The 55,293-nt window shown below is 62.1% G+C and carries 58 protein-coding genes (1 of these 58 only partly in view); 48 read left to right on the top strand and 10 right to left on the bottom strand.

The annotated features are described in order from the left end of the window. The first annotated feature begins 33 nt into the window (after positions 1–33). Both BLU37_RS28095 and BLU37_RS28090 read left to right on the top strand, forming a co-directional pair. Positions 34–966 carry an ABC transporter ATP-binding protein gene (locus BLU37_RS28095; RefSeq protein WP_010448856.1) on the top strand — a complete coding sequence of 311 codons (933 nt, stop codon included), beginning with the start codon at positions 34–36 and terminating at the stop codon, positions 964–966. Next, positions 963–1,742: an ABC transporter permease gene (locus BLU37_RS28090; protein ID WP_010448854.1), complete on the top strand. Its 780-nt coding sequence runs from the start codon at positions 963–965 to the stop codon at positions 1,740–1,742. The genes BLU37_RS28095 and BLU37_RS28090 overlap by 4 nt, the downstream gene beginning before the upstream one ends. A gap of 21 nt (positions 1,743–1,763) precedes the next feature. Here the strand turns inward: BLU37_RS28090 and BLU37_RS28085 are convergent, their stop codons facing one another. Then, entirely contained in the window at positions 1,764–2,285 is a 522-nt protein-coding gene (locus tag BLU37_RS28085; protein ID WP_010448852.1) for a DUF2062 domain-containing protein, read from the bottom strand. Positions 2,286–2,421: 136 nt separating this feature from the next. Between BLU37_RS28085 and BLU37_RS28080 the strand changes: the two genes are divergently transcribed. The 12 genes from BLU37_RS28080 to BLU37_RS28025 all read left to right on the top strand — a co-directional run bounded on the left by BLU37_RS28080 (position 2,422) and on the right by BLU37_RS28025 (position 14,055). Continuing rightward, on the top strand, positions 2,422–4,650 hold the full coding sequence (locus tag BLU37_RS28080; RefSeq protein ID WP_090210719.1) for a DNA internalization-related competence protein ComEC/Rec2: 2,229 nt from the start codon (positions 2,422–2,424) through the stop codon (positions 4,648–4,650). A gap of 198 nt (positions 4,651–4,848) precedes the next feature. Then, the gene (locus BLU37_RS28075) at positions 4,849–5,484 is read left to right on the top strand and encodes a MotA/TolQ/ExbB proton channel family protein (protein ID WP_010448848.1); all 636 of its coding nucleotides are present in this window, start codon (positions 4,849–4,851) and stop codon (positions 5,482–5,484) included. Next, entirely contained in the window at positions 5,481–5,909 is a 429-nt protein-coding gene (locus BLU37_RS28070) for an ExbD/TolR family protein (RefSeq protein ID WP_029532388.1), read from the top strand. Before BLU37_RS28075 ends, BLU37_RS28070 begins: the two co-directional genes overlap by 4 nt. Then, positions 5,909–6,919, top strand: a complete 1,011-nt coding sequence (gene lpxK / locus BLU37_RS28065) for a tetraacyldisaccharide 4'-kinase (protein ID WP_090210717.1) — start codon at positions 5,909–5,911, stop codon at positions 6,917–6,919. Before BLU37_RS28070 ends, lpxK begins: the two co-directional genes overlap by 1 nt. Positions 6,920–6,945: 26 nt before the next feature. Then, the gene (locus BLU37_RS28060) at positions 6,946–7,131 is read left to right on the top strand and encodes a Trm112 family protein (protein ID WP_010447200.1); all 186 of its coding nucleotides are present in this window, start codon (positions 6,946–6,948) and stop codon (positions 7,129–7,131) included. Continuing rightward, on the top strand, positions 7,128–7,892 hold the full coding sequence (kdsB, locus tag BLU37_RS28055; protein ID WP_010447198.1) for a 3-deoxy-manno-octulosonate cytidylyltransferase: 765 nt from the start codon (positions 7,128–7,130) through the stop codon (positions 7,890–7,892). The genes BLU37_RS28060 and kdsB overlap by 4 nt, the downstream gene beginning before the upstream one ends. Further along, complete coding sequence (locus tag BLU37_RS28050; RefSeq protein ID WP_090210715.1) at positions 7,892–8,356, top strand: low molecular weight protein-tyrosine-phosphatase; 465 nt, start codon at positions 7,892–7,894, stop codon at positions 8,354–8,356. Before kdsB ends, BLU37_RS28050 begins: the two co-directional genes overlap by 1 nt. After that, positions 8,353–9,372, top strand: coding sequence for a UDP-N-acetylmuramate dehydrogenase (gene murB, locus BLU37_RS28045; protein ID WP_090210713.1), 1,020 nt, complete (start codon positions 8,353–8,355; stop codon positions 9,370–9,372). The genes BLU37_RS28050 and murB overlap by 4 nt, the downstream gene beginning before the upstream one ends. Before the next feature lie 319 nt (positions 9,373–9,691). Continuing rightward, entirely contained in the window at positions 9,692–10,162 is a 471-nt protein-coding gene (locus BLU37_RS28040) for a (2Fe-2S)-binding protein (protein ID WP_090210711.1), read from the top strand. Further along, entirely contained in the window at positions 10,159–12,477 is a 2,319-nt protein-coding gene (locus tag BLU37_RS28035; protein ID WP_090210710.1) for a xanthine dehydrogenase family protein molybdopterin-binding subunit, read from the top strand. Before BLU37_RS28040 ends, BLU37_RS28035 begins: the two co-directional genes overlap by 4 nt. Next, positions 12,477–13,463 (top strand): XdhC family protein, encoded by a 987-nt coding sequence (locus tag BLU37_RS28030; protein WP_081354415.1) that lies wholly within the window; start codon positions 12,477–12,479, stop codon positions 13,461–13,463. The genes BLU37_RS28035 and BLU37_RS28030 overlap by 1 nt, the downstream gene beginning before the upstream one ends. After that, positions 13,456–14,055 carry a nucleotidyltransferase family protein gene (locus BLU37_RS28025; RefSeq protein WP_090210707.1) on the top strand — a complete coding sequence of 200 codons (600 nt, stop codon included), beginning with the start codon at positions 13,456–13,458 and terminating at the stop codon, positions 14,053–14,055. Before BLU37_RS28030 ends, BLU37_RS28025 begins: the two co-directional genes overlap by 8 nt. Positions 14,056–14,233: 178 nt before the next feature. Here the strand turns inward: BLU37_RS28025 and rne are convergent, their stop codons facing one another. Then, complete coding sequence (gene rne, locus BLU37_RS28020) at positions 14,234–17,569, bottom strand: ribonuclease E (RefSeq protein WP_172833069.1); 3,336 nt, start codon at positions 17,567–17,569, stop codon at positions 14,234–14,236. 710 nt (positions 17,570–18,279) lie between these two features. Here rne and rluC point away from each other — a divergent pair. The 3 genes from rluC to BLU37_RS28000 are packed head-to-tail and all read left to right on the top strand — an operon-like array spanning position 18,280 to position 20,895. Next, on the top strand, positions 18,280–19,236 hold the full coding sequence (gene rluC / locus BLU37_RS28010) for a 23S rRNA pseudouridine(955/2504/2580) synthase RluC (RefSeq protein WP_090210704.1): 957 nt from the start codon (positions 18,280–18,282) through the stop codon (positions 19,234–19,236). Next, positions 19,226–19,888: an HAD-IA family hydrolase gene (locus BLU37_RS28005; protein WP_090210702.1), complete on the top strand. Its 663-nt coding sequence runs from the start codon at positions 19,226–19,228 to the stop codon at positions 19,886–19,888. The genes rluC and BLU37_RS28005 overlap by 11 nt, the downstream gene beginning before the upstream one ends. A gap of 20 nt (positions 19,889–19,908) precedes the next feature. Further along, on the top strand, positions 19,909–20,895 hold the full coding sequence (locus BLU37_RS28000; RefSeq protein WP_090210700.1) for a S49 family peptidase: 987 nt from the start codon (positions 19,909–19,911) through the stop codon (positions 20,893–20,895). Positions 20,896–21,050: 155 nt separating this feature from the next. Here BLU37_RS28000 and BLU37_RS27995 read toward each other — a convergent pair whose 3' ends face one another. Beyond that, positions 21,051–21,629 carry a Maf family protein gene (locus BLU37_RS27995; protein ID WP_090210698.1) on the bottom strand — a complete coding sequence of 193 codons (579 nt, stop codon included), beginning with the start codon at positions 21,627–21,629 and terminating at the stop codon, positions 21,051–21,053. Between the two features lie 105 nt (positions 21,630–21,734). Here BLU37_RS27995 and BLU37_RS27990 point away from each other — a divergent pair, with 105 nt between their 5' ends. The 9 genes from BLU37_RS27990 to mltG all read left to right on the top strand — a co-directional run bounded on the left by BLU37_RS27990 (position 21,735) and on the right by mltG (position 29,100). Then, positions 21,735–22,262, top strand: coding sequence for a YceD family protein (locus BLU37_RS27990; protein ID WP_010447175.1), 528 nt, complete (start codon positions 21,735–21,737; stop codon positions 22,260–22,262). A 13-nt stretch (positions 22,263–22,275) separates the two neighbouring features. After that, entirely contained in the window at positions 22,276–22,458 is a 183-nt protein-coding gene (gene rpmF / locus BLU37_RS27985) for a 50S ribosomal protein L32 (protein ID WP_010447173.1), read from the top strand. 3 nt (positions 22,459–22,461) lie between these two features. Continuing rightward, complete coding sequence (gene plsX / locus BLU37_RS27980) at positions 22,462–23,472, top strand: phosphate acyltransferase PlsX (protein ID WP_090210696.1); 1,011 nt, start codon at positions 22,462–22,464, stop codon at positions 23,470–23,472. A 141-nt stretch (positions 23,473–23,613) separates the two neighbouring features. Then, complete coding sequence (gene fabD, locus BLU37_RS27975; RefSeq protein ID WP_090210694.1) at positions 23,614–24,552, top strand: ACP S-malonyltransferase; 939 nt, start codon at positions 23,614–23,616, stop codon at positions 24,550–24,552. A gap of 16 nt (positions 24,553–24,568) precedes the next feature. Further along, positions 24,569–25,309: a 3-oxoacyl-ACP reductase FabG gene (gene fabG / locus BLU37_RS27970; RefSeq protein WP_010447167.1), complete on the top strand. Its 741-nt coding sequence runs from the start codon at positions 24,569–24,571 to the stop codon at positions 25,307–25,309. A 196-nt stretch (positions 25,310–25,505) separates the two neighbouring features. Beyond that, positions 25,506–25,742 (top strand): acyl carrier protein, encoded by a 237-nt coding sequence (acpP, locus tag BLU37_RS27965; protein WP_010447165.1) that lies wholly within the window; start codon positions 25,506–25,508, stop codon positions 25,740–25,742. Between the two features lie 109 nt (positions 25,743–25,851). After that, positions 25,852–27,096 carry a beta-ketoacyl-ACP synthase II gene (gene fabF, locus BLU37_RS27960; RefSeq protein ID WP_090210692.1) on the top strand — a complete coding sequence of 415 codons (1,245 nt, stop codon included), beginning with the start codon at positions 25,852–25,854 and terminating at the stop codon, positions 27,094–27,096. Next, complete coding sequence (gene pabC, locus BLU37_RS27955; RefSeq protein ID WP_010447161.1) at positions 27,096–27,911, top strand: aminodeoxychorismate lyase; 816 nt, start codon at positions 27,096–27,098, stop codon at positions 27,909–27,911. Before fabF ends, pabC begins: the two co-directional genes overlap by 1 nt. A 1-nt stretch (position 27,912) precedes the next feature. Beyond that, on the top strand, positions 27,913–29,100 hold the full coding sequence (gene mltG, locus BLU37_RS27950) for an endolytic transglycosylase MltG (protein WP_090210690.1): 1,188 nt from the start codon (positions 27,913–27,915) through the stop codon (positions 29,098–29,100). Between the two features lie 381 nt (positions 29,101–29,481). On the opposite strand, the gene BLU37_RS27945 is transcribed toward mltG, so the two are convergent. Then, a complete protein-coding gene (locus BLU37_RS27945) occupies positions 29,482–30,237 on the bottom strand; it encodes a deoxynucleotide monophosphate kinase family protein (RefSeq protein WP_090210688.1) in 756 nt (251 codons plus the stop codon). Positions 30,238–30,448: 211 nt separating this feature from the next. Here BLU37_RS27945 and BLU37_RS27940 point away from each other — a divergent pair, with 211 nt between their 5' ends. The 9 genes from BLU37_RS27940 (at position 30,449) to BLU37_RS27900 (ending at position 38,232) form a co-directional block, all read left to right on the top strand. Continuing rightward, positions 30,449–31,435 carry a DNA polymerase III subunit delta' gene (locus BLU37_RS27940; protein ID WP_090210686.1) on the top strand — a complete coding sequence of 329 codons (987 nt, stop codon included), beginning with the start codon at positions 30,449–30,451 and terminating at the stop codon, positions 31,433–31,435. 38 nt (positions 31,436–31,473) lie between these two features. Beyond that, complete coding sequence (locus BLU37_RS27935) at positions 31,474–31,830, top strand: PilZ domain-containing protein (protein WP_010447157.1); 357 nt, start codon at positions 31,474–31,476, stop codon at positions 31,828–31,830. 14 nt (positions 31,831–31,844) lie between these two features. Next, positions 31,845–32,627: a TatD family hydrolase gene (locus tag BLU37_RS27930; protein WP_010447156.1), complete on the top strand. Its 783-nt coding sequence runs from the start codon at positions 31,845–31,847 to the stop codon at positions 32,625–32,627. Positions 32,628–33,086: 459 nt separating this feature from the next. After that, entirely contained in the window at positions 33,087–33,725 is a 639-nt protein-coding gene (locus BLU37_RS27925; protein ID WP_010447155.1) for a TetR/AcrR family transcriptional regulator, read from the top strand. A gap of 104 nt (positions 33,726–33,829) precedes the next feature. Beyond that, positions 33,830–34,798: a GTP 3',8-cyclase MoaA gene (locus tag BLU37_RS27920; protein WP_090210683.1), complete on the top strand. Its 969-nt coding sequence runs from the start codon at positions 33,830–33,832 to the stop codon at positions 34,796–34,798. Between the two features lie 78 nt (positions 34,799–34,876). Beyond that, positions 34,877–35,482 (top strand): DUF4823 domain-containing protein, encoded by a 606-nt coding sequence (locus BLU37_RS27915; RefSeq protein ID WP_010447153.1) that lies wholly within the window; start codon positions 34,877–34,879, stop codon positions 35,480–35,482. Positions 35,483–35,499: 17 nt separating this feature from the next. Further along, on the top strand, positions 35,500–36,063 hold the full coding sequence (locus tag BLU37_RS27910) for a DUF1285 domain-containing protein (RefSeq protein ID WP_010447152.1): 564 nt from the start codon (positions 35,500–35,502) through the stop codon (positions 36,061–36,063). Between the two features lie 296 nt (positions 36,064–36,359). Continuing rightward, positions 36,360–37,259, top strand: coding sequence for a lipid A hydroxylase LpxO (gene lpxO, locus BLU37_RS27905; RefSeq protein ID WP_090210681.1), 900 nt, complete (start codon positions 36,360–36,362; stop codon positions 37,257–37,259). 244 nt (positions 37,260–37,503) lie between these two features. Next, positions 37,504–38,232 carry a hypothetical protein gene (locus BLU37_RS27900; RefSeq protein ID WP_081354416.1) on the top strand — a complete coding sequence of 243 codons (729 nt, stop codon included), beginning with the start codon at positions 37,504–37,506 and terminating at the stop codon, positions 38,230–38,232. Positions 38,233–38,248: 16 nt separating this feature from the next. Here the strand turns inward: BLU37_RS27900 and BLU37_RS27895 are convergent, their stop codons facing one another. Next, positions 38,249–39,115, bottom strand: coding sequence for a LysR family transcriptional regulator (locus BLU37_RS27895; protein WP_029532594.1), 867 nt, complete (start codon positions 39,113–39,115; stop codon positions 38,249–38,251). A gap of 109 nt (positions 39,116–39,224) precedes the next feature. Here BLU37_RS27895 and BLU37_RS27890 point away from each other — a divergent pair, with 109 nt between their 5' ends. From BLU37_RS27890 to BLU37_RS27885, 3 genes are all read left to right on the top strand, one after another. Then, positions 39,225–39,797 (top strand): DUF4865 family protein, encoded by a 573-nt coding sequence (locus BLU37_RS27890; protein WP_090210679.1) that lies wholly within the window; start codon positions 39,225–39,227, stop codon positions 39,795–39,797. Next, positions 39,790–39,933, top strand: coding sequence for a hypothetical protein (locus BLU37_RS29195; RefSeq protein WP_157696420.1), 144 nt, complete (start codon positions 39,790–39,792; stop codon positions 39,931–39,933). The genes BLU37_RS27890 and BLU37_RS29195 overlap by 8 nt, the downstream gene beginning before the upstream one ends. Before the next feature lie 63 nt (positions 39,934–39,996). Further along, positions 39,997–40,482, top strand: coding sequence for a GNAT family N-acetyltransferase (locus tag BLU37_RS27885; protein WP_090210677.1), 486 nt, complete (start codon positions 39,997–39,999; stop codon positions 40,480–40,482). A gap of 7 nt (positions 40,483–40,489) precedes the next feature. Here BLU37_RS27885 and BLU37_RS27880 read toward each other — a convergent pair whose 3' ends face one another. The 3 genes from BLU37_RS27880 to copC form a co-directional block, all read right to left on the bottom strand. Further along, positions 40,490–41,860 (bottom strand): GntT/GntP/DsdX family permease, encoded by a 1,371-nt coding sequence (locus BLU37_RS27880; protein ID WP_090210675.1) that lies wholly within the window; start codon positions 41,858–41,860, stop codon positions 40,490–40,492. A 126-nt stretch (positions 41,861–41,986) separates the two neighbouring features. Beyond that, positions 41,987–42,838 (bottom strand): copper homeostasis membrane protein CopD, encoded by an 852-nt coding sequence (gene copD / locus BLU37_RS27875; RefSeq protein ID WP_090211022.1) that lies wholly within the window; start codon positions 42,836–42,838, stop codon positions 41,987–41,989. Positions 42,839–42,842: 4 nt separating this feature from the next. Next, entirely contained in the window at positions 42,843–43,217 is a 375-nt protein-coding gene (copC, locus tag BLU37_RS27870) for a copper homeostasis periplasmic binding protein CopC (RefSeq protein ID WP_010447141.1), read from the bottom strand. A 356-nt stretch (positions 43,218–43,573) separates the two neighbouring features. Between copC and BLU37_RS27865 the strand changes: the two genes are divergently transcribed. Together BLU37_RS27865 and BLU37_RS27860 are read left to right on the top strand one after the other, a co-directional pair. Beyond that, positions 43,574–44,119: a histidine phosphatase family protein gene (locus BLU37_RS27865; protein ID WP_010447139.1), complete on the top strand. Its 546-nt coding sequence runs from the start codon at positions 43,574–43,576 to the stop codon at positions 44,117–44,119. A gap of 222 nt (positions 44,120–44,341) precedes the next feature. Next, positions 44,342–44,884, top strand: a complete 543-nt coding sequence (locus tag BLU37_RS27860) for a cysteine hydrolase family protein (RefSeq protein WP_090210673.1) — start codon at positions 44,342–44,344, stop codon at positions 44,882–44,884. Between the two features lie 52 nt (positions 44,885–44,936). Here the strand turns inward: BLU37_RS27860 and BLU37_RS27855 are convergent, their stop codons facing one another. Next, positions 44,937–45,989 carry an NAD(P)-dependent alcohol dehydrogenase gene (locus BLU37_RS27855; RefSeq protein WP_090210670.1) on the bottom strand — a complete coding sequence of 351 codons (1,053 nt, stop codon included), beginning with the start codon at positions 45,987–45,989 and terminating at the stop codon, positions 44,937–44,939. Between the two features lie 182 nt (positions 45,990–46,171). Here BLU37_RS27855 and BLU37_RS27850 point away from each other — a divergent pair, with 182 nt between their 5' ends. Beyond that, a complete protein-coding gene (locus tag BLU37_RS27850) occupies positions 46,172–47,077 on the top strand; it encodes an AraC family transcriptional regulator (RefSeq protein ID WP_090210668.1) in 906 nt (301 codons plus the stop codon). 138 nt (positions 47,078–47,215) lie between these two features. Here the strand turns inward: BLU37_RS27850 and BLU37_RS27845 are convergent, their stop codons facing one another. Then, positions 47,216–48,880: an electron transfer flavoprotein-ubiquinone oxidoreductase gene (locus BLU37_RS27845; RefSeq protein WP_010447130.1), complete on the bottom strand. Its 1,665-nt coding sequence runs from the start codon at positions 48,878–48,880 to the stop codon at positions 47,216–47,218. A 529-nt stretch (positions 48,881–49,409) separates the two neighbouring features. Between BLU37_RS27845 and BLU37_RS27840 the strand changes: the two genes are divergently transcribed. The 7 genes from BLU37_RS27840 to BLU37_RS27810 form a co-directional block, all read left to right on the top strand. Continuing rightward, positions 49,410–50,159, top strand: a complete 750-nt coding sequence (locus tag BLU37_RS27840; RefSeq protein ID WP_090210666.1) for an electron transfer flavoprotein subunit beta/FixA family protein — start codon at positions 49,410–49,412, stop codon at positions 50,157–50,159. Between the two features lies 1 nt (position 50,160). Further along, positions 50,161–51,090, top strand: a complete 930-nt coding sequence (locus BLU37_RS27835; protein ID WP_010447127.1) for an electron transfer flavoprotein subunit alpha/FixB family protein — start codon at positions 50,161–50,163, stop codon at positions 51,088–51,090. Positions 51,091–51,243: 153 nt separating this feature from the next. After that, on the top strand, positions 51,244–52,056 hold the full coding sequence (locus tag BLU37_RS27830) for a substrate-binding periplasmic protein (RefSeq protein WP_090210665.1): 813 nt from the start codon (positions 51,244–51,246) through the stop codon (positions 52,054–52,056). 10 nt (positions 52,057–52,066) lie between these two features. Beyond that, positions 52,067–52,423, top strand: a complete 357-nt coding sequence (locus BLU37_RS27825) for a DUF4398 domain-containing protein (RefSeq protein WP_010447124.1) — start codon at positions 52,067–52,069, stop codon at positions 52,421–52,423. Continuing rightward, positions 52,420–53,232: an OmpA family protein gene (locus tag BLU37_RS27820; protein WP_010447122.1), complete on the top strand. Its 813-nt coding sequence runs from the start codon at positions 52,420–52,422 to the stop codon at positions 53,230–53,232. Before BLU37_RS27825 ends, BLU37_RS27820 begins: the two co-directional genes overlap by 4 nt. A 281-nt stretch (positions 53,233–53,513) precedes the next feature. Beyond that, a complete protein-coding gene (locus tag BLU37_RS27815; RefSeq protein WP_010447120.1) occupies positions 53,514–54,956 on the top strand; it encodes an aminotransferase-like domain-containing protein in 1,443 nt (480 codons plus the stop codon). Between the two features lie 130 nt (positions 54,957–55,086). Beyond that, positions 55,087–55,293, top strand: partial view of a hypothetical protein gene (locus BLU37_RS27810; protein ID WP_090210663.1) — the beginning only. Its footprint extends 312 nt past the window's final position; the window shows 207 of its 519 coding nt (coding positions 1–207); the start codon lies at positions 55,087–55,089; its stop codon lies off the right edge, out of view.

Below are 55,293 nucleotides of genomic sequence, written 5' to 3'. Positions count from 1 at the left end.
ATTTTTCCCCTCCTTCTTGGTGCATCGTCCGATATGAGTTCCGCTCTGTCCATCCGGCAGCTAACCAAAACCTACGGCAACGGTTTCCAGGCCCTGAGTGGTATTGATCTGGACGTGGCCGAAGGTGATTTCTTCGCCTTGCTCGGCCCCAACGGTGCCGGAAAATCCACCACTATCGGCATTCTCTCGACCCTGGTGAACAAGACCAGCGGTACGGTGAATGTGTTCGGCCACGACCTGGACCGGCAACCGGCCGCGCTCAAGCGCAGCATCGGCGTGGTGCCGCAGGAGTTCAACTTCAACCAGTTCGAGAAGACTTTCGACATCGTCGTGACCCAGGCGGGCTACTACGGCATTCCGGCGAAAATCGCCAAGGAGCGTGCCGAGCAGTACCTGACCCAACTGGGCCTATGGGACAAGCGCGACGTGCCATCACGTTCGCTGTCCGGCGGCATGAAGCGCCGACTGATGATCGCCCGGGCGCTGGTGCACGAGCCGCGTCTGCTGATCCTCGATGAGCCGACCGCCGGGGTGGACATCGAACTGCGGCGTTCGATGTGGACCTTCCTCACCGAGCTGAACGAGAAAGGCATCACCATCATCCTCACTACCCATTACCTGGAAGAGGCCGAGCAGCTGTGCCGCAATATCGGCATCATCGATCACGGCACCATCGTCCAGAACACCAGCATGCGCCAGTTGCTCAGCCAACTGCATGTCGAGACCTTCCTGCTCGATCTCAAGCACGCACAGACGGTCGCGCCGACCTTGATCGGCTATTCGAGCCGGCTGCTCGACAGCCACACCCTGGAAGTGCAGGTCGATAAATCCGTGGGCATCACTGCATTGTTCGGCCAACTGGCCACGCAGCAGATCGAAGTCCTCAGCCTGCGTAACAAAACCAATCGCCTCGAGGAGTTGTTCGTGTCCCTGGTGGAAAAAAATCTGTCGAAGGTGGCGATATGAGTTCGGAGCTGCAAGCCAACCTGGTCGCCCTCAACACCATCGTCTATCGGGAGTTCCGCCGTTTTATCCGGATCTGGCCGCAGACTCTGCTGCCACCCGCCATCACCATGGTCCTGTACTTCGTGATCTTCGGTAATCTGATTGGTCGGCAGATCGGCGATATGGGTGGTTTCACCTATATGGAGTACATCGTGCCGGGTCTGATCATGATGTCGGTGATCACCAACTCCTACGGCAACGTGGTCTCGAGTTTCTTCGGCAGCAAGTTCCAGCGTTCCATCGAGGAACTGATGGTGTCGCCGGTTTCGCCGCATATCATCCTGATCGGCTACGCTCTGGGCGGCGTGCTGCGTGGCTTGATGGTGGGGATCATCGTGACCTTGCTGTCGCTGTTCTTCACTCACTTGCAAGTTCATCATTTGGGCGTGACGGTGCTGGTGGTGGTGTTGACGGCAACGATCTTCTCGTTGCTGGGATTCATCAACGCGGTGTTCGCGCGCAATTTCGACGACATCTCGATCATCCCGACCTTCGTGCTGACGCCGCTGACCTACCTGGGCGGGGTGTTCTACTCCATCAGCCTGTTGCCACCGTTCTGGCAGACCGTGTCGCTGGCCAACCCGGTACTGCACATGGTCAACGCCTTCCGCTACGGCATTCTGGGGGTATCGGATATCCGCATCAGTGTGGCGATCAGCTTCATGTTGGTGGCCACTGTGGTGCTGTACTTCGGCTGCACGCGACTGCTGGTCAGCGGACGTGGCATGCGCCAGTAACCGGCACTCAACCGCACGTTTTCACTTATTGCGGCGCTGTTCCCGGCGCCGCTGCCACTGCCGAGCTACCCACCAGCGCCAGTAGCCCATGGTCAGGCAGTAACCCAGGACGGCCAGTAGCAGTCCCAACAGCACCGAACCCAACAGAAATGGCTGCCACAGTGTCGACAACTGACCGCTGATCCAGTCCCAGCTCAGTTCGTCCGGCAGGCTGCGCGGCGGCACCTGCATGACCCAGGCTCCGAGTTTGTAGGTGCAGTAGAAGATCGGCGGCATGGTCAGCGGGTTGGTCAGCCATACCAGGCTGACGGCGATCGGCAGATTGCCCCGCCAGGTAATCGCCAGGCACGCCGCCAGCAACATCTGCAGGGGGATGGGCATCAATGCGGCGAACAGCCCGACCGCCATGGCCCGTGACACCGAATGGCGATTGAGGTGCCAGAGGTTCGGATCATGGAGCAGCCGGCCGAAAAATCGTAAGTGCTTGTGTTCCCGGATGCTCTGCGGGTCGGGCATGTAACGTTTGAATAGGCGACGCGGCATAAGGCTTCTCGGTCGGTTCAAGCGGGCAGTATGCCCGGATTCTACCGACGGCCGATTCAGACTTTGTGACAATTGATAAAGCACCTGTCGGTCAATCGGGCTATTCCGAGAACTATACGAGTTCACGGAGTGTGAGATGCGCACAGGGATGTTGGCGCTGGCGCTGGGACTGCTGAGTTTGCGTTTTCTGGGGCAATTGCCGCCGCTTGGGTTGTTGTCGGGGCTGGTGCTGTGCGGCTTGATGCTGTTGCCGTTGCGCCGCTTTGCGCTGTGGCGCTACCCGGTTGCGCTGTTTCTGTTCGGCTTCAGTTGGGCCTGCCTGCAGGCACACTGGGCCTTGGCAGATCGCTTGGCACCCGAATTGGAGGGGCAGACGCTGTGGCTGGAAGGGAGGGTGGTGGGCTTACCGGAAAACGACGGGGCGGTGCAACGCTTCGTGTTGGAGGGTGCAACCTCCCGGCGCGCCGCCTTGCCGCCGCGCCTGCGTCTGGCCTGGTACGGCGGGGCACCCGTCAGCGGCGGTGAGCGCTGGCGGCTGGCGGTCAAGCTCAAGTCACCGAGCGGCCTGCTCAATCCCCATGGGTTCGACCGTGAGGCCTGGCTGCTGGCGCAACGGATCGGCGCCACCGGCACGGTCAAGGATGGCCGGTTGCTGGTTGGCTCCCCGGGCTCCTGGCGCGACGGTATTCGCCAGCGGCTGCGCGAAGTCGATGCCTGGGGGCAGTCGGCGACCCTGGTGGCGCTGGTGCTGGGCGATGGTTCGGGATTGGCGGCCGAGACCTGGCGGATCCTGCAGGACACGGGCACCGTGCATCTGCTGGTGATCTCCGGGCAGCATATCGGGCTGTTCGCCGCGCTGGTCTATGCCCTGGTGGCGGGGCTGGCGCGTTACGGCCTGTGGCCGCGACAGCAACCGTGGTTGCCCTGGGCCTGTGGTCTGGCCTTTACTGCAGCCTTGGCTTACGGCCTGTTGGCGGGGTTCGGTATCCCGGTGCGGCGGGCTTGCGCGATGATCGGCCTGGTGCTGCTCTGGCGCCTGCGTTATCGCCACCTCGGGGTCGCCTGGCCGTTGCTGTTGGCGCTGAACCTGGTGCTGTTGTTCGAGCCCCTGGCCAGCCTGCTGGCGGGTTTCTGGTTGTCCTTTGCCGCCGTGGCGGTGCTGATCTTCTGTTTCGCCGGGAGACTGGGCCGCTGGAGTGTCTGGCAAACCTGGACCCGTGCCCAATGGACTATCGCGCTTGGACTGCTGCCTTGGTTGCTGGCGCTTGGCCTGCCCATCAGTCTCAGTGGCCCGTGGGTCAACCTGGTGGCGGTACCCTGGATCAGCCTGATGGTGTTGCCGTTGGCCTTGCTGGGCACCCTGACCTTGCCGCTGCCCTGGGTGGGTGAGTCGCTGTTATGGCTGGCCGGCGGCCTGCTGGAAATCCTCTTTCAGGGATTGGCGCGGGTGGCAACATGGGTGCCAGCCTGGTTACCGGAAACCCTTGCACCCTGGGCTTGGGGGTTGAGCAGCCTGGGCGTCCTGCTGCTGTTGTTGCCCGCCGGTGTGCCGTTGCGGCCCCTGGGTTGGCCGTTGGTGGCATGGGTAGTGTTTTCGCCATTGTCCAGAGTGCCCGAGGGGCACGCCGAAATCTGGCAACTGGACGTCGGGCAGGGCCTGGCGATCCTGGTCCGTACCCGCCATCACAGCCTGCTGTATGACGCGGGGCCGCGCTTTGGCGATTTCGACCTGGGGCAGCGGGTGGTCTTGCCGTCGCTGCGCAAGCTGGGCGTACGCGAACTTGACCTGATGCTGATCAGCCATGCCGATGCCGACCATGCCGGTGGCGCCTTGGCGATCCTCAACGGTTTGCCGGTGACTTCAGTGATGAGTGGCGATGCCCAGGGCTTGCCGGCGCAATTGCGTGCTGGTGGTTGTCCCAATGGTGAGCGTTGGCAGTGGGACGGAGTGAGTTTTGCGCTCTGGCAATGGACAGACGCGCAAGACAGCAACCAACGCTCCTGTGTACTGCAGATCGAGGCACACGGAGAGCGACTGCTGCTGACCGGGGACATCGACATCCAGGCCGAGCAGGCTTTGCTGGCGAGTCCGTTGGCGGTCAGTACCGACTGGTTACAGGCGCCCCATCATGGCAGCCGCAGTTCCTCCTCGATGGCCTTTCTCCAGCGTCTCAAGCCCAAGGCCGTGCTGATATCACGCGGTCGTGGAAACAGCTTCGGCCACCCGCATTCACAGGTGATGGCCCGTTATCGGGCATTGGGCATGACGGTGCATGACAGCGCCGAAGAGGGGGCGGTACGTCTGGTGTTGGGGGCTTTTGGCGGTGTGCAGTCACAACGCCAGGAGAAGCGTTTCTGGCGTTGATCCAGGCGTTGGGAGCGGAGCGGGCTGAGCCGGTTCCTTGTGGCGGTGGGACTTTGTGGCGAGCCAGTGCAGAAATGCTGATCCTGCGCGATTCAAATAGCCCAGGGTTATTAAACCGTCCCCTGATGCGACATCACGTTCTTCGGCCCGGCCGACCCCTATGTTAGAGTGGCGCACTTTTTCGAGGGGGCTGTCACTGTGTGGGAATTGGTCAAATCCGGCGGCTGGATGATGTTGCCGATCATTCTGAGTTCCATCGCGGCCGTGGGGATCGTCGCCGAGCGTCTCTGGACCTTGCGCGCCAGCCGCGTGACCCCGGAGCATCTGTTGGGGCAGGTCTGGGTCTGGATCCGTGACAAGCAACTGGACAAGGAAAAACTCAAGCAGCTGCGCGCCGATTCGCCCTTGGGCGAAATCCTCGCTGCGGGCCTGGCGAACTCCAAGCACGGTCGCGAGATCATGAAGGAGTGCATCGAAGAAGCCGCTGCCCGGGTGATCCACGAACTGGAGCGCTACATCAATGCCCTCGGCACCATCGCCGCCATGTCGCCGCTGCTCGGTCTGCTGGGTACGGTGCTGGGCATGATCGATATCTTCAGCTCATTCATGGGCTCGGGCATGACCACCAACGCGGCGGTACTCGCCGGTGGTATTTCCAAGGCGCTGATCACCACCGCATCGGGCCTGATCGTCGGTATTCCGGCGGTGTTCTTCCACCGTTTCCTGCAACGCCGGATCGATGAACTGGTGGTCGGCATGGAGCAGCAGGCGATCAAGCTGGTCGAGGTGGTCCAGGGTGACCGTGATGTGGAAATGCCTGAGGGCAAAGCGTGAAATTCCGCCGCAAACCCCGGGAAACCATCGACATCAACCTCGCGTCGCTGATCGACGTGGTCTTTGTCCTGCTGCTGTTCTTTGTGGTCACCACCACCTTTACCCGCGAAACCCAACTGCGGGTCGACTTGCCACAGGCGGTCAGTGGTTCGCCGGCCGAGGACCAACTGGTCAAGCAACTGGATATCGCCATCAGCGCCGATGGGGTGTTCTCGGTGAATAACCAGATCCTGCCGAAGAATGACCTGTCGACCCTCATGGAAGCGCTGCAGAAAGAGTCCGCTGGCGACACCAACATGCCGCTGTCGATCAGTGCCGACGGCAAGACCCAGCACCAGGCCGTGATCACCGCGATGGATGCTGCCGGCAAGCTCGGCTTCAGTCATTTGCGCATGACCACCGTCGAGGCGGCGCCGGCGCCCTGATGGCTCTCTCGGATCGGTTGTTGCGCGCCTGGTATGAGGGGCATCCGGCCCTGGTTCTGCTGCGTCCGCTGGAATGGCTGTATCGCCGCGTGGTGGATGGCAAGCGGGCGCGCTTCGTCGCAGGCGAAGGCGCTATCTACCAGCCGCCAGTGCCGGTGATCGTGGTGGGGAACATCACGGTGGGCGGTACCGGCAAGACCCCGATGATTCTCTGGCTGGTCGAACATTGCCGACGCCGCGGCCTGCGCGTCGGTGTGGTCAGCCGTGGTTATGGCGCCAGGCCGCCGAGCCTGCCGTGGCGGGTGCGTGCCGACCAGGACGCGGCGGTGGCAGGTGACGAACCGCTGCTGATCGTTCAACGCAACGCTGTGCCGCTGATGATCGACCCGGATCGCAGCCGCGCGGTGCAGGCCCTGCTGGCCGAGGAAAAGCTCGACCTGATCCTCTCCGACGACGGCATGCAGCATTATCGCTTGGCCCGTGACCTCGAACTGGTACTGATCGACGCCGCCCGTGGTTTGGGCAATGGCCGCTGCCTGCCCGCCGGGCCACTGCGCGAGCCGCTGGAGCGACTGCAGAGTGTCGACGCGCTGATGTACAACGGGGCCGACGCCGATCGTGACGATGGTTTCGCCTTTCGCCTGCAGCCGAGCTCACTGGTCAACCTGCTGAGCGGCGAGCGCAAGCCGCTGGCACATTTCGCCGCTGGGCAGGCGCTGCACGCGGTGGCCGGTATCGGCAACCCGCAACGTTTCTTCAATACCCTCGAAACGCTACACTGGCAGCCTGTGCCCCACGCGTTTGCCGATCATGCCCAATACAGCGCCCAGGCCCTGAGTTTCAGGCCGCCGCTGCCGTTGGTCATGACCGAAAAGGACGCGGTGAAGTGCCGGGCGTTCGCCGCCGCCGACTGGTGGTACCTGGCGGTCGATGCAGTGCCTTCCGAGGCGTTCGTGACCTGGTTCGACACCCAATTGCTGCGCCTGTTGCCCGATCGTCTTTTGCCCTAAACCCCTTTTTATCCAGGGAATTCCTCATGGACACCAAACTGCTCGATATCCTCGCTTGCCCGATCTGCAAGGGGCCGCTCAAGCTCAGCGCCGACAAGACCGAGCTGATCAGCAAGGGCGCCGGCCTGGCGTTTCCGATTCGCGACGGCATTCCGGTCATGCTGGAAAGCGAGGCGCGTACCCTGAGCACCGATGAGCGCCTGGACAAATGAGCACGCCGTTCATCGTCGTGATTCCGGCGCGGTTTTCCTCCACGCGCCTGCCGGCCAAGCCCCTGCAACTGATCGCCGGCAAGCCGATGATCCAGCACACCTGGGAACAGGCGCGTAAAAGCAGCGCCCAACGGGTGGTGGTGGCCACTGACGATCCACGGATCGTCGCCGCCTGCCAGGCCTTCGGCGCCGAAGTGCTGCTGACCCGTGAAGACCATGAGTCCGGCACCGATCGTCTGGCCGAAGTCGCCAGCCTGCTGGGTCTTGAGCCGGAGGCGATCGTGGTCAACGTCCAGGGCGATGAACCGTTGATCCCGCCGGTGGTGATCGACCAGGTCGCCGCCAACCTGGCGGCCCATACCGAAGCGCGCATGGCCACCCTGGCCGAGCCGATCGAAGAGCTTGAGGCCTTGTTCAACCCGAACGTGGTCAAGGTGGTCAGCGACGTCAACGGCCTTGCCCTGACGTTCAGCCGTGCCACCTTGCCCTGGGCCCGAGACGATTTTGCCAAGGACCGCGAGCACCTGCCGGAAGGCGTGCCCTACCGTCGTCACATCGGTATCTATGCCTACCGGGCCGGCTTCCTGCAGGACTTCGTCAACTGGGGGCCGTGCTGGCTGGAAACCACCGAGCGCCTGGAGCAACTGCGGGCGTTGTGGCATGGCGTGCGGATCCATGTGGCCGACGCCCTGGAGGCGCCTCCCACTGGCGTCGACACCCAACAAGACCTCGAACGCGTTCGTCGCTTGCTGGAGGCCTGATGCGCGTTCTGTTTGTCTGCCTGGGCAACATCTGTCGTTCGCCCACGGCGGAAGGCGTGCTGCGCCACAAGTTGCGCGAGGCCGGTCTGGCCGAACTGATCGAAGTCGATTCCGCCGGGACCGGCCATTGGCATGTCGGCAAGGCCCCGGACACTCGCAGCCAGCGCGCGGCAAGGCTGCGTGGCTATGATCTGTCGGCGCAGCGCGCCCGGCAGGTCGGTAGCGCGGACTTCAATCGCTTCGATCTGATCCTGGCCATGGACCAGAGCAACCTGCGCAACCTCAAGTTGCTGCAACCGGCTCAGGACAAGGCCGAACTGGACCTGTTCCTGCGCCGCTATGACGCAGTGGTCGACGAGGTCCCGGACCCTTACTACGACGAAGAACATGGTTTCGAACAGGTGCTGGACCTGATCGAGCAGGCCTGCGATCGCCTGGTCAACGAACTCAAGGGGCGCCTATGAGCCTGCAACCGCAAGCCGATGTTTCCCTCAAGCCCTACAACAGCTTTGGTGTCGACGTGCGCGCGCAGTGGTTCGCCGAGGCCCGGGACGATGACGATGTGCGCGAGGCCCTGGCTTTCGCGGCGCAGCGTCAGTTGCCGCTGCTGGTGGTCGGTGGGGGCAGCAACCTGCTGCTGACCGCTGATATCCAGGCGCTGGTGTTGCGCATGGGCAGCCGTGGCATCCGCCTGCTCAGCGATGATGGCCAACGGGTGGTGGTCGAGGCCGAGGCCGGCGAACCCTGGCATCCGTTCGTGCTGTCGACCCTGGACCAGGGTTGGTACGGCCTGGAGAATCTCAGCCTGATTCCCGGAACGGTAGGCGCTGCGCCGATGCAGAACATCGGCGCCTACGGGGTCGAGATCAAGGACGTGTTCGCTGGCCTGACGGCCCTCGATCGAGAGACGGGCGAGTTGCGCGAGTTTTCTCTGGAACAGTGTCAGTTCGGTTATCGCGACAGCCTGTTCAAGCATACCCAGGGACGCTGGTTGATCCTGCGGGTGCGCTTCGCCCTGAGCCGTGCCGAGCAGTTGCACCTGGGCTACGGTCCGGTGGCCGAACGCCTGAAAGAGCAGGGCGTCAGCCAGCCGGGCGCCTGTGATGTCAGCCGGGCCATCTGCAGTATTCGCAGCGAGAAACTGCCGGATCCGGCGGTGCTCGGCAATGCCGGCAGCTTCTTCAAGAACCCGCTGGTCTCGGCCGCCCACGCTGCCGAACTGAAGCAGGCTCATCCCGGCCTGGTCGGTTATCCACAGGCCGATGGGCAGGTGAAGCTGGCAGCCGGTTGGCTGATCGAAGCCGCCGGCTGGAAGGGTTTTCGCGACGGCGATGCCGGCGTGCACCGCTTGCAGTCGCTGGTGCTGGTCAACCATGGCACGGCCACGGGCGGCCAACTGCTCGCGTTGGCCCGCCGGATCCAGGCCGATATCGCCGAGCGTTTTGCGGTCGAGTTGGAAATGGAGCCGAACCTTTATTGAGGAGGCTATGCTGATGGTTGAAGCGCCAAGGCACTCTTCATCATCAAGGCACTCTTGATCGAGGCTCTGTTAATCGAGGCCCTCTTAAATCAGGGCCTTCTCAAGGCCCTCGTCAACGCTCCATGCAGCCTGGCTGCCGGGGGCTTTTTGCATGAATGGCTTTCCCTTGGCCGCTCAAATCGGTAAAAAAGTCTCAAGAACGGCCCGATGAAGCACCTGCTTCTCAAGAGAGCCGAATTAGCCTGAGTCGATCTGCAGCCGTCCGTGCGGTGCTCGCAGATGGCTCGACCCCATAAAACTGAACTATGCGGGCGTGCCCATGATTACCCTGAAACTCAATGGTCAAGACCATTCCCTGGACGTCACCGAAGAGATGCCGCTGCTATGGGCGATCCGCGATGTGGCGGGTTATACCGGGACCAAATTCGGCTGCGGCATGGGCCTGTGTGGTGCCTGTACCGTGCATATCAACGGTTTGCCAGCCCGTTCGTGCATCACCCCGATCGGCTCCGTCGTGGGCCAGAACGTCAATACCATCGACGACCTGCACAGCGATCCGGTCGGCCAGGCGGTACAACAGGCCTGGCTCGATGGCGGCGTGGCGCAGTGCGGCTTCTGCCAGGGTGGGCAGATCATGTCGGCCACGGCCCTGCTCAAGGTCAACCCCAAGCCCAGCGACGAGCAGATCGAAGAGGCGATGCTCGGCAATATCTGCCGGTGCGGGACCTATAACCGCATCAAGACGGCCATTCATGCCGCTGCCGCGCACTTGCAGGAGGCCAAGGCATGAGCCAGTCCCTGAACGATTTCGCCCTGAGCAACCTCAGCCGGCGTGGCTTTCTCAAGGGCGTTGGCGCCACCGGCGCGCTGGTGCTGGCGGCGACCTGGGGCATGCCCGATGCCTTCGCCGAAGGCGAGAAGAAGTACGGTGCGGACGGCATGCCCAATGGCTGGGTCGACGACCCCAAGGTCTATGTCAGCATCGATGCCGATGGCAGCGTGACGGTGATCTGCAACCGTTCGGAGATGGGCCAGGGCGTGCGCACCAGCCTGAGCATGGTGGTGGCTGACGAGCTGGAGGCCGACTGGGCGCTGGTCAAGGTCCGTCAGGCACCGGGCGATGAGGTGCGTTTCGGCAACCAGGACACCGATGGTTCGCGCAGCATGCGTCACTGGTACGAGCCGATGCGGCGCTGTGGCGCGTCGGCGCGGACCATGTTGGAACAGGCGGCTGCGCAGCAATGGAACGTGCCGGCCAGCGAGTGTCGGGCGCAGTTGCACAAGGTGGTTCACAGCCCGAGTGGGCGCGAACTCGGTTACGGAGCCCTGGCCGCCGCTGCCGGTGCCCTGGCGGTGCCGGCCCGGGAGAGCTTGCGGCTCAAGCAACCCTCGGAGTTCCGCTATATCGGCAAGGAGTCGACGCGGGCCATCGACGGTGCCGATATCGTCAACGGGCGGGCCGTGTACGGTGCCGATATCCATTTCGACAAGATGGTCTATGCCACCGTTGCGCGGCCGCAGGTGTATGGCGGCAAGCTCAAGTCCTTCGATGCGGCGGCTGCCCTGAAGGTGCCGGGTGTGCTCAAGGTCGTGGAAATCGAACCTCGTCCATTGCCGTCCGAGTTCCAGCCGCTGGGTGGCGTGGCGGTGATTGCCAGTAACACCTGGGCGGCGATCAAGGGGCGCGAGGCGCTGAATATCGTCTGGGACGATGGCGACAACGCCAGCTACGACTCGATTGCCTATCGCCAGGAGCTGGAGGCCTCGTCACGCCAGCCGGGCAAGGTGGTACGCAATACCGGCGATGTCGATGAGGCGCTCAAAAGCGCCGACAGCCATTTCGAGGCCGGCTATTACCTGCCGCACCTGTCCCAGTCGCCGATGGAGCCGATGGTCGCCATCGCCCGTTTCAGTGACGGCCAATGCGAGGCCTGGGCACCGACCCAGGCGCCGCAGGTCACCCGTGAGCGAATTGCCGAGCGGCTGGGCATCGGTTTCGACAAGGTCACCGTCAATGTCAGCCTGCTGGGCGGTGGCTTTGGCCGCAAGTCCAAGCCGGACTACGTCATCGAGGCGGCGATCCTGGCCAAGGCAATGCCGGACACGGCGGTGCGGGTGCAGTGGACCCGCGAGGACGATATCCATCATTCCTATTTCCATACCGTGTCGGCGGAATACCTGCGGGCCAGCCTGAACCAGGACGGCACGCCCTCCGGCTGGCTGCACCGCACCGTGGCGCCGAGCATCACGGCGCTGTTTGCGCCGAACATGAACAACGAGGCGGCGTTCGAGCTGGGCATGGGTTTCACCAACATGGCCTACAACATTCCCAACGTCCGCCTGGAGAACCCGGAGGCGAAGGTTCACACCCGGGTCGGTTGGTACCGTTCGGTGTCGAACATTCCCCACGGCTTCGCCATCCAGAGCTTTGTCGACGAACTGGCCCACAAGGCCGGGCAGGATCCACTGGCCTATCAGCTCAAGTTGCTCGGGCCGGATCGTCAGATCGATCCCCGTACCTTGAGTGAACAGTGGAACTATGGGGAATCGCCGGAGCGTTACCCGATCGACACCGGGCGCATGCGCACCGTGCTGGAAACCGCCGCCAAGGCGGCCGGCTGGGGGCGCAAGCTGCCCAAGGGGCGTGGCCTGGGCCTGGCAGTGCACTACAGCTTCGTCACCTATGTGGCGGCCGTGATCGAAGTCGAGGTCAAGGACGATGGCACCTTGATCGTGCACAAGGCCGATATCGCCGTGGATTGCGGGCCGCAGGTCAACCCGGAGCGGATCCGTTCGCAGTTCGAGGGCGCTTGCGTGATGGGCCTGGGCAACGCGGTGTTGGGCGAGATCAGCTTCAAGGAGGGCAAGGTCCAACAGGACAACTTCCACATGTATGAAGTGGCACGCATGTCCCTGGCGCCCCGCGAGGTCGCGGTGCACCTGGTCACGCCGCCGGGCCAGGTGCCGTTGGGCGGTGTCGGTGAACCGGGTGTGCCACCGATCGCCCCGGCGCTGTGTAATGCGATCTTCGCCGCCACTGGCCAGCGTATCCGCAACCTGCCGGTCCGCTATCAGCTGCAAGGCTGGAACAAGGCGCAGGCCTGATGGACAGCGTCGATCTGAATGTCTTGCGCAGTGTCCTGCAATGGCGCCGCGCCGGGCAGCCGGTGATGCTGTACAGCGTGGTCCAGACCTGGGGCAGCGCACCCCGCCAGCCCGGGGCGATGCTGGCCCTGCGGGGGGATGGCGTGGTGATCGGCTCGGTCTCGGGTGGCTGTATCGAGGACGACCTGATTGCCCGTCTGCACGATGGGCGCTTGCTCTTGGACGGGACGCCGGTGCGCCTGGTGACCTATGGCGTGAGCCGCGAGGAGGCGGCGCGTTTCGGCCTGCCTTGTGGTGGGACGCTGCGCCTGACCGAAGAGCGGGTCGACGATATCACCTGGGTCGAGCAATTGCTGCAGCGTTGCGAGGCCCATGAAATCGTCGCCCGTGAGCTGGACCTGGTCAGCGGCCAGGTAACCCTGCACGAAGCCGGTCGACAGGATGGGCTGAGCTTCGATGGGCGCACCCTGCGGGCGATCTACGGGCCGCGCTGGCGCCTGCTGTTGATCGGCGCCGGGCAGTTGTCGCGCTATGTGGCGCAAATGGCCCGGATGCTGGATTTCGAGGTGCTGGTCTGTGATCCGCGGGAAGAGTTCATTCACGGCTGGGAGGAGCAGCACGGCCGTTTCGTACCGGGTATGCCCGATGAAGCCGTGCTGAATATTCAGACCGACGAACGTACGGCGATTGTCGCGCTGACTCACGACCCGCGTCTGGATGACATGGCTCTGCTGACGGCTCTCAACTCCAGCGCTTTTTATGTTGGTGCGCTGGGCTCGCGGGTCAATAGCCGCAAGCGGCGCGACAACCTCGCGTTGCTGGGGCTGGGCAGTGAAGCCATCGCGCGCCTGCACGGTCCGATCGGCTTGCCTATCGGCAGTCATACGCCGGCAGAGATCGCCTTGTCGCTGCTGGCCGAGATCGTCGCGATCAAGAACGGCGTGGAATCACGGCAGAAGAAAGCGGAGCCGGCACTCAGTGAATGAGGCGGTTGCGGCGATCATCCTGGCGGCAGGGCAGGGCAGTCGTTTCCGGCAGGTGGCCGGGGCCGATCAGGACAAGTTGCTGGCACCCTGCCGGGGACGGGACGGTGTGAGGCGTCCGGTGTTGGACCAGGTACTCCGTAATCTGCCTGACAGCCTGGACGCGCGGGTGCTGGTTACCACGGCGGATCGACCTGAGATGATTCAACTGGGCCGTGCCCATGGCTGCCAGGTACTGTTGCTGGAGTCCACAGGCATGGGCGACAGCATTGCCGCTGGGGTCTCTGCCAGCGCCGAGGCCAGTGGTTGGCTGATGGTGCTGGGAGATATGCCGTTCATCCTGCCGGAGACCTTTGAGCGCGTGCTGGTTGGGATGACCCGGGCGCGGATCTGCGTGCCGGTACTGGCGGGCGAGTATGGTCACCCGGTGGGCTTTGGTGGCGAGTTCGGCGCGGCGCTGCAGGCGTTGTCGGGTGATCGCGGGGCGAAGGTGCTGTTTGCCCCGCATCAGGTCGAACCGGTGCCGGTAGAGGATCGTGGGATTGTCTGGGACGTTGATGTGCCTGCCGCCTTGGTGTTTGAGGGGCAGGGGTGAGGGTAGCGGCCTATTCGCGAGCATACAGGATGAGTCGTATACAAAACGGATGAACGACGCGTCCCTGTAGGAGCCGAGCTTGCTCGCAAAGGCGCCCGCCCACACACTACAAACCTTGAAGCATGAAAAAGCCCCGCCTGCATCACTGCAGGCGGGGCTTTTTCATGGGCCATTGAAATCAGGCGTGAGGCTTATGCTCTTCGTCTGCTTCTACGGCTTTTGGCGCGTGCTCGACCACTTCATCGGCGGATGGCGAGTGTTCCTCGGTCACCGCTTCGTTGTGAACGACAGGTGCCGCAGGGGCCTGTTCCGCTTCGACCACCACCGCAGCCGGTTCGGCGACAACGGCCGCTTCCTCGGCAGGAGCAGCGGCGGCGGTAGCCAGTTCGGCCGCCTTGCGCGCTTCTTCCTCACGCTTGCGACGACGCACTTCACGTGGATCGTTCGGTGCCCGACCATTGCTGCTCAGGACCACGGCAGGCTCTTCAACCACCGGGGCAGCTTCTTCAGCGACGACCGGAGTGGCTTCGACAACCGGAGCCGGCTCAGGCTCAGCGACGGCTGCAGGTTCTACTGCGGCCGGTTCAGCAGCCGCAGACTCGGCAACTGGCGCTTCGACAGCGGCCGGTTCGGCAGTCCACTGGAAGGTGGCCTGGATTTCCTGGGCAGGTTGCTCAGCCTTCTCGGCAACCGGTGCTTCAACTGCCGGAGCAGCTTCTACAACCGGTGCTTCAACGGCTGGCGTTTCCTGAGCCTGGGTTTCCACGACAGGAGCCTCGACAGCCGGCTCCGGAGCCACGAACACTGGCAATTCGGCAGCAGCGGTTTCAGCAGGGGCTTCAGCCACTGGCTCGGCTTGATGAGTCGGAGCCAGTTCCACTTCCGGTGCAGCGGTCGTTTCAACCGGGCCGGTCGCTTCCACGACAGGGGCTTCAGCTGTCGCCGTTTCCAGGGTGCTCGCAGTAGCGTGCTCGGCCTGCTGGTGGGCTTGGGCTTCGGCGCTGGCGCTGATCGCGCTGCTGGCAACGACGGCAGTCACGGCCAGGCCGGCAGCCAGGTCGGCGCTGCTGGCTTCGGCCTGATGGCCTTCGCCGGCTTCTTCCGAGCCTTCGATCACGTTACCGTTGGCATCGCGCTGACGCTCGCGACGGTTGCTACGACGACGCTGACCACGGGAGCGACGACGTGGACGCTCGCCGCCTTCGGCGTTGTCCTGGCCATCATCGAGCAGTTGCTCTTCACCCTGTTGCACTTCTTCTTCGTGGGTCGCTTCGGCCTGTTCGGCGCGTGGCTGACGTTCTTCACGAGGTGGACGTGGCTGGCGTTCTTCGCGTGGCGCGCGGGCTGGGCGTTCCTCGGCGACGGCAGCGGCAGCCGTGGCGGCTACGGCGCCAACTGCCGGGGTGGCGTCCAGTGGCTCGCGCAGCTCGCGGACACGCTCTTCGCGCTCGCCGCGTGGCTTGCGATCTTCACGTGGAGCACGCGGTGCGCGTTCTTCGCGTGGAGGGCGTGGGGCACGCTCTTCACGGGCAACAGGCGCATCGTCACGGGTTTCGCGTGGTTCGCGCGGTGCACGTTCCTCACGTGGCGCACGTTCTTCGCGAGGCTCGCGCGGTGCGCGCTCTTCACGAGGTGCACGTTCTTCACGTGGCTTGCGCTCTTCGTCGCGACGACCATTGCGGTTGCGGCTCTGCTGGCGACCGTTACGGCGTTCTTCGTTGCGAGCCGGACGCTCGGCGGCCGGTTTCTCGACCACGACCGGTGCGACCGGTTCTTCCTTGCTGGCGAACAGGCTGACCAGCGACTTCACCAGGCCCTTGAACAGGCTTGGCTCGGCGACTGGAGCCGGAGCGGGTGCCGGTGCAGGGGCTGCGGCAACCGGAGCGGCCACTTCGGTCGGCACTGGCGCGTTGGCACGGGCCGGAGCGGTCTTGACGGCGGCTTCCTGGCGAACCAGGGTGCGAGTCGCTGCGGCTGGCTGAACTTCTTCCGATTCGGCGGCGGCCGCAGCGATCTCGTAGCTGGACTGGCTGCTGCTGGCTTCCGGGTTGTCGTCACGCAGACGTTGCACTTCGAAGTGCGGCGTCTCGAGGTGATCGTTCGGCAGGATCACGATGCGGGCACGGGTACGCAGTTCGATCTTGGTGATCGAGTTGCGTTTTTCGTTGAGCAGGAACGCGGCCACCGGGATCGGCACCTGGGCGCGGACTTCGGCGGTGCGGTCTTTCAGGGCTTCTTCTTCGATCAGGCGCAGGATCGCCAGGGACAGCGACTCGACGTCACGGATGATGCCGGTGCCACTGCAGCGTGGGCAGACGATGCCGCTGCTCTCGCCCAGGGACGGACGCAGGCGCTGACGGGACATTTCCAGCAGGCCGAAGCGCGAGATGCGACCGACCTGGACGCGGGCGCGGTCGGCTTCCAGGCATTCGCGGACTTTCTCTTCCACGGCGCGCTGGTTCTTGGCCGGGGTCATGTCGATGAAGTCGATCACGATCAGGCCGCCGATGTCGCGCAGGCGCAACTGGCGGGCGATTTCTTCAGCGGCTTCCAGGTTGGTCTGCAGCGCGGTCTCTTCGATGTCGCTGCCTTTGGTGGCGCGCGCCGAGTTGATGTCGATGGACACCAGGGCCTCGGTCGGGTCGATCACGATGGAACCGCCGGACGGCAGCTCGACGACGCGCTGGAAGGCGGTCTCGATCTGGCTTTCGATCTGGAAACGGTTGAACAGCGGTACGCTGTCTTCGTACAGCTTGATCTTGCTGGCGTACTGCGGCATGACCTGGCGAATGAAGGTCAGGGCTTCGTCCTGGGCTTCGACGCTGTCGATCAGTACTTCGCCGATGTCCTGGCGCAGGTAGTCGCGGATCGCGCGGATGATCACGTTGCTTTCCTGGTAGATCAGGAAAGGTGCGGAACGATCCAGGGACGCTTCCTTGATGGCGGTCCACAGCTGCAGCAGGTAGTCGAGGTCCCACTGCATTTCTTCGCTGCTGCGGCCCAGGCCGGCGGTGCGAACGATCAGACCCATGTCGGCAGGTGCGACCAGGCCGTTCAGTGCTTCACGCAGTTCGTTTCGCTCTTCGCCTTCGATGCGACGGGAGATGCCGCCGGCACGCGGGTTGTTCGGCATCAGCACCAGGTAGCGACCGGCGAGGCTGATGAAGGTGGTCAGGGCAGCGCCCTTGTTGCCACGTTCTTCTTTCTCGACCTGGACGATGACTTCCTGGCCTTCGCTCAGGACTTCCTTGATGTTGACGCGGCCTTCCGGCGCTTTCTTGAAGTATTCGCGGGAGATTTCCTTGAGGGGCAGGAAACCATGGCGCTCGGAGCCGAAATCGACGAAAGCAGCCTCGAGGCTGGGTTCGATACGGGTGATGCGGCCTTTATAGATGTTGGCCTTTTTCTGTTCGCGCGCACCGGATTCGATGTCCAGGTCGTAGAGGCGTTGGCCGTCTACCAGCGCAACACGCAACTCTTCGGGTTGAGTTGCGTTAATCAGCATTCTTTTCATGTAGTACCGTCGGTTTCCGGGCTGCCGGAAACGGCGTTCGGCACACACGACTTCTCACGGTCGGTGTCAGGTGCGTCATGGAGTGGCGGGCCATTCCAGTGTCTGGCGAGATTTCGACCGAGTGGCGAAGTCGCGACCGACGCTTCCTGCTTGCTGTGGTGGCATAAGCCCCGCTTTAAGCAAAACTGAGTCAGGAGGAGGAATCAACCGCGGGTGTGGACGATATGAAGCGTCTTGAACAAGCCTAATGCTACACAGTCCGACGGTTGTGCATCTCCACCCTACACGTATCCCTGATAATTCGGGTGCTGCCGCGCGCAGAATCCGCAGCGGGTTGCATTTACCGTGAACGCCGAAAGGGGAGTTCACGCATCATGGCTAATCAGGCGTTGTTTCCGGCACTTTCGCTCGGGTTTGTCCTGCGACTGACTGCACTTTGTGAACTGTCCGTGAATATCGGCTCGGGAGACGAGTGGTTACTCAGCTTCCCGGCTCGCTTCAGGCCTCATGTCACCTGCGCTCGTTACAGTCACGAACCTGCCCAGTGTAGCGAAAGCCCCGTAGGACGGCCTCGCGTCCTGATGAATTGCGTGGGTCAGGGTCGGCTGTTTGCCGTTGTTCCGCTGCCCGGCCGCTTTTGGCGGCGTTCGCGACTATAGCAGCAATGATTAAGTGCTTCAATTCCATAAAAAATTGTTATCATCCGCGGCATGACGACGACTACCCCCCCGACCTCTGGCGTGCAACTGCTCGAGGTTGCGCCGGAATATGCCGGCCAACGCATTGACAATTTTCTGCTTGCCCGGCTCAAAGGCGTGCCCAAGACCCTGATTTATCGCATCTTGCGTAAAGGCGAAGTGCGCGTGAACAAGGGGCGGATCAAGCCCGAATACAAGCTGCAGGCCGGCGATATCGTTCGTGTGCCTCCTGTGCGTGTTCCCGAGCGCGACGAGCCGGTGCCCGTGGCCCAGGGGCTGTTGCAGCGCCTGGAAGACTCGATCGTGTTCGAGGACAAGGCGCTGATCGTGATCAACAAGCCGGCCGGCATTGCCGTGCACGGTGGCAGCGGCCTGAGCTTCGGCGTGATCGAAGCCTTTCGCCAAATGCGCCCGGACGCCAAGGAGCTGGAGCTGGTGCATCGCCTGGATCGCGACACTTCCGGGCTGCTGATGATCGCCAAGAAGCGCAGCATGTTGCGCCATCTGCATGAAGCGCTGCGCGGCGACGGTGTCGACAAGCGCTACATGGCGCTGGTGCGCGGTAATTGGGCCACCTCGATCAAACAGGTACGGGCACCGTTGCTCAAGAGCAACCTGCGTTCCGGCGAGCGTATGGTCGAAGTCAATGACGAAGGCAAGGACGCGTTGACCGTGTTCAAGGTGCTGCGCCGTTTCGGCGACTTCGCAACCATGGTCGAGGCCAAGCCGGTGACCGGTCGGACCCACCAGATTCGTGTGCATACCCTGCATGCTGGCCATTGCATCGCCGGCGACAGCAAGTATGGGGATGATGACTTTACCCGTGAAATCCGCGAGCTGGGCGGTAAGCGTCTGTTCCTGCATGCTTACATGCTGACGGTGCCGTTGCCCGATGGTGGCGAGCTGAAGTTGCAGGCACCGGTGGACGAAATGTGGGCCAAGACCGTGGAGCGCTTGAGTGCGGGTTGATTACAAACTGCTGATTTTCGATTGGGACGGCACCTTGGCCGACTCCATTGGTCGGATCGTCGAGGCGATGGGGGCGGCGGCCGAGCGGTCCGGCTTTCCCTTGCGCGACGAGCGTGCGGTCAAGGGGATTATCGGTCTGGGCTTGCCAGAGGCCATTCGTACCCTCTATCCAGAAATTTCCGATGAAGAGCTGGTGGTTTTTCGCCAGCACTACGCGGACAGTTATATCGCTCTGGAGGCGGTGCCTTCGCCGTTGTTTCCCGGGGTCATCGAGTCCATGGCGGCGTTTCGAGAGGCTGGCTACCACTTGGCGGTGGCAACCGGCAAGGCTCGCCGCGGGCTGGATCGGGTGTTGAAGGCCCATGGCTGGCTGGATTATTTCGATATCACCCGGGCCGCCGACGAGACCGCGAGCAAGCCGCATCCGCTGATGCTGGAGCAGATTCTCGCCCATTGCGGCGTGCCGGCCTCTCAGGCGTTGATGGTCGGCGATTCTGCCTTTGACCTGCAGATGGCCCGCAATGCCGGCATGGATAGCGTCGCGGTGGGTTACGGGGCCTTGTCTCTGGATGAGTTGCAGGTATTCGAGCCGCGTTTGGCGATCGACAGTTTTCCTGAGTTGCACACCTGGTTGAATCGCCAGGCCAATTGAATTTATTGGGGTGAGCGCGTATGGCTGATGAATGGAATGCACCATCCAAGGCGAATGCCGAGGGTGACGATAAAAGCTGGAAGCTGCTGGAGCGTACGCTGCAGGCCGGGATGATTGAACAGCGCCGGGCTCGGCGCTGGGGAATTTTTTTCAAGCTGCTGACCTTTACCTACCTGATTGGCGTGTTGGTGATGATTTCGCCCTTGATGAGCGTGGAGAAGAGCGCCGGTCGTGGCGCTCATTACACTGCGTTGATTGAGGTGCGCGGGGTGATCGCGGACAAGGAGTCGGCCAGTGCCGACAATATCATCGGCAGTCTGCGTACGGCCTTCGAAGACCCCAAGGTCAAGGGCATCATCCTGCGGATCAACAGCCCGGGCGGCAGTCCGGTACAGTCGGGCTACGTCTATGACGAGATCCGTCGTCTGCGCGGCCTGCACCCTGATACCAAGGTCTATGCGGTAATTTCCGACCTGGGGGCGTCAGGGGCGTACTACATCGCCAGTGCGGCGGACCAGATCTATGCCGACAAGGCCAGCCTGGTCGGTTCCATTGGCGTGACAGCGGCCGGCTACGGGTTTGTCGGTGCCATGGAAAAGCTCGGCGTCGAGCGTCGCGCCTATTCTTCGGGTGAGCACAAATCGTTCCTCGATCCGTTCCAGCCGGAGAAGGCTGATGAAACGCGCTTCTGGCAGGGTGTGCTGGATACCACCCACAACCAGTTCATCGCCAGCGTCAAGAAAGGGCGCGGCGATCGTCTGAAGGACAAGGAGCACCCCGAATTGTTCTCCGGGCTGGTCTGGTCCGGCGAGCAGGCGTTGCCGCTGGGGCTGATCGACGGCCTGGGCAGTGCCAGTTCGGTGGCGCGGGATGTGATCGGCGAGAAGAAGCTGGTGGACTTCACTGTCGAGGAGTCGCCGTTCGATCGTTTCTCGAAAAAGCTGGGGGCCAGCATGGCTGAGCAACTGGCCATGTGGATGGGCTTCCAGGGGCCGACCCTGCGCTAGATCACCCACTCAACTGTAGGTGTCGGGCTTGCCCGCGAACCGCCAGGGGCGGCCATTCGCTGGAATATTTGTGGCAAGCCGGGATATGGGCGCGCCAGCAGGTACGCCTTCGCGGGCTAGCCCGGCTCCTGCAGTTGGGCGCCGGATGGTTGGGCTCAGGGAATCTCGACGCCTTCGGCCAGCAGCATGTCCACCAGGCGAATCAGCGGCAGGCCGATCAGGCTGGTGGCGTCCGGGCCTTCTGTGCTCTGGAACAGGCTCACACCCAGTCCCTCGGCCTTGAAACTGCCGGCGCAGTCATAGGGCTGCTCGGCGCGCAGGTAGCGTTCAATGCGCGCTGAATCAAGCGGACGCATGTGCACGGTAAAGGCCACGCAATCCACCTGGCAGCGCCCGCTCTGGCTGTTCAGCAGCGCCAGCCCGGTCAGGAAGCTCACGCTGGCACCGCTGGCGGCCAGCAGTTGCTCGCGGGCTTTTTCGAAGCTGTGGGGCTTGCCGAGGATGCGCCCGTCGAGCACGGCGACCTGGTCCGAGCCGATGATCAGATGCTGCGGATGGCTGGCGGACAAGGCTCGGGCCTTCTCTTCGGCCAGGCGCCGCACCAGGGCTTCGGCAGGCTCCCCGGGGCGGTGACTTTCGTCGATATCGGGCGAGCTGCAGGTGAAGGGCAGGCGCAGGCGATCGAGCAGTTCCCGGCGGTAGACGGAGCTTGAGGCGAGTAACAACGGCAACATGCGCTTCTCCTGAAGGTGGTCGACGATTCTATCCAGAGGCGAAGCCGACGGACAGGGCTGAATTTCCTTTGACATGGGCGGGGGCATCCCTATAATGCTGCGCCTATGTTGAATGACCCGATTCCACCTCACGTTGACCCGCGCAAATTGGCTGATCGTGGCACCACCCTTCAGGGTGAACTGCTGCTGGCCGATTTGGAGAGACTCTGCGACCCGCTTTCCGACACCGTCGGTACGGTGCAGGCTAAATTAGTTTTTGAACGAGATGAACGTAAGTCTGTGGTTATCCACAGCTTTATCGACACCGAAGTCAAGATGGTTTGCCAGCGTTGTCTTGAGCTGGTCACCCTGCCGATTCACAGCGAATGCAGTTATGCTGTGGTGAAGGAGGGTGCGAATACCCAGTCGTTACCGAAAGGTTATGACGTGCTGGAACTGGGCGAAGATCCTTTGGATCTGCAGGCATTGATCGAGGAAGAGCTTCTGCTCGCCTTGCCCATTGTGCCTGCTCATCATCCGGAAGAATGCCAGCAGCCGGCGGGGCTCGATGAGCCCGAACCAGCCGAGGACGAGGTAACGCGGTCCAACCCGTTCAGTGTATTGGCGCAGTTAAAGCGTGACCCAAACGTTTAGGAGTTAATCAATTATGGCTGTTCAGCAGAACAAAAAATCCCGCTCTGCCCGTGACATGCGTCGTTCGCACGATGCCCTCGAGGCCAGCGCTCTGTCCGTGGAAAAAACTACCGGTGAAGTTCACCTGCGTCACCACGTTTCGCCAGAAGGCGTATACCGTGGCCGTAAAGTGATCGACAAGGGCGCTGACGAGTAAATCTTGTCCGCTCAGATCATCGCGATCGACGCAATGGGCGGGGACTTCGGTCCCCGCAACATTGTTCAGGCCAGTGTTGCCTGTCTTGGCGCTACCCCCTCGCTGCAACTGACCCTCGTCGGTCAACCCTCCCTTCTTGAAGAACTGATTGCTGGTTATCCGGCGGTTGATCGTGCGCGCCTGACGGTTTTTCCGGCGAGCGAGGTCATCACCATGGATGAGCGCCCGTCCCAGGCTTTGCGCGGCAAGCCGGACTCGTCGATGCGGGTGGCCTTGCAGTTGCTGCGCGACGATCGTGTCCAGGCGGTGGTCAGCGCCGGTAATACCGGAGCGCTGATGGCGCTGTCGCGGCATGTGCTCAAGACCTTGCCCGGTATCGACCGGCCGGCGATGGTCGCGGCGATCCCGACCCAGCGTGGCTACTGTCAGTTGCTTGACCTGGGGGCGAATGTCGATTGCAGCGCCGAACACCTGTTCCAGTTCGCCGTGATGGGGTCGGTGGCGGCCGAAGCGTTGGGTGTGGTGCGGCCGCGAGTGGCCCTGTTGAACGTCGGTACCGAGGACATCAAGGGCAATCAGCAGGTCAAGCTGGCGGCCGGCCTGTTGCAGCAGGCGCGTGGCTTGAACTACATCGGATTCATCGAGGGGGATGGCCTGTATCGTGGCGAAGCCGACGTTGTAGTCTGCGACGGTTTTGTCGGCAATATCCTGCTCAAATCCAGTGAAGGGTTGGCGACCATGATCGCCGAACGGGTCGAGACGCTGTTCCGGCGCAACCTCGCTTCGCGGCTGGTGGGGGCTCTGGCCCTGCCGTTTCTGGGGCGTCTGCGGGCCGATCTGGCCCCAGCGCGACACAATGGCGCCAGTTTTCTCGGCTTGCAGGGTATCGTGGTCAAAAGCCATGGCTCGGCCGGTGTCCAGGGCTTGCAGAGCGCTATTCAGCGGGCGTTGATCGAGATTCAGGAAAACCTTCCCGAGCGCCTGCATGGGCGTCTGGGGGAGCTCTTACCGTAGGCGTTTTGCTCGGCAGGCGCTTACAATGTGACCGCCCGGTTCAATGGGCCATCCAACTGACAGTTTATTTACGTTTTGCCGGTTACGTTCCCGTTGCGGAGCGTCAACTCTCCGACGATAAGATCATTAGGGGCTTGTTTCATGTCTACCTCCCTCGCATTCGTCTTTCCAGGGCAGGGCTCGCAGTCCCTCGGCATGCTCGCCGAGCTGGGCGCGCAGTACCCGCTGATCCTGGAAACCTTCGCCGAGGCCTCTCAGGCCCTGGGTTATGACCTCTGGGCACTGACCCAGCAGGGCCCGGAAGAACAGCTCAACCAGACCGACAAGACCCAGCCGGCGATCCTCACCGCCTCGGTCGCCCTGTGGCGCCTGTGGCTGGCCGAAGGCGGTCAGCGTCCGGCCTATGTTGCCGGCCACAGCCTGGGTGAATACAGCGCACTGGTTGCCGCTGGCAGCCTGAGCCTGGCCGATGCCGTTCGTCTGGTCGAACGGCGTGGCCAACTGATGCAAGAAGCCGTACCGGCCGGTCAGGGTGCCATGGCGGCGATCCTCGGTCTGGACGATGCCGTTGTCGTGGCGGTCTGTGCCGACGCCGCCCAGGGCGAAGTGGTCAGCGCGGTCAACTTCAACTCGCCTGGCCAGGTGGTGATCGCCGGCGCCAAGGCCGCTGTCGAGCGTGCCATGGAAGCCTGCAAGGCCAAGGGCGCCAAGCGTGCCCTGCCGCTGCCGGTCAGCGTGCCGTCGCACTGCGAGCTCATGCGCCCGGCTGCCGAGCGTTTCGCCGAGTCCGTTGCCGCCATCGACTGGCAGGCTCCGCAGATTCCACTGGTGCAGAACGTCAGCGCCGGCGTTGCCGCCGACCTCGACAGCCTCAAGCGCGACCTGCTGGAGCAGCTCTACAAGCCGGTTCGCTGGGTCGAGTGCGTGCAGTACCTGGCGGCCCAGGGCGCGACCGAACTGGTCGAGTGCGGTCCTGGCAAGGTTCTGGCCGGTCTGAACAAGCGTTGCGCCGATGGCGTCAACACCTCCAACCTGAATACCCCGGATGCCTTCGCCGCCACGTGCGCGGCGCAGGCCTGAATTAGGAGAAGCCTGCATGAGTCTGCAAGGTAAAGTTGCACTGGTCACCGGCGCCAGCCGTGGTATCGGCCAAGCCATCGCCCTCGAGTTGGGCCGTCTGGGTGCCGTGGTGATCGGTACCGCGACGTCCGCCTCGGGTGCCGAGCGCATTGCCGCTACCCTCAAGGAGCACGGTATCCAGGGCACTGGCCTGGAACTCAACGTCACCAGCGACGAGTCGGTCGCTGCCGTACTGGCGAGCATCACCGAGCAGTTCGGTGCGCCAGCGGTGCTGGTCAACAACGCTGGTATCACCCGTGACAACCTGATGATGCGCATGAAGGATGATGAGTGGTACGACGTGGTCGACACCAACCTCAACAGCCTGTATCGCCTCTCCAAAGGTGTTCTGCGTGGTATGACCAAGGCGCGTTGGGGCCGAATTATCAATATCGGCTCGGTGGTGGGTGCCATGGGCAACGCAGGCCAAGTAAACTATGCGGCAGCCAAGGCAGGCCTCGAAGGTTTCAGTCGCGCACTCGCGCGTGAGGTCGGCTCGCGGTCGATTACGGTAAACTCGGTAGCGCCAGGCTTCATCGACACCGATATGACCCGCGAACTGCCGGAAGCACAGCGCGAAGCCCTGTTGACACAGATTCCGCTGGGCCGTCTGGGTCAGGCTCAGGAGATCGCGCAAGTGGTCGCTTTCCTGGCTTCGGAAGGTGCGGCATACGTGACCGGAGCTACAATTCCGGTGAACGGCGGGATGTACATGTAATTCAAATGTGACGGATTGCTTCAAAAAAATGTCATACGAGCTGTCTAAAATCCGTTATAAAGCTGCAACTTATTGACGGGCAGAGGGACAAGGCGGGTGAAGGCGTAAGCTTTCGGTTGAAAAGCTGAAAAGCCTTTCTATACACTTACCCACCGGCCAGCTGCCTGAATTTTTCCATTAGGAGTGAAAACAAGGTATGAGCACCATCGAAGAACGCGTCAAGAAAATCGTCGCCGAGCAACTGGGTGTCAAGGAAGAAGAAGTGACTAACCCTGCTTCCTTCGTTGAAGACCTGGGTGCCGACTCCCTTGACACCGTTGAGCTGGTGATGGCTCTGGAAGAGGAATTCGAGACCGAAATCCCTGACGAAGAAGCTGAAAAAATCACCACCGTACAAGCTGCTATCGATTACATCAACGCCCACCAGGCGTAATAGTTTGTAATCGTTGCCTGCTGTCATGGAAAAACCGCACTGCCATCGTGGCGTGCGGTTTTTTCTTTAGGTGTGAGGCAAACTGCTCAACAGGATAAAGGAGAGTGCTGTGTCGCGTAGACGCGTCGTAGTCACCGGTATGGGGATGTTGTCGCCATTGGGTACGGATGTTTCGAGTACCTGGCAGGGCATTCTGGCTGGCCGCAGTGGCATTGGTCTGATCGAACACACAGACCTTTCTGCCTATACCACCCGTTTTGGTGGCTCGGTAAAAGGCTTCAATGTCGAAGAATACTTGTCGGCCAAAGAAGCCCGCAAACTCGACCTGTTCATTCAATACGGCCTGGCAGCCGGTTTTCAGGCGATCCGCGATGCGGGCCTGGAAGTCACCGATGCCAACCGCGAGCGTATCGGTGTGGCCATGGGCTCGGGTATTGGTGGTTTGACCAATATCGAGGAAACCAGCCGTACCCTGCATGATTCCGGGCCTCGGCGTATTTCGCCGTTCTTCGTGCCTGGCTCGATCATCAACATGATTTCCGGTTTCCTGTCCATCCATCTGGGGGCACAGGGGCCGAACTACGCCATCTCCACCGCCTGCACCACCGGTACCCACTGTATCGGCATGGCCGCACGCAACATCGCCTACGGCGAAGCTGACGTGATGATCGCCGGCGGTGCCGAAATGGCCGCTTGTGGCCTGGGCATGGGCGGCTTTGGCGCCTCGCGTGCGCTCTCGACCCGTAACGACGAGCCGGCCCGTGCCAGCCGTCCGTGGGACAAGGGCCGCGACGGTTTCGTGCTGTCCGACGGTGCCGGTGCTCTGGTGCTCGAAGAACTGGAGCACGCCAAGGCGCGTGGGGCCACCATCTACGCCGAACTGATCGGTTTTGGCATGAGCGGTGATGCGTACCACATGACCTCGCCACCCGCCGACGGCGCCGGCGCGGCACGTTGCATCGCCAACGCCCTGCGTGATGCCGGGATTACTCCCGACCAGGTGCAGTACATCAACGCCCACGGCACTTCGACCCCGGCCGGCGACATCGCCGAAGTCGCAGCGATCAAGACCGTGTTTGGCGAGCACGCGCACAAGCTGGCGGTCAGTTCCACCAAATCGATGACCGGTCACCTGCTGGGAGCCGCTGGTGCCATCGAGGCGATCTTCAGCGTGCTGGCGATCAACGACCAGGTGGCTCCGCCGACCATCAACCTCGACGAGCCGGATGAAGGCTGCGACCTCGACTTCGTGCCGCACGAAGCGCGACGCATGCCGATCGACGTGGTGCTGTCCAACTCCTTCGGGTTTGGTGGCACCAACGGTTCGCTGGTGTTCCGTCGGTTCGCCGAGTGATGCAGAGCTGGGTCGACGGTCAGCCGGCTGATTCACTGCCGCTCAAGGACCGTGGCCTGGCGTATGGCGATGGCCTGTTCGAGACCCTCGCCGTCAAGGGCGGTCGGCCGGTGCTGCTGGAGCGACATCTGCAGCGCCTGGCCGAAGGCTGTCGGCGCCTGGGGATGAACGCCAATCAGGCGTTGATCCGCAGCGAAATGCTGGTCTACAGTGCCGCCATGGGCGAGGGCGTGCTCAAGCTGATCCTCACTCGTGGTGACAGTCTGCGCGGTTATGCGGCGGCGGCGGATGCGCAGCTGCGGCGCATCCTGCAAGGCAGTCCATTGCCGAGTTATCCACCGGCGCTGCAGAACCTGGGTATCCGTCTCTTTCCCTGCACCACCCGTTTGTCGGAGCAGCCGTTGCTGGCCGGTCTCAAGCATCTCAACCGTTTGGAGCAGGTGCTGGCCCGTAGCGAATGGCAGGATGCCGAGCATGCCGAAGGGCTGATGCTCGACGGTGCCGGGCGGGTGATCGAAGGCGTATTCAGTAACCTGTTCCTGGTCAGTGAGGGCGTATTGCGTACCGCTGATCTGAGCCGTTGCGGCGTAGCGGGGGTCATGCGCGCCGAACTACTGGATCAGGCCCGGGCTCTGGGCATCCCTGTGGATATTTCAGACATCAGCCTGGAGCAACTTCGGCAGGCGGATGAGGTCTTTCTTTGTAATAGTGTTTACGGTGTCTGGCCGGTTCGTGCCTTGGCCGATCTGAGCTGGTCGGTGGGTCCGCTCACCCGTAAACTGCAAGGCATTGCCCGCGCATTATTGGAAGTTTGAATTGAGACGTAAATTCTTCTTGCTGCTGCAGACAGCTCTGGTGCTGGCGGGATTGTTGCTGGGCGTATCGGCCTGGAAGATCCATTCGGCGCTGGAGCAGTCCCTCAACCTGACGCAGGAGCAACTGCTCGATGTGCCGACTGGCGCCACGCCGACCGGCACCTTCAACCGCATGGAGGCCGATGGCACGCTGCGGGATGCGTTCTGGTTGCGTCTGTACTGGCGTTTCAACCTGGCTGGGGTGCAACTGCACAGTGGCGAGTACCGCCTTACGCCGGGGATGAATGTCCGCACCTTGCTCGGGCTCTGGCAGCGTGGCGAAGTGGTGCAGTACAGCCTGACCCTGGTCGAAGGCTGGAACTTCCGCCAGGTGCGCGCTGCGCTGGCCAAGAACGAAAAGCTCCAGCAGACCCTGACCGGGCTCAGCGACAGCGAAGTCATGACCAGGCTCGGCCATAAGGATGTGTTTCCGGAAGGGCGTTTCTTCCCGGATACCTATCGTTTCGTGCGTGGGATGACCGATGCCGAGTTGCTGGAAAAGGCCTACGACCGCTTGCAGAACGTCCTGGCCCAGGAATGGGAAAAGCGTTCGGCCGATGCGCCGTATACCGATCCTTACCAGGCGCTGATCATGGCGTCGCTGGTGGAGAAGGAAACCGGTGTGCCGCAGGAGCGCGGGCAGATTGCCGGTGTCTTCGTCCGGCGGATGCAGCTTGGCATGCTGCTGCAGACCGACCCGACGGTGATCTACGGTTTGGGCGAGCGTTATACCGGCAAGCTGACACGCGCTCATCTGCGCGAGGCCAATCCCTACAACACCTACCTCAACGCCGGTCTGCCGCCGACTCCGATTGCCATGGTCGGTCGTGAGGCGATCCATGCGGCGTTGAATCCGGTGGAGGGCAAGAGTCTGTACTTCGTCGCCCGTGGCGATGGCAGCCACGTCTTCTCCGACGATCTGGATGCGCATAACAATGCGGTGCGCGAGTTCCAGCTCAAGCGTCGGGCGGATTACCGTTCCAGTCCGGCACCGACTCAGGCTCCTGCGGCCACGACGAATCCTGCGCCGGACGCTGAAGTGAAGCACGCTCCGCCAGCCCAGGATGCCGGCGAGCCCGCGGCGGCACCGGCCACTGCACCGACAGAAGTGCCGTCAACCACTGAGCCTGAGCCGAAAGAGGCGCAGTGATTCTGGTTGTCAGCTGGTCTGGGCCGAGTTTGCTCGGCCCGCTCCGAAAAGTCTGATCTGAAAACCGACATTTCCTTCTGAGTCCAGGCAGCTTCCTATGGAGGCTGCCTGTTTCGTGCTGGATCATCGACTGTGTTTGTGGCTTGTCACCTGCAGAGGCTCACTGCGGTGAACTGGATGAACTGAAAAAGTAGGTGAGCGCCATGTCAGTAAAGAAACCTTTCTCGACCTTGCGTGAGAAAATGTCTCCAGAGGCCAAAGCTCTTAGCGCCGCCAGAGCAGAGCAACTGCGAGACGGGATGTTCCGCGTGGATGCAGTGCGAGAGTGGGTATCCCAAGGGCTGCATGGCCGGATTGGCGGTGATTAGGCTGTGGGATCTTTCAGTGGGCCTGCTGGGTGGTTTGGTGATGTTGCCACGCCTGCATCACCACCGCTTGCAACTGCTCCAGGCTGCCGTCGTTGACGATCAGCACGTCCCCGGGCTGGCGTGCCACGCCCAGTTCCGAAGAGTGGGCATTGACCTGTTGCAGGTTGGGGCGGGTGATGTGCCAGATGACGCCATGATGCTCGCGCAGGTACTGCGCTTCGTTTTCGAAGCGGATGTCCTTGATGATGATCGTCGAAGCGCTGGCCGGCAGCGGCGGACGGCGCTTGAGTGGGGCCAGCGGCAGTTGGGCGCGTTTGGCGGCGTAATCGGGGTCGAAGGCCAGGGCATGTCGTTCGATCAGGGCGACGGCATTCTGCGGGGAAATGTTCCAGCTCGGATCGATCTGCGAGTAATGCCCAGCGTCCCAGATCTGCGCGTTCGAGAAGTCGAAGAAGGCTTGGGCCGCCAGGCGCAGGGGCGCGTCGGCGGCAGACAGGTTGGCCGTGCCCGACCAGGCGCTGTCGTCGCGCGGCGGATTGATCTCGCGATCCGCCCGCTGCAACCAGTGGTCTGGGTTATGATTGCGCATCCACTCCGTGCCGACTTGCTGGAAGAACTCGCGCGGGGAACGGTTCCACCGATCAATCTTCTGTTCTTTTAATGTATCGTCCCAGGTTTGTTCATCGCTCAGGCCGAAGAGGGCCTGGCAGCCGACCTTGAGTGGGTCGGCCAGGGCAAAGGCGGCAATCTCCGCTTGGGTGAGCAGCATTGACGCTACCGTGTCTTTGCCGGATCTGGCGAGTGCGGCGAGCCCGATGATGGTTCTCAAACTGTTGCTCCTGGAGCCTTGCCAGGGTAGCCGGCGCAGACGGCCTCCCTGTTTACCTGTTGTCGAAAGGATACCCATACTGCTGTGTTTAGATTTTTTATCAAGATAAAACAACCGGCTGGCGCGCCGCAGCGCGTGATGGGGTTGCAGCATGGCTGAAGCCTATCCCTGGCAGAATACCCTCTGGCAGCAACTGGCCGGGCGTACCCAGCATGCCCATGCCTACCTGCTGCATGGCCCGGCGGGGATCGGCAAGCGCGCGTTGGCCGAGCGGCTGATGGCGTTGCTGCTGTGCAAGAGCCCGGCGGGCCTGGAGGCTTGCGGGCAGTGCAAGTCGTGCCTGTTGCTGGCAGCCGGCAGCCACCCGGACAACTACATCCTGGAACCCGAGGAAGCGGACAAGGCGATCAAGGTCGACCAGGTCCGTGACCTGGTCGGTTTCGTCGCCCAGACCGCGCAACTGGGCGGGCGCAAGGTAGTGCTGATCGAACCGGTGGAGTCGATGAACATCAACGCCGCCAACGCCTTGCTCAAGAGCCTTGAAGAACCCTCCGGCGACACCGTGCTGCTGCTGGTCAGCCATCAGTCCAGCCGCTTGTTGCCGACCGTGCGCAGCCGCTGCGTGCAGCAGGCCTGCCCGCTGCCGAGCGAGGCGATGAGTCTGCAGTGGCTGGCTACGGCCTTGCCCGATTGCAGCGAAGAGGAGCGGGTGGAGCTGCTGACCCTGGCGGCCGGCTCGCCACTGATGGCGGCCAACCTGCAGGCCCAGGGCGTGCGCGAGCAGCGGGCGCAGGTGGTCGATGGGGTGAAGAGGCTGCTCAAGCAGCAGCTGTCGGCGACGCAACTGGCCGAAGGCTGGAACGCCATCCCGCTGTTGCTGTTGTTCGACTGGTTCTGCGATTGGTCGAACCTGATCCTGCGCTATCAGCTGACCCAGGACGAGGAGGGTCTCGGCCTGCCGGACATGCGCAAGGTGGTGCAGTACCTGGCGCAGAAGGCGTCGCGGGAAAAGGTTCTGAATATCCAGGACTGGATCCTCGCCCAGCGCCAGAAGGTGCTGAGCAAGGCCAACCTCAACCGGGTGCTGCTGCTCGAAGCGCTGCTGGTACAGTGGGCCGCTTTGCCTAGCCAAAACTGATGCCCTAGAATCGGCTTATCTGCATTTCGGGAGTCTGCATGAACGAACCTATTGGTCCTGGCCCGCGCAACGGCATTCTGTCGCTGACCATCAAAGACAAGTCGGTGCTGTACGCGGCCTATATGCCCTTTATCAAGAATGGTGGCCTGTTCATCCCCACCAACAAGAGCTACAAGTTGGGCGACGAGGTGTTCATGCTGCTGAACCTGATGGATGAGCTGGAGAAGATTCCGGTCGCCGGCAAGGTCACCTGGATCACCCCAAAGGGGGCTCAGGGCAATCGCGCGGCGGGTATCGGCGTGCAGTTCAATGACGGCGACAATACTGCCCGCAGCAAGATCGAAACCCATCTGGCCGGCGCCCTGAAGTCCGACCGTCCCACTCATACGATGTAGTTGCCCTCTTTCCTATGCTTGTAGATTCCCATTGTCACCTCGACCGTCTGGACCTGACCGCGCACCAGGGTTCCCTGGATGCCGCCCTTGAGGCGGCGCGCCAGCGCGGTGTCGGCCATTTCCTGTGCATTGGCGTCAGCGCCGACAACGCCGCCGAGGTGAAGGCCCTGGCCGATCGTTATGCCGATGTCGACTGTTCGGTCGGCGTGCATCCGCTGGACGTCAAGCCCGATGCGACCCCGGCGCTCGACTGGCTGCTGCGCGAACTCGATCACCCGCGGGTGGTGGCGATCGGCGAAACCGGCCTGGACTACCACTATGAGCCCGAGGCGGCCGAGGTTCAGCAGGCCTCCTTTCGCCTGCATCTGGAGGCAGCGCAGAAGACCGGCAAACCGGTGATCGTCCATACTCGCGGTGCCCGTGCCGATACCCTGCAACTGTTGCGCGAGGCCCAGTTGCCCCAGGCGGGCGTGTTGCATTGCTTCACCGAAGACTGGGACATGGCCAAGGCTGCGCTGGACCTGGGTTTCTATATCTCGCTGTCGGGCATCGTCACCTTCCGCAATGCCGATGCCTTGCGCGACGTGGCCCGCCAGGTACCGGCCGATCGCCTGCTGGTGGAGACCGACTCGCCGTACCTGGCGCCGATTCCCTATCGTGGCAAGCCGAACCTGCCGCAATACGTGCGGGAAGTGGCAGAGTACCTGGCGATGTTGCGGGGTGTGCCTTATGAACAGTTTGCCGAGCAGACGACGGAAAACTTCAAACGGTTGTTTGTGCTGGCGCATGTCGGCTGAGCCGGGTGTGCCTGGGACCATTCGCGGGCAAGCCCGCTACCAAAGGGGCTGCAGGTAAATCGCAGGCAAAAAAAACCCGGGTTCTGGGGGGGGAATCCGGGTTAAGACCATTAGGAGTAAAACAAAGGCGCGCGGTCCCTTGGCACCCTTATCGACGCGACACTTGGGGGATATGCCCGCCGACAATTCAAGTATTGGTCACTATCGCGCTACGTCCAGTCAGGTCTGCTCATTTTTTAAACAGATTTGGAATACAGGCGCTTTCCTTGAGTTCTCACTCGTTCGCCCGGCGTCGGGGCCTTGTCGTAGAGCGACGCAGCGTGACCCTGACGAAGCCTTTTTGACCAGCGAGGGTTGATTCGTCGACAGTGAAAACGAAAAGCCGCTGATGATCCGTGCAATTTGGCGCGGCTCAGGCATAATAGTTTGCTTCGATTTTGCCCCTACAGACCTTTTCTTATGCACAAAGAACCCCGTAAGGTCCGTGAGTTTCGTCGCCGCGAGCAGGAAATTCTCGATACCGCGCTAAAGCTGTTCCTCGAACAGGGTGAAGACAGTGTCACCGTCGAGATGATCGCGGATGCCGTCGGTATCGGCAAAGGCACCATTTACAAGCATTTCAAGTCCAAGGCGGAGATCTACCTGCGCCTGATGCTCGACTATGAGCGCGACCTGAACGAGTTGCTGCACTCGGCCGATGTCGACAAGGACAAGGAAGCGCTGTCGCGCGCCTACTTCGAATTCCGCATGCGTGATCCGCAGCGCTACCGGCTGTTCGACCGCCTGGAAGAGAAAGTGGTCAAGGGGCACCAGGTGCCGGAGATGGTCGAGGAACTGCACAAGATCCGCGCCTCCAACTTCGAGCGCCTGACCCTGCTGATCAAGGGTCGCATCAGCGAAGGCAAGCTTGAGGATGTGCCGCCGTACTTTCATTATTGCGCCGCCTGGGCGCTGGTGCACGGTGCGGTTGCGCTGTACCACTCGCCGTTCTGGAGCAATGTGCTGGAGGACCAGGAAGGATTCTTCCAGTTCCTGATGGATATCGGCGTGCGCATGGGCAACAAGCGCAAGCGCGACACCGATCATTCGGTGGCCTGAGTTCTATACTTCTCACAGGTATTGGCTCCCAGGAAAGCACTTGCTAAAAGCTGATTTTAAAGTCAGTTTTTAGCGGATTCCCGAGCCCTCCGCCGGAGTTTCCCATGATCGTCGATCGTCAAGGCAGGCGTTTTCGCAATCTGCGCATCAGCCTGACTTCCGCCTGCAACTATGCCTGTACCTATTGCGTGCCCAACGGCAAGCGGCTGGTGGCGGCCCAGGACGAGCTGTCGGCCGAGGCCATGGCCCGTGGGGTGGCGTACCTGATCGAGGCGGCGGGCATCGAGCGGCTGCGCATCACCGGCGGCGAACCGTTGGTCAGCCCCAAGCTGGAGGCCTTCATGGGTGCGGTGGGCAAGCTCGGTCTGGATGACATCAGCCTGACCACCAATGGCCAGTTGCTGGCGCGCAAACTGCCGCTGCTGCTGGAGGCCGGGATTGGGCGCATCAACGTGTCCCTCGATACCCTCGACCCCGGGGCCTTTCGGGGGATCGCCCGTGGCGGTGACCTGGCCAGCGTGCTCGATGGCATGGAGCAGGCGCGGGCTGCGGGGCTGAAAATCAAGGTCAATATGGTGCCGCTGCGCGGGCAGAACCTGGATCAGGTGATGCCGCTGCTCGACTATTGTCTGGAGCGTGGCTACGAGCTGCGTTTCATCGAGCTGATGCGCATGGGGCACCTGGCCAGCGACAACAATGCCTTTCTCCAGCAGTTCGTCAGTCTCCAGCAACTCCTGGAGTTGATCGGCGAACGTTACGCCTATCTGCAGGCCAATGCGCCGGTCGATGCCACTGCGGTTCGCTACGAGATCCCCGGCCATGGCTATTTCGGGGTGATCGCCAACGAGAGCGTGCCGTTCTGCCGAACCTGCTCGCGCCTGCGGCTGTCTTCCACGGGGTGGCTGCATGGCTGCCTGTCGTCGAGCAACCGGCACTATGTCGGCGACTTGCTGGACAAGCCGCGCCACGAGGCCCTGCCGGCACTGCAGCGCCTGTTGGTCAAGGCGTTGGGCGACAAGCAGTCGGTGGCCTTCTCCGGTGGCGCCACGGTGATGAAAATCATCGGCGGTTGATCGGCTGACGATCTGGCGCGGAAGCTGCATCCTGCGGCTATTCGCCGGTTTTCCGTCACCGGCCTCTGGAGGATTAGGATGCGTAGCCTGGTTATGCTGCTGGCGCTGTTGGCGCTGGGCGGCTGCATGAAAGTCAGCGATCTGGAAGAAGGGGCGCGTTACCAGATGAGCGACGCAGGGTTGCTCGATCATAGCGACACGCGCCGGATTCACTCGTTCCGCATCCAGCCGGATTCCTTCATCTACATCGCCCAGGGCCCGTTCACTCCGCCCGGCAGCGCTTACCCTCGGCCCAACGTCGTGGCCGAAGAGGCGTTCAACGGCTTCATCGAATACTTCCCGATGGTCCGCCGCGCCCGTGCGCCGGTCGGCCTGGACCAGGCCATGGCCGAAGCGCGTTCCGCCGGTGCCCACTACCTGCTGTACACCCGTTTCGCCAAGGCCGACGACCGCATCGGCAACTACGATGAATGGGCCGACCAGGAAGCGGTCGACCGCCTGGGCCTCGACACCGGCGTGCTGCAGATCATGCTGATCGAAACCAGTACCCAGTACCTGATCGATACGGCACGGATCAAGAGCCGTGGCGGTTTACTGACGTTCCATGACAACAAACCGCAAGACCTGATTGCCAAGCCGCTGGCACAATACGCCCGTAGCCTGCTGGGCTTGAGCGACCAGTAAGTCATATCGGAGCGCACATGAGTGAATCAGGCAAGGCCAACGACCTGTTGGCGCAGATCCCCGGGACGGAAAAGGGACTGCCGCCTGTTCACCTGTGGAACCCGGATTTCTGCGGCGATATCGACATGCGCATCGCCCGCGATGGCACCTGGTACTACCTGGGCACGCCGATCGGGCGCAAGCCGATGGTCAAGCTGTTCTCGACCATTCTGCGCCGTGATGGCGACGATTATTTTCTGGTCACTCCGGTGGAAAAGGTCGGCATCCAGGTCGACGACGCACCGTTTGTCGCGGTGACCCTTGAAGTCGAAGGGCAGGGCGAGGCGCAGCAACTGCGTTTCACCACCCAGGTCGATGAGCAGGTCACGGCTGGCACGGAGCATCCGATCCGGGTGCTGATCGATCCCCAGAGCGAAGAGCCGGCGCCCTATGTCCATGTGCGCAGCAACCTTGAGGCGCTGATTCACCGCAATGTGTTCTACCAGTTGGTCGAACTGGCGGTGACGCGGCAGATCGAGGGCCAGTCCTGGCTAGGCGTGTGGAGCGGCGGCGAGTTTTTTCCCATTGGCCTTGAGCCCTGAGGCTTTGCGTTCATCCCCCGCGCGATAAATCCCTTGCAGCCACGGACCTGCTTCGGTGTGTGCAGGTGGGTACCAGGGCCTGCGTATCTGCCTGCTCAGCCTGGCAACAGCGAAAAAGCGTACAGCCGTTGATGCCTTTACCTGCGAGCTAAACAGGAAATACTGGAAACCAGCGCGGCTGCTGTTCTACCCTAACGCGTTGGCTTCCCTTTCCCGACACCTGGACTTCGGTTTCTGCCCCGAGCGACCAGTGTGCACAAAGGGCAGCGTTCCTCCCGACTTCTGTGACGACGCCTGTGAAACTCATCATCATTGCTGTTTATGTACTGTCCATCGCGTATGTCCACCTGCGCGGCCAAGTCCGGCACAAGCTGGGCCGCCAACTGAGCGACCACTCCAGCTTCCTGGCACCGATCAACTGCTTCCTCTACCTGTTCTCGAAAATCCCGAGCCGTCCTTACCTGCGGGTCAACGACTTCCCCGAGCTCAAGCCATTGCAGGACAATTGGCAGGAAATCCGCGAAGAAGCCCTGGCGCTGCTGCGGGCCGGCGAAATCAAGAAGTCCGAGCGCCCCGATGACGTGGGTTTCAACTCGTTCTTCAAGACCGGTTGGAAACGTTTCTACCTGAAGTGGTACGGCGATAACCACCCATCCGCCCTCGAGTTGTGCCCACGCACCACCGAACTGCTCAACAGCATCGGCACGGTCAAGGCCGCGATGTTCGCCGAATTGCCACCAGGCTCGCGCCTGGTGCGCCATCGCGACCCCTATGCCGGGTCCCTGCGTTATCACCTGGGGCTGTCCACGCCCAATGATCCGGGCTGCTACATCAATGTCGACGGCCAGAACTACCACTGGCGTGACGGCGAACCGGTGATGTTCGACGAGACCTTCATTCACTACGCCGAAAACACCACCGACAAGGACCGGGTGATCCTGTTCTGCGATGTCGAGCGGCCGCTGAAGTATCGTTGGGCTGCGGCCTTCAACCGCTGGTTCAGCCGCAACGTGATGGCGGCCGCGGCAGCGCCCAATGGCGACGGCGACAAGACCGGCGGGATCAACAAGGCCTTCACCAAGCTGTATGGCATCCGCCAGCGCGGCAAGGCCCTGAAGAAGACCAACCGCACGCGCTACTACCTGGAGAAGTGGGCGATTTTCGGTGGTTTGCTGGCGTTGTTCCTGCTGATCTGACTTCAGCCCCTCTCGCACGAATATCGGCCGGGTCCCTTGCAGGAGCCCGGCCGTTTTTTTAGGCGGCGTTTGAGGTCTGGCAGTCGACGAGCACGCGGTTTCGGTTTTGCTCAGTCAGAATTTTCGCTGCCTATTGGGGATCAATCGCATAGCCCGATCTGATCGTGGCGCCTCGATCCGGGCCGCCAGCTCCGTATGCTCAAGCCACGGAGCCGATCAGGAGCATTCAGTCATCGTGGAAAAAATGAGCAGGCGCATCAAGGCCCTCGCCCAGAACGTGGCGACCCATCCGGCCTTGAACAACGATTTTTATGAACGCTGGATCGGTGGTGCGCTGGATGTGCGCGATCTGGAGATTTTCGCCCGCAACTACTGGTCGAGAACGGTCAATACCTCAACCATGGTAGCCCGATCACTGATCCATGCCAGCCATTTGAGTGCCAAGGTCGAAATCGCCAGGCACCTGTTCTACGAGTTTGGCCAGGGGCATTTGGCGAAGGCCCACATCGTGCTGTTGCAGAACTACCTGCTGGACCTGTTGAGCCGAGCTACGGGGCGAGCCTATTCGATGGTCGATCTGGAACATGTTCCGGTGCTCGCCACCACCCGATATTTCATCAAGGAGCAACAGGATCTCTATCAGCAAGAGGGGCAGCCTGGCGGTTCGCTGCGGGTATTGGGCGCGCTATTGGCCCAGCAGTGGCTGGCCTTCTCGATGTTGACCCGTCTTTACGAGGGCGCGCGCAACTACAAATTTCTCTATGCCAGTGACGATGATTTTCACCAGCATTGCGAGTACTTCTACGTGCACATCGCCGATGCGGAAAAGGACCACAAGGAACAGGCCATCCGCGCCGCCAGTGCCGAGTGCAAGACATTAGAGGATTTCGAGTACCTGTCGACCGCGTTCAGCAATTTCCTGCATGTCACCGAACTGTACTGGCGCGGCATTTCCAGAGCCATGAAAGGCTAATGGGCTGATCGTCGCCTCAGCGCTCGAGCACTCCGCGAAACGTCGCACTCAAGGCCCGCAGCGTCTCCTGCGAGCGGGCATCCGTGGGGCGCGCATGCAGAATGATTTCCGTCAGTGGCAGCGGTGGCAGTCCCAGTTGTTCGCCGACTTCGATCGCGCCGGCCGGTGCCACCCGTTTTGCCAACGCGGCAACGCCCAGTCCTGCACTGACTGCCGCGCCCACCGCCATCACGCCGCCGCCGACGAATACCTCGGTCCAGGCGATCCCGGCATCATCCAGCACGCGTACCGCCAAGTGCCGCACGCCGCAGGGCGCGGCCAGGGTCGCCAGGCGCAGGACGCTGCCCGGCACCTGTTGCCAGGTCGGGGCGGCGAACCAGCCGAAGCGCTCGACCACCAACACTTCGCCGTCCTGCCGGTCACCCTCGCGACGGACGATGGCCGCATCCAGTTCACCGCGGTCGAAGGACGCGCTCAGATCGCGGGACGAGGCAATACGTACTTCAATGAGCAGCAGCGGGTCGTATTGGGCCAGTCGACTCAGCAGCACCGGCAGATCCGGTCCGGCGACATGATCGCTGATGCCGATGACCAGGCGGCGGGTCGGCGGTGCGGTCATGTCGCCCAGCGCGCGGGCATGGGCCTGGAGCAGGTTGCGCGCGGCCTGGATGAACTGTTCGCCACACGGCGTCAGCCGCACATGACGCGGGGTGCGCTCCAGCAGGCGGTAACCCAGGCGTTCTTCCAGGCGCTTGAGCTTGAGGCTGATGGCCGCCTGGGAGGTGTCCAGGGCCTGGGCGGCCCGAGTGAAACTGGCGAGGTCGGCGATCAGGACAAAGGCCTGGACGGTATCGATATCGAGGGGTTTACCGCCATCGATCATATCAAATCCTTATCACACATATATATGTCGATATCTTGTTATGATTTATGACATTGCGCAAGCTGGCTCCAGGTTATCCCCCGTCGGTCATCTGCCCAGGAGCGCAGCCATGTTTGCCAAACACTATTCACACCGCTTGCCCGCCCACTACGACATGGGCCTGATCCGTCGTCGAGCCAGCGAGCTCGGGCCGCGCTGGGACGACACTCCGGGCCTGCTGTTCAAGGCCTTTATCGCCCGCGAGCGTGGGGTTTTCGGCGCCTTGGCCAATCAGTATGCGTCGGTCTACCTGTGGTCGGAGCCCGCCGCAGCGGGCGCATTTCTGATGGACGAGCGTTTCCAGACAGTGATCGATTCGTTCGGTCGTCCCGAGATCGAGGCGTGGTTGGCGCTGGATGTTCAGTGGGGTGACGCCGCCGAGGCACGGGCCCTTTATCGTGAGCACGTGCAGGTCGAGCCGGAGGCGGATCGGGCTGCCTTGCTCGCGGCACAGATCGAGCAAAGCCAGGTCATCCGGGGGCGGGAGGATACTGTCGCGGTATTGCTGGCGCTGGACACCGCGAACTGGCGGCTGGTGCGGATCACCCTGTCGTCGGCCTTGCCCGATCGCAACCGGGCCCGCGAGGCCTACGAGGTGCTGTACCTGGCGCGTCCTGGCGCAGAGGTGCTGGGTCATGAATAAGGGTGAGGAGGGCGAAACGACCGAATCGATGGCAGGCGCGTTGTCGGCCCATCTGCTGGGGGTGGGGCTCGCTGCTCTGGCGATTCTGGTGCCGACCCTGATCGCCTGCCTGTTGCTGGGCAGGAATTTTCACTGAAAAGATTCAAGCGGCAACACAATCCGAATAGCATGGGTGACTTCATTGATTCTGGAAGCACCCATGTCCCTCGAAATACGCGAAGCCCGGCCCAGCGATGCGCCGCAGATCCTGGCCTTTATCACGGAGCTGGCCGACTACGAACGCGCCCGCCACGAAGTGATCGCCAGTGTCGTGGACATCGAGCGGAGCCTGTTCGGCGAAGGTGCCACGGCCCATGGCCTGATTTGCCTGCGCGATGGCGAGCCGGTCGGTTTTGCGGTGTTCTTCTTCAGCTACTCGACCTGGCTGGGTCGCAATGGCCTGTACCTGGAAGACCTGTATGTGTCGCCACAACAGCGTGGAGCGGGGGCGGGCAAGAAGCTGCTGCGGCATCTGGCGAAGATCGCTTGTGCCAATGACTGCGGGCGTCTGGAGTGGAGCGTACTGGACTGGAACGAGCCGGCGATCCGTTTCTATGAGTCCATCGGTGCGCAACCCCAGAGTGAGTGGGTGCGCTACCGGATGGATGGCGAAGTGTTGAGGCACTTCGCCTATTCAGAGGACTAGGCTGGCCTCACTGGAACCACTGCCACAGCAGCAGCGCCCCCACCAGCCCTACCACCGAAACGATGGTCTGCAACACCGACCAGACCCAGATCGTCTGTTTGAGCTGCAAGCCGAAGTATTCGCGCACCATCCAGAAACCGGCATCGTTCACATGGCAGAAGAACACTGAGCCGGCGCCAATCGCCAAGGCCACCAGCGAACTCTGGGTGCTTGCCAGGCCCGCCATCAGTGGCGCGAGAATGCCCGCAGTGGTGGTGGTCGCCACGGTGGCCGAACCCGTCGCCTGGCGCAGGGCCACGGCGATCAGCCAGGCCAGCAGTACATAGGACAGGTGCGCGCCGCTGGCGACCTTGCTGATGGTGTCGCTGATGCCAACCTCCAGCAGCGTCTGCTTCAGGCCGCCGCCGGCACCGATGGTCAGCAGCAGCACGGCAATCGGTCCCAGGCTTTTGCGCAGCACTCCGCCGACCTGGTCACGGGCCATGCCGATCGACCAGCCGAGGCAGATCACTGCCGCGATCACCGCGATGCCCAGGGCGATCAGCGGTTCACCGAGGAACTTCAGAGTGAGTGCCAGGTTGCCTTGCGGTGCCATGGCGATCTTGGCCAAGGTGCTGCCGAGCATCAACAATACCGGCAACAGGATGATCAGCAGGGAGACGGCAAAGCTCGGCTTGCGGCGGGTTTCGACCTTGGCGGTGAACAGCGCGCCGAGTTCGGGCGGTTCCTGTACGTCGAGGCGTTTCGCCAGCCAGATGCCATACAGCGGGCCGGCGAGAATCACTGCCGGTACGGCGATGCACAAGCCCAGCAGCATGGTCATGCCGAGGTCGGCATGCAGTGCGCTGACCGCGATCAACGGCCCCGGATGCGGAGGCATCAGCGCGTGCAGGGTGGTCATGCCGGCCAGCGCCGGGATCGCCACCTTGAGCAGCGGCTGGCCGGACTGTCGAGCGATGACGAAGATCACCGGCACCATCAGCACCAGCCCGACCTCGAAGAACAGCGGCAGGCCGATGACCATCGCCACCAGTGCCATGACCCAGGGCAGGGCCTTGCCTTTCGCGTGGCGCAGCAGGGTCGAGGCAATGCGGTCGGCGGCGCCTGATTCCGCCATCAGCGCACCGAGCATCGCACCCAGGGCAATGATGATCCCGGCTTCGCCCAGCAGGCTGCCGGCGCCCTTGCTGAAGGCCTTGGCGACTTCTTCCGGCGGCAACGCCGCACCGAGCCCGGCGATGAAGGTACCGATCAGGATCGCCAGGAACGGCGGCAGCTTGGTCAGGCTGATCAGCACGATAATGCTGGTGATGGCTGCGAGGCAGCAGACGATCAGGCGAGTGTCGTGGGCGAGCCACGCGGCATGTGAAAGATCCAACGGAAACCCCTTCTTGTAATATCTTGTTACGCGGTTCGAAGGAATATACCTGAAGGATTCATATAGATGACTATCTGAGTCGGGTTTTTTACGTATTGCGCACGGGAGGGCGATGAGTGGCGTGGGTCAGTTCATCACTACCGGTGGCAGCGTGCCCAGCAGCGAGACGGCGAGTATTGCGCCCAGGCCCAGCAGCCATTCGAGGGTGACGCTTCGGCGCAGCACGGTGATCCGACCATGCCGGCTCATCACCCGGTTGAACAGGGCCAGGCCGAGCATCAGCAGCACCAGCAGTACCTTGATCAGCAGGATCAGCGCGAAGCCCTGGAACAGCGGCGTCGGCCAGAGCGCGCCAGTGAGTACGCGGACGTTGATCAGCCCGGTGACGATGATCACCGCGACCATCAGGTAGCCGAGAGTGCTGAAGTGGCGCAGGATCCGTTCGACTTCATGCCCGGCCGGGCGACTCAGCACCAGGATCAGCAACATCAAACCGCCGACCCAGGCGCCGACACCACTCAGGTGCAACAGTTGGTTGAACATCAGCAACTGCCCGCCAACCCCATCGAGCATCGCCCCATGACCAACGGGCGCCAGGGTCGCCACTTGCAGGAGCGCCAGCAACAGGCTGACTCTGGGCGGTGCATGGGTGCTGAGGACGATCCACAGCAGCAGGCTCAGACCCAGATGCCAGGTCCAGACCTTGCCGAAAAAGGTATGGCCCAGCACCAATTGCAGGGTAGGCAGGCGGATGGCGTCTGCCCAGTCATCGGTCATGCCGACGATGGTCAGCAGCAACCAGGCCACTGCACTGAAAAGGGCCAGTGCAGCCATCCAGCGGCGCATCGTCAGCAACTGCGAGTCGAGCACCGCCGAGGGCGCCGGGCCGATCAGCAGGGGCCGTAACAGGCAGGCCCCGAACAACGACAGGACCATGGTGAAATGCAGGAAACGACACAGGACCATGGCATCGAGCATCAACTCAGTGGCTCACCTTGAAGCCGTAGTTGCCTTCGCTCTTGTGGGTGTCGACCGAGACTGCATGCCAATTGACCTGGTAGTCGCCGGCTTGCAGCGCGGTGGCCGGGGTCACGACCAGGACCTTCTTGTCGGCCGGATCGGTGGCAATGCTTTTCACCTCGACCTTGGCGCCGCCGCTGCTCAGTTCGACCTTGGTCAGCGCGGCTTCGACGCCTTCGCTGAAAACCAGGCGCAATTCGCTCGGCGCGCTGACGGTGCTGTCCGCTGCCGGGGTTTCGCTCTTGAGGTGGGCGTGGGCGAACGCCGAGTCGGTCGCGGCGAAACCGCCGAGCAGGACAACGGTGCCGAGGATTTTTTTCAGGCGGGAAGATGACATCGGTCAGTACCTTGAGGGTGTGAACAGGTGAGGATGCCGCGCAGTGGCATGGAGCCCACGATAACTGCTATGGAAACGTTTGGCACCTGCAATACACAAAAGGGAGCTGGGATGACCGGCTCCTTTTTTTGTATTGCAGATGTCCGATATTGTGTGCCCGATCCGCTGAAAAATCTCCCGGGGTTGTGCGTCATGTCTGATAAATAAGCCTGCATGGCAGTGGCTGGCATTGGGCATCTAGAATGCGCTGACGGTGGTGTAAGCGTGTCGGGTGTTCAGCGGCTTCTATCCTTACTATTGAAAGCAGTGCTCGTGCGGCGTATTCCTGCATGGAGCAGAACGGGAGAAATTTCCACATGTCGATCCGGCTCAGCATTGTTTGCCATGCCCGCACCGAGGCTCAGCGTCTGGGGCGTTTTGCGCTGGACGAGCCGGTTGAACCCAAGGGGCTGGCCAAGGCCGCCGAACTGGCCAGCCGGCTGAAAAAGCCGGTGCGGATCCTCAGTGCGCCGGAAACCCGTGCCTGGCAGACTGCCGAAGCACTGGGCAGCGAGATCGAGATCGTTCCGGAACTGGGGGATTACGATTTTGGCGAATGGCAGGGCCTGGCCCTGAGCGATTTGCAGGAGAGTGATCCGCAGGGGCTCGAGGCCTGGATCAACCAGCCGCAGATTGCCCCGCCGGCGGGAGAGTCGGTGATCGAACTCTGCGCCAGGGTCGGTGCCTGGCTCGACGGCTTTCAGGAGGACGGGCATTTTTTCGTCGTGACCCATCCCTTCGTGATCCGCGCGGCGATTCTCCATGCGCTGCAGGCCGGCCCGAGCTCGTTCAACGCCATCGATATCGAGCCGCTGTCGGTGGTTGACCTGCGCCGCAACGGACGCTGGCGTTTGCGCTTCTGAAATGAGCTGACAGGGTGGTTGCCATTTCCTGTCGGAGCTTGGCATTATCGACGTCATGAACAGAATCTCGCTGCACCTGACCACCACGACCACCACCACCCGCAAGGGGGGCGAGGTGACTGTGTGAGTGGTTGATACGCAGTGAACCAAGGCCCCGCCAGCAATGGACGGGGCCTTTTGGTTTCCGGGCCTTTGCTGGTATCACCAGGAAGGAATAATACCATGCAGGTTCATAGCCCCCAGCGTTCGGCGCTGTTGATCATCGATATGCAGGTTGGCCTGTTCCATGGCCCGCAGCAACCCTGGCAAGGGGATCAGGTGCTCGCGCGCATCACCGCGCTGATCGGGCAGGCGCGCGAGGCATGGGCGCCGATCTTTGCCCTGCGACACACCGGACCACAGGGTTCGCCGATCGCGGCAGGGAGTGCGGCGTGGCAGGTGTTGCCGGAACTGGGGCTGGACCCGGCGGTGGATCACCTGCTCGACAAGACCCGCCCCAGTTGTTTCTTTGAAACCGGTTTGGCCGAGCAATTGGACGATGCCGGGGTGAAACGGCTGATTATTGTCGGGATGAAGAGCCAGTATTGCGTTGACAGCACCTGCCGGCTGGCTCGGGACCTGGGCTTCGAGGTCGTGCTGGTGGGGGATGCCCACACCTGCATGGAGACGCCCGGGTTGTCGGCCCAGGCGATTGTCGAGCATCACAATGCGACGTTGAACGGCGCGTTTGTGCAGGTGTTGAGTACGGCACAGGTGAGTTTCTGAGGCGATGACAAGCCCGCTCGCCACACAAGCGGGCTTGTCAAACCCTGTATTGTCAGACCTTCAGCGTCGCCATGTCGATCACGAAACGGTATTTCACGTCACCGGCGATCATCCGACTGTACGCCTCGTTGATGTGGCGGATGTCGAGCATTTCGATATCGCAACTGATGTCGTGCTCGGCACAGAAATCCAGCACTTCCTGGGTTTCTGCGATGCCACCGATCAGTGAACCGGCCAGTACCCGGCGTTTCATCACCAGCTTGCCGGCATGCAGCGCCGGGTCGACCGGTTCGATCAGGCCGACGAGGATATGCACGCCATCGAAGGTCAGGGTGTCCAGGTAGGGATTGAGGTCGTGTTGCACCGGAATGGTGTCGAGCAGGAAGTCGAAACGTCCGGCGGCGGCCTGCATCTGCGCGTCGTCGGTGGACACGATCACATGGTCGGCACCCTGGCGGCGGGCCTCCTCGGCCTTGCTCGCCGAACGGGTGAACAGGGTGACTTCGGCGCCCAGGGCCTTGGCGAACTTGATGCCCATGTGGCCCAGGCCGCCCATGCCGAGAATCCCGACCTTGTCACCGGCCTTGACGCCGTAGTGCTTGAGCGGCGAGTAGGTGGTGATGCCGGCGCAGAGCAGCGGCGCAGCGCTGGCCAGGTCGAGTTTTTCCGGGATGCGCACGACGAAATGCTCGCTGACCACGATGCTGTCGGAGTAACCGCCCATGGTGTTGCTGCCATCGACCCGGTCCGGGGTGGCGTAGGTCATGGTCGGATTGTTTTCGCAGTACTGCTCCAGGTTGGCCTTGCAGGCAGTGCAGTCACGGCAGGAGTCGACCATGCAACCGACGCCGACCAGGTCGCCGACTTTATGCCGGGTGACCTGGCTGCCGACGGCAGTGACCTTGCCGACGATTTCATGGCCGGGCATCAGTGGGTAGACGGCAATGCCCCATTCATTGCGGGCCTGGTGGATATCCGAGTGACAGACGCCGCAGTAGAGAATCTCGATGGCCACGTCGTCCGGTCGTGGTGAACGGCGCTGGAAGGTCATCGGGGCGAGGGGCGTGGTGGCAGACTGGGCGGCATAACCAATGGCGGTATACATGGGGCAAACCTTGCAAAAGCGCTGACGGATGAGGTGGACCATTGTCGTGATCGCGTCGGAGCACGACCATGACGATTCCTCCGGGTGTCATGCCTAATCCTCCGGGATCAGTGCTCTGGCACTTTCCTGTGGCGCCAGACCTGCGATGATGTTGGTATCCCTTTTTCCGTGAAATATTTGCCATGCAGTTGACCCGTCATCTCGACGCCAATGCAACGCTGGTTGCGTTGCTCCAGCCGCTGGCGACCCGCCCGGGATTTTTGCCGACCCTGTTGCCTGAGGTGCAGATCGTCTCGGCGTCCGGCAATGTCGCGCGTTGCCCACAGATCTACGAACCGAGCCTGATGGTGATCGTGCAGGGCAGCAAGCTGGCCTACCTGGGGCCCCGGACCCTGGAATACGGTGCCGGGCATTATCTGATCCAGGCGTTGCCGGTGCCGTTCGAATACGAAACCTTTGCCACTCCAGAGGAGCCCCTGCTCGGGGTGTCCATCGGGATCGACCGGGCGTTGTTGAGCGAGTTGGTGCTGGCGATGGGGCTGGCGAACGAACCGGGTGCCTCGGCGCAGACGCCGGAGTCGATGACCTCGGTGGCGCTCGACGATGCCATGCGCCATAGCGTCGAGCAATTGCTGCGTTGCCTGCACGATCCGCTGGAGTGCCGGATCATGGGCCAGGCGCGCTTGCGTGAAGTGTTGTTCACCGCCCTGCGCGGGCCCCAGGCCGACGTACTGCGGGCGCTGGTCGAACAGCAGGGGCAGTTTGCCCGGCTGGCGGCGTCTCTCAGCCATCTGCATGAGCATTTCGCCGAGCCGCTTAACGTCGACACGCTGGCGCGTTATGCGAACATGAGCCCCTCGACCTTTCATGAGCATTTCAAGCGCAGCACCTTGCTGTCGCCGGTGCAGTACCTCAAGCGCCTGCGCCTGCTCAAGGCCCAGCGGCTGCTGGCGGGTGATGGTCTGGGCGTAGCGCAGGTGGCGCATCGGGTGGGGTATCAGAGTACGTCGCAGTTCAGCCGGGAGTACAAGCGCTACTTCGAACGCACGCCGGGGGAGGAGGGGATGTTGACTGGGCAGTCGGCTTGAGAGCGGGATCTGGGGTTTGTAGTGTGTGGGGCGGCCTCTTCGCGCCGAACCGCCGCGAAGAGGCCCTCTGCTCCGGCGAAAGACTTCCCAGTAAAAAGGCCCCTGCGAAGGAGCCTTTTCAGTGTGCCGCCAGCCGAATCACATGTTCGGGTAGGTCGGGCCGCCAGCCCCTTCCGGGGTGACCCAGGTGATGTTCTGCGCCGGGTCCTTGATGTCACAGGTCTTGCAGTGCACGCAGTTCTGGGCGTTGATCTGGAAGCGCTTCTCGCCGTTTTCCTGGGTGATCACTTCATACACGCCAGCCGGGCAGTAGCGCTGCGCCGGTTCGTCGTACAGCGGCAGGTTCTTGCTCAACGGAATGCTCGGGTCCTTGAGCTTGAGGTGGCACGGCTGCTCTTCTTCATGGTTGGTGCTGGAGAGGAACACCGAACTGAGCTTGTCGAAGCTGAGTTTGCCATCGGGCTTCGGATAGTCGATTTTCACCGAGTCCTTGGCCAGCTTCAGGCAGGCATAGTCCGGCTTGTTGTCGTGCAGGGTGAAGGGCAGCTTGCCGCCGAACAGGTTCTGCTCGACCCAGTTGAAGCCGCCGCCGATGATCGGGCCGAACTTATGGATCGCCGCGCCGAAGTTGCGGCTGCTGAACAGCTCCTCGTACAGCCAGCTGGCCTTGAACGACGTGACATAGTTGTCCAACTGGTCACCCCCCTCGGCGCCGGCCAGCAATTTCTCGGCCACGGCTTCGGCGGCGAGCATGCCGGACTTCATCGCGGTGTGGCTGCCCTTGATCTTGGCGAAGTTCAGGGTGCCCAGGTCGCAACCGATCAGCGCGCCGCCGTTGAAGACCATCTTGGGCAGCGAGTTCAGGCCGCCCTTGCAGATGGCGCGGGCGCCGTAGCTGATGCGCTTGCCGCCTTCCAGGTACTGCTTGAGTACCGGGTGGTGCTTGAGGCGCTGGAATTCGTCGAACGGCGACAGGTAGGTATTGCTGTAGGACAGGTCGACGATCAGGCCGACCACCACCTGGTTGTTTTCCAGGTGATAGAGGAAGGAGCCGCCGGTGTTTTCGGTGCCCATGATGTCCAGCGGCCAGCCGGCAGTGTGGACCACCAGGCCAGGCTGGTGCTTGGCCGGATCGATTTCCCAGATTTCCTTGAGGCCGATACCGTAGTGCTGGGCATCGGCATCGCTGTCGAGCTTGAAGCGCGAAATCAGCTGCTTGCCGATGTGCCCACGGCAACCTTCGGCGAACAGCGTGTATTTGCCACGCAGCTCCATGCCGGGGGTGTACAGGCCTTCCTTCGGCTTGCCTTCACGGTCGACACCCAGGTCGCCGGTGATGATCCCGCGGACCACGCCGTTCTCGTCGAACAGCGCTTCCTGGGCGGCGAAGCCCGGGTAGATCTCTACGCCCAGGTTCTCGGCCTGCTGGGCCAGCCAGCGGCACAGATTGCCCAGGGAGATGATGTAGTTGCCTTCGTTGTGCATGGTCTTGGGCACAAAGAAGTCGGGAACCTTGGTCGCGGTCTCGCCGTTGCGCAGCACATAGATGTCGTCACGCTTGACCGGGGTATTGAGCGGCGCACCGAGTTCTTTCCAGTCCGGGAACAGTTCGTTCAGGGCCCGTGGTTCGAACACCGCGCCGGAAAGGATGTGGGCACCGACTTCGGAACCTTTCTCCACGACGCAGACGCTGATTTCCTGACCCGCTTCAGCCGCTTTCTGTTTCAGCCGGCAAGCGGCGGACAGGCCTGCGGGGCCGGCACCGACGATGACCACGTCGAATTCCATGTATTCGCGTTCCACAGACTCTCTCCTACTCTCAAGGCTCAACAGTTTTCTTCTGATTGGAGATTTGGTGCCCCGCTCCAGAAGGGGAGACATCTTTCTCTCTAGGTGGCGCCATTATATCTACACCACTATCAGCGTCCAATACAAACGTTTGTTTGAATTCGCTGGAAGCCAGATAAATCAAAGAAGCGCGGCTTATGACTGGCCATTTTGCCGTATTGACCAGAATAGGCGTTCCGGTCAAGATACGAGCGGTTTTGCGCCCGGCGTAGGCTAAACCTGGGTCGCAAGAGCACGTCTAAAGACCGGACGAAGACACCGAAAGTGAAGTGGCACGCCGATTCTGGCGCGAAGTTTACACGTCCATCGGTCCAGTGACTGTACAGTCACGTCGGACGGACGGTCATGCAACCGGGAAAAGCCAGGTTTTCGTGTAGATGTCGGCGTTTTTGGAGGTGCCCTTGAGCTTCATGCGCGCGCCAATGAGCATCCAACCGCCAGGTACGCCTGGGCGACTTTCTTTTCACCGGAGAGTGAGGAATCCATGAAGGTTCTTGTAGCTGTCAAACGCGTTGTCGATTACAACGTCAAGGTTCGCGTCAAGGCGGACAATTCCGGCGTCGACCTCGCCAACGTCAAGATGTCGATGAACCCGTTCTGCGAAATCGCAGTGGAAGAAGCGGTACGTCTGAAAGAAAAAGGCGTGGCCACTGAAATCGTCGTCGTCTCCATCGGCCCGTCCACCGCCCAGGAGCAACTGCGTACCGCGCTGGCGCTGGGTGCCGACCGCGCCATCCTGGTCGAGTCCGCCGACGAACTGAACTCCCTGGCCGTGGCCAAGCTGCTCAAGGCCGTGGTCGACAAGGAACAGCCACAACTGGTCATCCTTGGCAAACAGGCGATCGACAGCGACAACAACCAGACCGGTCAGATGCTGGCTGCCCTGAGTGGTTACGCTCAAGGCACCTTCGCTTCGAAAGTCGAAGTGGCGGGTGACAAGGTTGCCGTGACCCGCGAAATCGACGGCGGCCTGCAGACCGTTTCGTTGAGCCTGCCGGCCATCGTCACCACCGACCTGCGTTTGAACGAGCCGCGTTACGCGTCCCTGCCGAACATCATGAAAGCCAAGAAGAAGCCGCTCGAGACGCTGACTCCGGATGCTTTGGGCGTTTCCACCGCCTCGACCAACAAGACCGTGAAAGTTGAAGCACCGGCTGCACGCAGCGCGGGCATCAAGGTCAAGTCGGTTGCAGAACTGGTCGAGAAACTGAAAAACGAAGCGAAGGTAATCTGATATGACTATCTTGGTAATCGCCGAACACGATAACAAGGTCGTGGCCCCGGCCACCCTGAACACCGTTGCAGCCGCTGCGAAGATCGGTGGCGACATCCACGTGCTGGTCGCTGGCCAGGGTGTTGGCGCCGTCGCCGAAGCCGCCGCGAAAATCGCTGGCGTGTCGAAAGTGCTGGTGGCCGATAACGCCGCCTACGCGCATCAACTGCCGGAAAACGTCGCTCCCCTGGTAGCCGAGCTGGGCAAGGGCTACAGCCACGTCCTGGCCGCCGCCACCTCCAACGGCAAGAACATCCTGCCGCGCGTTGCTGCTGCGCTGGACGTCGACCAGATCTCCGAGATCATCTCGGTGGAAAGTGCTGACACCTTCAAACGCCCGATCTACGCCGGTAACGCCATTGCCACCGTGCAATCGAGTGCTGCGGTCAAGGTCATCACCGTGCGTGCCACCGGTTTCGACCCGGTTGCCGCCGAAGGTGGCTCGGCTGCCGTTGAAGCCGTTGGCGCGGCTCACGATGCAGGCAAATCGTCGTTCGTCGGCGAAGAGCTGGCCAAGTCCGACCGTCCAGAGCTGACCGCTGCCAAGATCGTCGTATCCGGTGGCCGTGGCATGCAGAACGGCGACAACTTCAAGCACCTGTACGCCCTGGCCGACAAGCTGGGCGCGGCCGTCGGCGCGTCCCGCGCGGCAGTCGACGCAGGCTTCGTACCGAACGACATGCAGGTCGGCCAGACCGGCAAGATCGTTGCGCCACAGCTGTACATCGCCGTCGGTATCTCCGGCGCGATCCAGCACCTGGCCGGTATGAAGGACTCCAAGGTGATCGTTGCGATCAACAAGGACGAAGAGGCGCCGATCTTCCAGGTGGCCGACTACGGCCTGGTCGCCGACCTGTTCGAAGCGGTACCTGAGTTGGAAAAGCTGGTCTGATCCAGCGGCTTCACTTATAAAAGAGCCCGGTCTTTTGACCGGGTTTTTTTTTACCGAATCATCGTGCCGACACCCCTTCATGCGTGCGCTGGCATCATGTTTACACCGGTATCCTGCTCCTGCAGTCAGCAGTATTGATTGGAGAAATTTGTCATGGACGTGCTTCGCGTCGCTGCACTATCGCTGCTGTTGGGACTGTCCACCCAGGCCCTGGCCGTGGGCAAATGCGAGCGTCTGATTGTCACCGGCAGCCCGGACGCGCCGCCCTACCTGTGGCGTGACCCCGAGGATCCGGTCCACCTGATCGGCGCCAGCGCCGACCTGTTGCGCCAGGTGGGTAGCGAGCTGGGGCTCAAGATCGAGGTGCTCTACGGCGGCAAGCGCTCCCAGGCCCTGGAGGAAGTGCGCAGTGGGCGCATGGATCTGCTGGTGGACGCGCCGATCAGCGTCAACGAGCTGGAGTCGTTGGACTACATCCACCCGGCCCTGGTGCAGAACGATTTCCTGGTCTGGACGCGCAACGATTCGCCGGTGGTCTACAACGCCGCCAGCGACTTGCAGGGGCATAGCGGCGCCGTCTCGCAGAAGGCCCGGATGACGCAACCGTTCGTGGCGTTCAGCAAGGCGCAACTGACCCTGCAGTACACACCAGCATTGCCCCAGGCGTTGCAGAAACTGTTGCTGGGCGAGGTCGAGTATGTCCTGGCCGGGCGCTATGCCGGCATGGTCACTGCGCAGAGTCTGGGCATGGCCAGGGATATTGGCCCACGACCCCAGCCCATCGATCAGCCGGGTCTGTTCCTCGCGGTCTCGCATAACTCGGCCTGCAATGACGCCTGGTTGCGCGGACAGTTGGCGAAAAAAATGACAGAATTGCCCGCTTCCGGCCTGACCGAGGCCGCGTTGCAGCGCAATCTGGAGCGTTGGAAGGCGCAACTGCAGCCGGCCGGCGCGCCCAAACAGTAGGAATTTGCTTTTGAGTATTCGACCTTTATTCGCGGCACTGGCCGTCGTGGCCCTGGCGGGCTGCGCAGCCGATCCGGCGCCGAATGAACAAATGCGTCTCACCGAGCGTGCGCTCGAACAAGCCCGCGCGGTGGGTGCCAAGGCCGACGAGGTCGCCGAACTGAAACTGGCCGAAGGCAAGTTCGAGCGTGCCCAGTCCGATATGGCCGACCAATCCTTCAAGAAAGCCCGTATGCGCGCCGAACAGGCCGAACTGGACGCGCGCCTGGCCGAAGCCCAGGTATTGACGCAAAAGAGCCAGGAAGAGCTGAAGCTGCTCAATACCCGCATCACGCGCTTGCGCAAGCAATTGAGGGACGTGCAATGATCTATGCGAGCCGAAGGGGCGGCGTTCTGCTGGCGTTGGTCTGTGCCGGTCTTTATGGCTGTGCCGGCCAGCAGGCCAGCGAGACGGCCCTGCAGCAGGCTTCGGCCAGCTTCCAGAAGGTCAAGGAAGATACCGACGTGCTGCGCTTCGCGCCCAAGGACGTGATCCGTGCCGGTGAGTCACTGGCGCGCGCCGATCGCCTGTCCAGTTACTGGGGCAGTGGCAGCGACGTGGCGCATTATGCCTACCTGAGTGAGCGCTACTCGGACATCGCCCGCCAGCACACCGAGCAGGCCCTGAACCAGGAGCGTGCCGCCAAGCTGGAGCTGGAACGCCAGCGTCTGCAACTGGCCCTGCGCGAATCCAAGCTGCTCAGCGTGCAGCAGCAGGGCAAATGGCTGGAAGACCAGATCAGCCAGGCCAGCACCCAGACCGACCGTGGCCTGGTGATGACCCTGGGCGATGTGCTGTTCGATACCGGTGAAGCGGAGCTGAAGAGTTCCGCCAACCGTGCGGTGCTCAAGCTGGTGCAGTTTCTCCAGCTCAACCCGAAACGTATAGTGCGCATCGAGGGCTATACCGACAGCACCGGGGAGAAGGACCACAACCTGCAACTGTCCCGCGATCGGGCCCAGTCCGTGGCGGACATGCTGGTGGATCTGGGCATCGATGAAAAGCGCATCGAAGTGGTCGGTTATGGCGATGAATACCCGATCGACGTCAATGCCACCGAGCGGGGCAGGGCGCAGAACCGGCGGGTGGAGATCGTCTTCTCCGACGAGAAGGGCCATCTCGGCGCGGCCCGCTGAGGCTACAGCCGACCCAGAACAGACCCGGTATCCGCAAGGTGCCGGGTTTTTTCATGCCTGGTTACGTCACGGGTGGCGATCCGACAAGCCCGCTCGCCACAAGGGCTTCGGCTCACTGCGACAAAACCAGGCCAATTCCACCGATAAGTGTGCCCATACAGTTTTGCTTCTCTCGTCACTGTATTGTCGACTATTGTAGGAACTGTGCCAGTACACTTTGAAACTGTTCCGGTATCGTTACGTTCAAGAATAAAAACGCCGCTGAAACCGAGTGCCGCTTCATGACCAACCTATTGCTCTACCAGCGCATTGCGCAGCAACTGGCCGACGATATTCGCCGTGGTGTCTATCAGCCCGGCGAGCGCGTGCCTTCGGTACGCAAGATGAGCTCGCAGCTCAATGTCAGCCATGCGACGGTGTTGCAGGCCTACGCCAACCTGGAAGACCAGGGACTGATCCGTGCCCGGCCGCAGTCAGGCTATTACGTTCACCAGACCCCCGCGCTGACCGCGCCGACGCCGGACATCGCCCGGGTCGAGCGTCCAGGCCTGGTCACCCGCAGCAGCATCATCCACCAGGTGCTGGTCGAGTCCCGTCGTGAAGGGGTGTTTCCGTTCGGCGCGGCCGTGCCGTCGGTGGACTATCTGCCGGTTCGAGCCCTGCACCAGCAGTTGGCCAAGGTCACCCGCTTTCATAGTCCGCGGGCGTTCAGCTACATGTTCAGCCCCGGTTTCGAGCCGCTGCGCCGCCAGGTGGCGATTCGCATGCGCGATGCCGGCGTGGTGGTCGACCCTTCCGAAGTGGTGATCACCCATGGCTGCGTGGATGCGTTGCAGATGTCGCTGCGGGTATTGACCCGTCCTGGCGATCTGATCGCCGCCGAGTCGCCGACCTATTACGGCTTGCTGCAACTGGCGGACCTGCTGGGCCTCAAGGTCATCGAGATCCCCAGCGATCCGGCCATCGGCATGAGTCTTGAAGCTCTGCAACTGGCGGCCAACCAATGGTCGATCAAGGCCCTGGTGCTGACCACACGGCTGAGCAACCCGCTGGGCGGCACCATGCCCGAGGAGCGCCAGAAACAGTTGCTGCGCCTGGCTTCGGATTTTGATATCCAGATCGTCGAAGACGATATCTACGGCGAACTGATGTTCGAGGTTGGCCGTACCAAGGCGCTCAAGGCCTATGACCGGCTGGATCGGGTGATTTATTGCTCGAGCTTCTCCAAGACCCTGTCGCCCGGCGTGCGCATTGGCTGGATGATCGCCGGCAAGTTCCAGCAGGAAATCCAGCGCTTGCAGACCTTCAGTACCCATTCTGCCTGTAGCGTGACGCAGATGGGCGTGGCGGCCTACCTGGAGAACGGCGGCTACGACCGGCACCTGCGCTACATTCGTCAGGAGTACCGCAAGAACCTCAGCGCCTTTCAGTTGGCGGTGCAGCAGTATTTCCCCGAAGGCACGCAGATGACCCGTCCGACCGGCGGTTTCATTCTCTGGGTCAGCCTGCCGGGACGGGTCAATACTCAGGAGCTGCACGTGCGCGCCTTGCAACAAGGCATCAGCATTGCGCCGGGACTGATCTTCAGCAATACCGAACAATTCAACCACTGTATCCGGCTCAACTGCGCGATTCCGTGGAACCGCGAGGCCGAGCGGGCGTTGATGACCCTCGGCATGCTGGCCAGCCAGTTGTGCCAGGAAACCGCAGCCGGGTTGTTCTGAGTCGACTGCCGGGAAGCGCTTGAGGGCGCTCCCGGCGGCGGCATCCGGGGACGATTGCGGCGCTCGTGACTTGTCATCGACTGCTCAACGAGCGAGCATAGAGCACTCTGTTGTTCATGCCGTAGGGTTTATGAAAGCGACTTTCGCTGTACGCTTGCTATTGCTTGCCTTGCTGACCGGCTTGGGCGTTGGCGGTACAGCCATGTCGCAGGCTCAGGAAAAGTCGCCAGCCACCAGCAGTGCGGTACAGAAAACCAAGGCCACGCCGCCGAAGACAACCCAAGCTGCGACGAAAAAGGCCGAGGCCACTCCGAAAAAAGCTCAGCCGAAAAAGACT

The organism is Pseudomonas asplenii (assembly GCF_900105475.1).
Classification (GTDB): domain Bacteria; phylum Pseudomonadota; class Gammaproteobacteria; order Pseudomonadales; family Pseudomonadaceae; genus Aquipseudomonas; species Aquipseudomonas asplenii.
The sequence above is the reverse complement of the archived record's forward strand: the minus strand, read 5'-3'. Positions and strand labels throughout refer to the sequence as shown.

Coding starts and splice junctions, on each gene's coding strand:
- BLU37_RS27855 (WP_090210670.1), bottom strand. CDS start 45,989: ATGTATACCGCCATTGGTTATGCCGCCCAGTCTGCCACCACGCCCCTC.
- BLU37_RS27930 (WP_010447156.1), top strand. CDS start 31,845: ATGCTTGTAGATTCCCATTGTCACCTCGACCGTCTGGACCTGACCGCG.
- BLU37_RS27820 (WP_010447122.1), top strand. CDS start 52,420: ATGATCTATGCGAGCCGAAGGGGCGGCGTTCTGCTGGCGTTGGTCTGT.
- BLU37_RS27940 (WP_090210686.1), top strand. CDS start 30,449: ATGGCTGAAGCCTATCCCTGGCAGAATACCCTCTGGCAGCAACTGGCC.
- copC (WP_010447141.1), bottom strand. CDS start 43,217: ATGTCATCTTCCCGCCTGAAAAAAATCCTCGGCACCGTTGTCCTGCTC.
- BLU37_RS27835 (WP_010447127.1), top strand. CDS start 50,161: ATGACTATCTTGGTAATCGCCGAACACGATAACAAGGTCGTGGCCCCG.
- BLU37_RS28050 (WP_090210715.1), top strand. CDS start 7,892: ATGCGCGTTCTGTTTGTCTGCCTGGGCAACATCTGTCGTTCGCCCACG.
- BLU37_RS27920 (WP_090210683.1), top strand. CDS start 33,830: ATGATCGTCGATCGTCAAGGCAGGCGTTTTCGCAATCTGCGCATCAGC.
- BLU37_RS27890 (WP_090210679.1), top strand. CDS start 39,225: ATGTTTGCCAAACACTATTCACACCGCTTGCCCGCCCACTACGACATG.
- BLU37_RS28040 (WP_090210711.1), top strand. CDS start 9,692: ATGATTACCCTGAAACTCAATGGTCAAGACCATTCCCTGGACGTCACC.
- BLU37_RS27990 (WP_010447175.1), top strand. CDS start 21,735: ATGTTGAATGACCCGATTCCACCTCACGTTGACCCGCGCAAATTGGCT.
- BLU37_RS28000 (WP_090210700.1), top strand. CDS start 19,909: ATGGCTGATGAATGGAATGCACCATCCAAGGCGAATGCCGAGGGTGAC.
- murB (WP_090210713.1), top strand. CDS start 8,353: ATGAGCCTGCAACCGCAAGCCGATGTTTCCCTCAAGCCCTACAACAGC.
- BLU37_RS28035 (WP_090210710.1), top strand. CDS start 10,159: ATGAGCCAGTCCCTGAACGATTTCGCCCTGAGCAACCTCAGCCGGCGT.
- BLU37_RS27850 (WP_090210668.1), top strand. CDS start 46,172: ATGCAGTTGACCCGTCATCTCGACGCCAATGCAACGCTGGTTGCGTTG.
- BLU37_RS27885 (WP_090210677.1), top strand. CDS start 39,997: ATGTCCCTCGAAATACGCGAAGCCCGGCCCAGCGATGCGCCGCAGATC.
- BLU37_RS27895 (WP_029532594.1), bottom strand. CDS start 39,115: ATGATCGATGGCGGTAAACCCCTCGATATCGATACCGTCCAGGCCTTT.
- BLU37_RS27840 (WP_090210666.1), top strand. CDS start 49,410: ATGAAGGTTCTTGTAGCTGTCAAACGCGTTGTCGATTACAACGTCAAG.
- BLU37_RS28030 (WP_081354415.1), top strand. CDS start 12,477: ATGGACAGCGTCGATCTGAATGTCTTGCGCAGTGTCCTGCAATGGCGC.
- fabD (WP_090210694.1), top strand. CDS start 23,614: ATGTCTACCTCCCTCGCATTCGTCTTTCCAGGGCAGGGCTCGCAGTCC.
- BLU37_RS27935 (WP_010447157.1), top strand. CDS start 31,474: ATGAACGAACCTATTGGTCCTGGCCCGCGCAACGGCATTCTGTCGCTG.
- BLU37_RS29195 (WP_157696420.1), top strand. CDS start 39,790: ATGAATAAGGGTGAGGAGGGCGAAACGACCGAATCGATGGCAGGCGCG.
- BLU37_RS28085 (WP_010448852.1), bottom strand. CDS start 2,285: ATGCCGCGTCGCCTATTCAAACGTTACATGCCCGACCCGCAGAGCATC.
- kdsB (WP_010447198.1), top strand. CDS start 7,128: ATGAGCACGCCGTTCATCGTCGTGATTCCGGCGCGGTTTTCCTCCACG.
- BLU37_RS27945 (WP_090210688.1), bottom strand. CDS start 30,237: ATGCTGCTCACCCAAGCGGAGATTGCCGCCTTTGCCCTGGCCGACCCA.
- BLU37_RS27860 (WP_090210673.1), top strand. CDS start 44,342: ATGCAGGTTCATAGCCCCCAGCGTTCGGCGCTGTTGATCATCGATATG.
- BLU37_RS27995 (WP_090210698.1), bottom strand. CDS start 21,629: ATGTTGCCGTTGTTACTCGCCTCAAGCTCCGTCTACCGCCGGGAACTG.
- lpxK (WP_090210717.1), top strand. CDS start 5,909: ATGGCTCTCTCGGATCGGTTGTTGCGCGCCTGGTATGAGGGGCATCCG.
- copD (WP_090211022.1), bottom strand. CDS start 42,838: ATGCTCGATGCCATGGTCCTGTGTCGTTTCCTGCATTTCACCATGGTC.
- BLU37_RS27815 (WP_010447120.1), top strand. CDS start 53,514: ATGACCAACCTATTGCTCTACCAGCGCATTGCGCAGCAACTGGCCGAC.
- BLU37_RS27915 (WP_010447153.1), top strand. CDS start 34,877: ATGCGTAGCCTGGTTATGCTGCTGGCGCTGTTGGCGCTGGGCGGCTGC.
- BLU37_RS27865 (WP_010447139.1), top strand. CDS start 43,574: ATGTCGATCCGGCTCAGCATTGTTTGCCATGCCCGCACCGAGGCTCAG.
- BLU37_RS27900 (WP_081354416.1), top strand. CDS start 37,504: ATGAGCAGGCGCATCAAGGCCCTCGCCCAGAACGTGGCGACCCATCCG.
- BLU37_RS27925 (WP_010447155.1), top strand. CDS start 33,087: ATGCACAAAGAACCCCGTAAGGTCCGTGAGTTTCGTCGCCGCGAGCAG.
- BLU37_RS27830 (WP_090210665.1), top strand. CDS start 51,244: ATGGACGTGCTTCGCGTCGCTGCACTATCGCTGCTGTTGGGACTGTCC.
- fabG (WP_010447167.1), top strand. CDS start 24,569: ATGAGTCTGCAAGGTAAAGTTGCACTGGTCACCGGCGCCAGCCGTGGT.
- BLU37_RS28080 (WP_090210719.1), top strand. CDS start 2,422: ATGCGCACAGGGATGTTGGCGCTGGCGCTGGGACTGCTGAGTTTGCGT.
- BLU37_RS28060 (WP_010447200.1), top strand. CDS start 6,946: ATGGACACCAAACTGCTCGATATCCTCGCTTGCCCGATCTGCAAGGGG.
- pabC (WP_010447161.1), top strand. CDS start 27,096: ATGCAGAGCTGGGTCGACGGTCAGCCGGCTGATTCACTGCCGCTCAAG.
- BLU37_RS28095 (WP_010448856.1), top strand. CDS start 34: ATGAGTTCCGCTCTGTCCATCCGGCAGCTAACCAAAACCTACGGCAAC.
- rne (WP_172833069.1), bottom strand. CDS start 17,569: ATGAAAAGAATGCTGATTAACGCAACTCAACCCGAAGAGTTGCGTGTT.
- BLU37_RS27910 (WP_010447152.1), top strand. CDS start 35,500: ATGAGTGAATCAGGCAAGGCCAACGACCTGTTGGCGCAGATCCCCGGG.
- acpP (WP_010447165.1), top strand. CDS start 25,506: ATGAGCACCATCGAAGAACGCGTCAAGAAAATCGTCGCCGAGCAACTG.
- BLU37_RS28090 (WP_010448854.1), top strand. CDS start 963: ATGAGTTCGGAGCTGCAAGCCAACCTGGTCGCCCTCAACACCATCGTC.
- rluC (WP_090210704.1), top strand. CDS start 18,280: ATGACGACGACTACCCCCCCGACCTCTGGCGTGCAACTGCTCGAGGTT.
- rpmF (WP_010447173.1), top strand. CDS start 22,276: ATGGCTGTTCAGCAGAACAAAAAATCCCGCTCTGCCCGTGACATGCGT.